This is a genomic window from Rhodococcus sp. ACS1 (genome assembly GCF_002300155.1).
Lineage (GTDB): Bacteria > Actinomycetota > Actinomycetes > Mycobacteriales > Mycobacteriaceae > Rhodococcus_F > Rhodococcus_F koreensis.
The window spans coordinates 1-54,596 of sequence record NZ_NSDZ01000017.1; the positions used below are offsets into that span (position 1 = coordinate 1).

The following is a 54,596-nucleotide window of genomic DNA, read 5'->3' on the forward strand; positions in this document are numbered from 1 at the left end:
GTGAGCTGGTGGGAGGCGTGCACCCGGTCAAGGATCTCGATCATGCCCGGCACTGGCTCGATCTCGTCTCCCGCCGGGCACGCGGCGGAATAGCCATCCGCCGCCGCGCGGTGGTGGTGGGCGGCGGGTACATCGGCGTCGAAATGGCGGAAGCGATGGTGCAACGCGGATTCAGCACCACACTCCTGACCCGCAGTGCTGTGATGAGCAGCCTCGACAGCGATATGAGTGAGAGGGTCCGCGAGACCGTCCAAGCCGGCGGAGTCGACGTCATCACGAACACCACGATCGCCGATATCGACATCGACAGCGTCGACGGCCACGTTCGCTCGGTCACCGGCAGCAACGGACAGGTCTACCCCACCGACGTCGTCGTCCTCGGACTCGGTGTGCACCCGGCCACCGAACTCGGCGTGGCCGCCGGGCTGCCCATCGGCGAACGCGGCGGCTACTTGCCCAACGAGCGGCAAGAGGTCGCCGAGGGCGTATGGGCCGCCGGGGACTGCTGCGAAGTCATCGACCGAATCCGCGGGAAGTACGTCCTTGCACCCCTGGGCACCCACGCGAACAAGCAGGGTCGTATCTGTGGGTACAACACGGTTGGCGGATCGCACGAGTTCCCTGGCGTTCTGGGCACCGCCATTACCCGGTTCGTGTCCGCCGGCACTCACGTGGAGGTCGCCCGCACAGGCCTCGGGAGCCGGGAGGCGACCGAGGCGGGGTACGACGTGGAGTCCCTGGTCACTGTCGGCGGCACGGCGAGCGGATATATGCCGGAGCGATCACCGATCGCCACCAAGATCATCGCCGACCGTCGTACGCGCCGGTTGCTCGGTGTGCAGATCGTGGGCGGGGCGCAGTCAGCCAAGAGGATCGACACTGCCGCCGCGGTGCTGTGGGGCGAGATGAGCGTCGACGACCTTGCCGCGATGGATCTCTCGTATGCCCCACCGTTCGCCACGGTGTGGGAAGCGATTCAGCTCGCCGCCCGCCGATTGTCGGATCGGATGTGACCGCGCCGAACCAGCACCGCTTCGGGACGAAAGACGCAGTGGTGGACCGTGTGCCTGAGCCGATGCCGATGGAAGACCTGCTCGTCGAACTGAACTGTTGGGCCGGTGGGATCGGGGCCCGGGAGGCGCGGCCAGGGGTGACCGTCTGCCGGTTCGAGGAGCCGGGTCCGTATTCGTGGGAGCCGGCCCATGGCGTCACCTTCGGTCTCGTCGCCCAGGGGCGACTGTCCGTGGACATCGATCGCACCGCGCACGGATGCGGCCCACTCGAGGGAGTCGTCTTCACGGACCGGTCGTGCCCCGCGATCGAAGTAGTCGCGGCCTCCGCCGACCATCCCTTCCTCGCGATGTTTCTGCAGATCGACGCGGCGATCATTCGCCGCATCTCGACGGATGTCTTGGTCAGCGATGCCGCGGCGGTGCCGATGGCCCGGCGTGGCCGTGCAGGCGGCAATCAGTGCAGCGGCACCTTCGGTGTCGATGCGCGACTACTCCACTCCGTTCTCCGGTTCCTTCATGCACTCGATGGCGAGTTGGACGAGCGAGTGCTCGCACCGATCTGTTTGCAGGAGATCGTGTATCGCCTTCTGCAGATCGTCAGCTGTCAGGATCCGCTCGAGGTTGCCTCACGCGAGTCCGACGTCGATCCTACGCGGGCGGCGATCGAGTACATCAGGTCTCACCTCACTGAATCGATGAGTGTGAGCGACATCGCGCGGGAGGTTCAGCTGAGTGAGTCGGCATTTGCGCATACCTTCCGTGCGACGATCGGCGTGAGTCCCTACCAGTTCCTCAAATCCGAGCGACTGGACGCTGCTCGACGCATGCTCATCTCCCGTTCCGGCATCAGTGTGAGCGAAGTTGCACGCGCCGTGGGCTATTCGAGCTCCTCCCACTTCATTACAGAGTTCAAGCGCCGGTACGCGGTCACACCCCGCGAATATGCGAACGGGAAGTACTCCTGCGCTGCGCTGGAGGCCCTCGACCGTCAGGACGGCACCCACGCGAGAACAGCAGAAATAGTGCACTTCCCGGCAGGCAACTGATACGCGAAGGCCGGCGGATATCGTACGGTCGATTTGACGCCGCTACGCATCTCATACGACGCAATCCGTGCGGCACTGAATCCGGGCAGCATTCCGAACTAAAAGTGTTGCTGCGGAGCTGAACTCAAACAATAGGAGATCGACATGCCGGCGAAGAAGATCGTTCTGGGGGTGGTAGCCGCACTAGGTGTGATGCTGTTCCTCTTTCCCCTCGTTACCAACATGCTGCAGAAGACCCAAGGCGTGGAAGAGCTCACGGGTAGCCTTCGGACCAGTTTCGAACCGACGGCGTTATCCCAGACGCGCACCGACATGGACACGATCCAGGCGATGGCCGATCAACTCCAGACCGAAACACTGCCAGCCCTCCCCGGCGCGCTGGCGATGACACCCGACCAGTTCCAGAGTTACATGGGCGAGAACTTTCCACAGGTCACCAGCGGTATCAGTCAGCTCGACACGATCCTGCCCAAGTTCCAGGCGCTGGTGACCGGTTTGGAGACACAGGCACCGAACTTCCGCAGCGCCGATCAGATACCGACAAACTTTCTGCCCAGCACGACGGTGCCGTTTCTGTTCTACGTTCCAGGGGCGGTCCTGTTCCTGGTAGCCGGCGGAGCGTTGATCGTCCGGGGTGACCAGCGGCGGACATCTCTCGCGCGTGCAGCCCTGCTCACAGCCACGACTGTCGGCGCGGTCTTCATCATTGCCCCCCTCCTGCTGTCCGTTCCGCAGAAGGCGCATGCGACCGACGAGCTCACTGGAGCGTTCGCTACGGTCTTCACCGACGAAGGCGCGGCCGCCGTGCGCGCCGACATGAACGTCATTCAAGAGATGTCCGACCAACTGCAAGAGCAGACACTCCCAGCGCTCGCGGCAGCGTTGAAGATGGACCCGGCTCAGTTCCAGAACTTCATGTCGCAGAATTACCCCGACGTGGCCACCGGCGTCGGAGCGCTCAACACCGTGCTCCCCCGCTTCCAGGGACTCGTCGGTGGTATCGAAGGGAACGTCGGGAGCTTCCCATTGGCATCCAGTATTCCCACCTCCCACACAGCGACGACCACCCTGACCCTGGGGTTCCTTGTTCCAGGCGCGGTCTTGGTGGCCGCCGGCGTGCTCGGGCTGGCTTTGCGTGAGCCAAATCGTTCCCCCCAGCCGAGGCCCCGCGAAAGTTCGCTCGCCGTCTCCTGAAAGGAGGTGCGATCGGCCGCGGGAGTGGGGGTGAGTGCTCTAGCCCGAAGTTACGACGAACCTGGGTGCCGGGTTCGCCTCTGATCTGCCCTTTCTCAGGTTCGGAGCTCTGCGGATGTAGTCAGAATTGTTGGCGTGTCGCGGCGACTGTTCGTCGTGAATTGCAGTACCGTGATAGGTATGGCAAAGCGTGGGGACGCGGTCCATGTGGTCAGAGTGCGGAAGTCGCATGTGGACAAGCAGGGGCAACACCGCGACTACGAGTCCGCCTATCTGCGGCGGACGTTCCGCGAGGGCACCCGGGTGCGCAACGAGACGGTGGCAAACCTGTCCACGCTGCCCGCGCACGTGATCGACTGGGTCGAGGCCGGGCTGAAGGGGCAGACGCTGGTGCCGGCAGACACCGCGGCCACGGTGCTCCGCTCGGTGCCGCACGGACACGTGGCCGCGGTCTGGGCCCAGGCCAAGGCTCTGGGCCTGCCGGCCCTGCTCGGCCCGGCCGGCCGGATGCGCGATGTGGCGATGGCGCTGATCCTCGCCCGGGCGGTGGCCCCGGCCTCGAAACTGGCGACCGCCTCCTGGTGGGCCGACACCACCCTCGGGGTGGACCTCGAGGTCGCCGGGGCGGGCACGGACGAGATCTACGCGGCGATGGACTGGCTGGTGGGTCGCCAGGACCGCATCGAAAAGCGGCTCGCCGGAAAGCATCTCGATCCGGCGGTGAATCCGTCGCGGATCGCGATGTTCGACCTGTCCTCCTCGTGGGTGACCGGCCGGCACTGCGACCTGGCCGCCCGCGGCTACTCCCGCGACGGGAAGAAGGGCTGCGAGCAGATCGAATACGGGCTGCTCACCGACCCCGCCGGTCGCCCGGTCGCGGTCCGGGTGTTTCCCGGCAACACCGCCGACCCGGCCGCCTTCACCCACGCCGTGACCGCCGTGAAGGACACCTTCGCGCTGGAGAACATGCTGATGGTCGGCGACCGCGGCATGATCACCGCCGCCCGCATCACCGCCCTCAAAGAACTCGGCGGACTCGGGTGGTTGACCGCGCTGCGGGCCCCGCAGATCGCGGCGCTGGCCGCCGATGACGGACCGCTGCAGATGAGCCTTTTCGACGAGCAGAACTTCGCCGAGATCACCCACCCCGAGTATCCCGGGGAACGGTTGATCGTGTGCCGCAACCCGGCGCTGGCCGACGAGCGGGCCCGCAAACGCGGCGAACTGCTCGACGCCACCGAGGCGGAACTGGGCAAGATCGTCGCCGCGGTGACCGCGGGCCGGTTGTCCGGGGCCGGGAAGATCGGCCTACGGGTCGGGAAGGTGCTGGGAAAATACAAGGTGGGCAAACACTTCCACCTCGACATCACCGACACCTCGCTGACGGTGACCCGCAACCGGGAGCGGATCGACGCCGAGGCCGCCCTCGACGGGATCTACACCCTGCGCACCACCGCCAGCGCCGACGAGCTCGGCACCGCCGCCGTGATCGACGCCTACAAGAACCTCTCCCGGGTCGAACGCGACTTCCGGTCCCTCAAGGCCATCGACCTCGACCTGCGCCCGATCCACCACCGACTCACCGACCGGGTGAAGGGTCACGTGCTGATCTGCATGCTCGCCGCCTACCTCACCTGGCACCTGCGCCAGGCGTGGGCGCCGTTGACCTACACCGACGAGAACCCGCCGCACCGCGCGGATCCCGTCGCACCCGCGGCCCGCTCGGCCGCCGCCCAGGCCAAGGCGGCCCGCAAGACCACCACCGACGGTGACCTACCCACACCCGCTCCTACCAGGCCCTGCTGGCCCACCTGGCCACCCTCACCCGCAACGACCTGCGCTACGGCGACGACGGACCGATCGTGGCGACCCTCGCCGTCCCCACGCCCACCCAACGACGCGCCTTCGAACTCCTCGACACCACCATCCCCCTGACCGTCAGGTAGCCAGAACAACCACAACCGAAAACAACGAACCCCCAGCTCAACCGGGGGTTCGTCCGTCCTCAAGGCCGTAACTTCGGTCTAGTGCACTCACCCCCACTCCATGCGGTGCCCACGCGGGCGAGGGCTGGCGTGCGTGGTGGAAGTCCGTGCGCTGCCCGGTCAGCCCTCGACAAGAGATCCCAGACCGACGACCACTCAGACGCCGCACACACCGAGCAATGCGATGTCGAGGGTCTCGAATACTGAACGCTCGCTACACCATCGATCCACCGGAGCTCCGGCGAGATCTACGGCCTCTGCCGCAGTCGGCTATATGCACTCCTGCGCCAGCTGCACAGCCCAGCCCGGCTCGATCATTCCTGTTCCCACCAGAGTGTGCCGGCCTCTGAATCCTCGTCGTCGTCCAGAGGCCAGCCGCCGAAGGTGGCGCCGGTCAGAGTGAGAATCGCGGTGAAGAACTTCTCCAAGAATGGCACGAAAGTCTGCTCTCTGTCCCCAATGGGACCATGTGCGTTAGTTGCTGCACGGCTCTCCCCGCGCGTGCCGACCCGGTGATTCGCCGAAGCAAGCATGGGCATTGCCATGGGCCCTCACCGGACGGACAGGCGGTTACGCCGCGTGATTGGCGGGCGCCAGCATCGGCACCAGAACCGAGTGAACCCCCGTCACACTGAGCATCTGCCGGATCGGGCCGCCTTGGCACAACTGCGAAGCCAGCATTCGTTCGCGGCACCGCTCGGGATTGGCGGTCCTCGGATCGATCGGGATCCCGATCAGTATTTCCGCTGACGTTGCACTCCGGCTCGCATCTACCAGTAACGATTCCTCGTCGACCGCCCGGATGGGCACGTCGCGTCGGCCGCGTACCGAACCGATGATCACTACGACGTAGTCGTCGCCGTCATGGGTGAAGGTAATCAATCGGCAGTGGCGCCCGGCAACCACGAGTCTGACGTCCAGGCCGCGCTGTGGCAGATCTCCCGCCGTATCACCTTGGACCCGTCGCAGTCCCGACGCTGTCGAGGCTCGATGCCCCGCCCCGATGACGGTTCGCCGTGAGGTCCAGCTGAAAAATTCGTCTGTCGCGTCCATTGGTCGCGCCTCTTCTGTGCATCCGATCGTCCTGCCGGGCCTGCACCCGATCCCAACATTGTGTTGTGGATCACATAATCATAGGAGTGAAAAGATCGCTAGTCAATTATTCACCGTATAGACTTTCTTAGTAGTGAAAGGTTTCTGCAGGCCAGATGCTAGCCGAGCAGAACTGGCACAGCAATCAGGACGCCCGGTCGGTCGGATGCAGTACCGGACCATGCCAACCAGACCCCAGGGCGCACTGCTGCGTCATGCGGCTTCCGGTCCGGACCAGTCGACGGGTCGTGAGGTGTGTACGAATGAAAAGACAATCGGAGTTGGTGGCGCCAGCCATCCGCGGGGACGAGCCCGGGTCACAATGCCGACTGTGGGATCTGATCCTCTGGTCGGTGATCGTGATCGCAGCGGCGGTAGGTGTTGCGGCGGTGCTCACCGCCCGATGACCAAGCCGCATCAGAGCTACCAGTAGTAGGCCGCATGAGTTCCGGTTTCTCTGCCCGCAGTCCGGAGCCGCGGCTGACCTCCTGGCACGCGATCACCGGCCCAGGCCGCCGGTATGCTGCTGTGCAGGATTCGGCAGCCCCCTGCGCGGAGCGCGCGTGGATGCATTCTGCCACCGTTCCAAACAACACAGGATGACGGAGCGCCGCGGCTTCTGACCGCGATGACATCGGCATTTTCACAAGCTCGACACAGGCGACAATCAAGATGGGACCGAAAGGAACAGCGGTGCACGAGTTCGACACGATCCTGCTCGAGCGTACCGGGCGGGTCGGTACGGTCACACTGAACCGGACCAAGGCACTCAACGCCCTCAACACTGCGATGCTCGCGGACGTCACCGCTGCACTCGACGACCTGGAGAACGACCCCGGGATCGGAGCCATCATCCTGACCGGCTCGGAGCGGGCTTTCGCGGCCGGCGCCGACATCAAGGAGATGCGTCCCCGAACCTACATCGATGTCTTCGCCAGCGACTTTCTCGCAGGGTGGGAACGGTTGGCGACGGTACGCAAGCCGACCATCGCTGCCGTAGCCGGTTACGCGCTCGGCGGCGGCTGCGAGGTGGCCATGATGTGCGACCTCGTCATCGCCGCTGACACCGCGAGATTCGGCCAGCCCGAGGTCACCTTGGGCGTGATCCCCGGTCTCGGCGGCTCACAGCGCCTTACCCGGGCAATCGGCAAGGCCAAGGCCATGGACCTACTACTGACCGGACGCACTATGGACGCGGCGGAGGCCGAACGCGCCGGACTGGTCAGTCGGATCGTTCCCGCCGAGCAACTGCTCGGCGAGGCGCAGAGTATCGCCGAGGCGATCGCATCGATGTCGCTACCTGTCGCGATGCTGGCGAAGGAAGCAGTCAATCGTTCCTTCGAGACCACGCTCGGCGAGGGATTGCGCTACGAACGGAGGGCTTTCCACTCGACGTTCGGCCTTCACGATCAGAAGGAAGGCATGTCCGCGTTCATCGAGAAACGCGCGCCGACGTTCACCCACCGCTGAGTGTCGGCGGGCCCCGCCCGCTCGCGCGACGATTCGTCGCGCCGCGGCCGGTCCCTCCCTCCGCTCCCGCGCCATCAGGTCCACCCGCGCGCTGCGGGCACAAGGATTCTGCTGACTCGTTGCAGATTCCCCGATGATCACGCGGACGGCCGCCGCCACCTGCTCCGTCTCTGTGTAATCAGAACCTGGGGACCGTTCCGGTAGGCACCGTTGCGCGACCCCACTACCCGGCCGGAGACGACGGATATCACGCCGATCGCCGCGCTGTCGTAGTCACACCACCGCAAAGGAAGGCCAATGACCACCAACCAGCACATCGACCCCCCCACCGAGGGACTGCTCCGCGAGATCACCGACGAGGAACGGGCGGATTTTGCTGCCAATGGAGTTGCCCGGCTCGAGGCCGTGATCGCTCCGTCGTGGATCGACTACCTCCGGACCGCGGTGGATCGGCTGATGACCGACGTTCACGCCACCTCTCAGAACTACACGTCCCCGGGGCAGCCTCGCTTCTTTTCCCAGGCCTTTCCTCGCTTCGTCGACTCGGCGTTCGACGCCTGGGCTCTGCGGGGGCCGACCAAGGACATCGCCCGCCAGATACATCCTGCAGTGAGGTCACTGCGGTTCTTCTACGACCAGGTGTTCGCGCAGGAGCCCGGGGCGGCCCAGGGTGCGCCCTTCCACCAGGACTACGCCTACCTGCCGATCGACGGCGAGCAGTACTTCCGTATCTGGGTCCCGCTCGACACCGTCACGACCGACAACGGCGCTGTTCATTACTTGAAAGGCTCACACCTCGGCCCCGTCTACCGGCCCCGCAGTTTCAGCGGCAATCCTGAGGTTGCCGCCGTCTATAAACGTTCGCCCTACCCCGAACTACCCGATTTCGCCGCCGACTACGACCGTCATGAATGGTTCATCGGTGACGCCGAGCCAGGCGATGCTCTATTGCACCATCCCAAGACCGTCCACGGATCGCCCGCCAACCGTTCCAGCCACCCCCGCCGGGCCGTCACAACGATCTTCGCCGGCGACCAAGTCGTCTGGGATCCGAGGCCGGGCACCAGCTTCGACCATATTGCCAGCATCGGCGGGTTCTCCGTCCCTCCGATGACCCCTGGCTCCCCCATCAGCGGCGACCTGTTCCCCGTTGTGTGGCAGAACCCCTCGCGCCATGACTGAGAGGTTCCGGGATCACCAGCCGTTTCCCACGAAGCGTGGCTGATCACGCCCCGGCGTGATCAGCCACCCCCGACCCACATGTGGACCGAGGCATCAAGCCCAGATCCACAATGCCTCGGATACTCCGGCTCTCTCGTGCCCGGAGGATCCGAGGTCGTCTCGCTCACCTGTCTCGGTGTCGTGTCAGTTTCCGATGACCGGCAGGATCAGCGCGATCCGCAGTTTCTGGTCGATCGTTTGTCCGAGGGCGAGTGATCGGTCCAGCAGTGGGGCGAGTGCTTGGACTTTCGCGTCCGCGTCCGCGAGGGTGTGCACGATCTGCTCCGCTGGAACGGCGGCGGCGTTGGCCTGATCGGTTGCAGATGCACCTGCGTCGATGATGCCGCCCAATGGGGCGTCCGCGGACTTCAGGGCGTCACCGAGCGCCTGGAGTTGGCTGCCGAGATCCCCGAGGGTCTGGTCCGCGCGGGTGAGGGAGTTGAGCACCCCGACGACTTCCGGGAGGCCCTGGTTGATGGCGGCGTTCGCCGGAGGCAATTCCTTCGCCCCGGATAGTGCGTCGTTGGTGGTCTCATCCACGGTTTTCGCTTGATTGACACCGTCTTTGAAGATGTCATTGGTGATGCTCAAATCCCGTGTGACGATCAGAATGCCGCACAAGAGTGCGATGGTGAATGCCAGGGCAATCGCCCAGGAGAGCCGAAACATGGTGTGTGTTCTGCCTTTCACTCGTTCCGTGGTCGATCTCTGACCCGTCCGAGCGTTACGGGTTCGGTGTGGTCGCGACGCCGAGAGGGGGGAGGTTCAGGGAATTGACCGGGGGGCCGACCACCGCGAGCAGCGGCCCGAGTTCTTGGACGTGCCGGGCTTCTTCCTCGACGTTCGCCAGGGTCGCGGCGATGGCGGTGGCCTTGGGGCCGAGCGTTCCCAGGGTGCCTTCGATCGTGGTCAGTCCGGTGTTGATGGCCGCGAGTTGCGTGGTGACCGAGCCGACGGCGGTCGACAGTCCCGCCACCGTCGGGCTCGCTTGGTTGGCGCGGTCGGTCACGTTCGCGACCAGGCCCGGCAGGGGCCCCGCGATCGCGCTGACGTCGCCGGTGGAGGAATTGAGTGTCTTGGCTTGTCCCGTCAGCTCTCCGGCCTTGGTGGTCAAGCCTTCGAGGTCGTGTGCCAGCGGGTCCAGCGCCTGGATGTCTCCGGCGAGCTGGGCGTGTTTGGGGACGAGGATCCCGGTGAGGGTGTCGAACTGGCCGGCGGAATCGATGACCTCGAGACTCAGCTGCGACGGTCGTCCCAGCGGGTCGACGACGTCGTCGAGTCCGGGAAGAAACCCGTTGACGGCGCAGAGCAGCACGGCGGGCGCGAGCCCCAGCCCGAGCACTACCCCGAGCCATGCCTTTTTGGTGATCATCAGTTCCCTCCCGGTGCTGGAATGAAGGCTCCCTGTTCGGGAATCAGCGCGAGTTTGTTCGTCGTCCGCGTCAGCTCCGCGTTGAGTGCGTTCACGAGATCGATCGCCGTGGTGAGTTCGTTGTTCACATCGCTGACGGTGGTGTTCGCGTCCGCCGAAATTTGATGCAGCGAAGCCGCGGAACCCTGCAACGTGGTGGCGACGGTCTCGAGCTGTCCTGCGATCGCGGTGTCGCCCTGCCCGGCGGCGAGCAACGCCCGTGCGTCCGGCAGCAGCGCGGCCAGGTGATCGACGTCGGCGGCGGTTGCGGTATTGAGCTGGGCCAAGACCCCCGCCAGTTCATCGAGTTGCTTGTGTGCCGTGGCCGGGGCGGTGAGATCTGCCCGTTGGGCGAAGTAGTCGTTGGTCAGCCGAAAGTTGTCCACGATCGTCCGCGCGCTGTCCTGCACGAGCTGACCCTTGTGGATGGCCGCCAACACCAGCCCGAACAGGACCACGGCCAGGACAGCGGCGAGGCGGCCCATCCATTCGGTGGCTACGGCGAACCCGCTGGAACTCGGTGTCGCAGTGGACGGGATGTCCAACCGGTGGGGCAGTACGCCCTTTCGGTATGGCAGCGCCGATGCCGGGATATCGAGTCGCTGAAGTCCGGCCAGGCCTCGGCGCGGGTACGCCTCGTCCGGTAAGTCGGTGCCCTGCTGCATGTCACGTCCAGTCGAGAGTAGGTACAGATCGGTCGGGGCAGAGAAGGTGGGTTCAGCCCGGGAGCGGAAGCATCTGGTTGATGGTCTGCGCGGCCGCCACCGAACCCTGCAGGTCGCTGACGAGGCCCTGAACGATGGCTAACAGCTGGCGCCCCTGATCACCGAACGCTTCCGCGGATGACACGAGCGGGAGCACGGTGTTCTGGACCTCGCCGAGAATGCCCTGGATGTTGGTCAGCTGATCGTTCGTCAACTGCGCCCCGTCGGTGCTGCTGGCAAGCATCTGCGCTGCCGGGGCGATCGCTTCATCCAGCTTGGTCAGCAGCGGCCCGAGCGCGGCGGTCGCATCGAGCGCGGTCTGCGCGGTATGGGTAAGTTCGGTCAATTGTGCGAGTTGCTTGGTCAGTCGATCGTTGACATCGACGATGCCCTGGGAGGCGGTGATGCTCGTTTCGTTGGCGCGTTGCTGGTTGTCGAGTCGGGAGTTCAGGTTGAACACGACGAAGGTGAGCAGGCCGAGAACCCCGACCGCGACGATCGCCAGAACCATCCGGGCCGGTCCGCCGCGGCGTCCGAAGAAAATCAAGGTACTTCTCCTACTTTCCAGACAGGTCGTTGGCGGATTCTTCCGCCGACAGGCGGGTCCTGTGGACCTTCGCGGCAGTTGATCGTGCGTCGGTGAGGATGGCGTCCAAGGTGGCGCGGTCGCCGGCGACAGCCGCAGTGGCGCCGTCGACCGGCGACTGGAGTGAGCTGATGTGCTCGGTCAGCGTGTCGAGCGAGGCGACGAGATCGGTCACGTTCGCGCCGGCGAGGTCAAGGGTCTTCTGCACGTCGCCGGTGATTTGTCCGGTGAGGGTGTTGAGTTCAGCGGTCACTGCCGCATCGGTGCTCAGAACACTCGCCAGTGATGCCTTCATCTTGTCGAGCGCGTCGAATGCGGCCAGCGTGACCTTCTCGTGCTCGACAATCTGATCCAGGGCCGGGTTGTAGTTGCCGGCGGACACCACCGCCTGGTCGAGCCGGTAGGGCGTGGCCGTCAAGTCGTAGATCCGGGGATACAGGTATAACGCACCCACCGGAATCAGCGCGAGAACCAGGAGCACGCGCGCCACATTCGTTGTGGTCGAGGCGCCCCGCGGCGGATCGGCGAATCCGTCCGGTGCGATCTCATCGGGTGATGCGATCGGCATGGTGGCCTCGGCATCGAGGGTGTGCCGGTTCCGGCTCGAAATCGCCGTCATGACTCGACAACCGAGACCAGCGCGATAGTGCGCAACGCCGTCAGCGTGTGTGTGAGAAGACCCTTCACCACGAGCTTGTGCGTGAGGATTCCGCCGAGCACCTTCATCCCACGGTTGGTGAAGAAGCCCACCGGGATCAACCCGCCGGCTTTCATCGGCAACTGTGACACATCGAGGATCTGGTCCACGCTGGCACTGATGGTGACGCTCGGCCGACCCACGATGTCGTTGTAGACGATTGCCTCGTCGGTGCCGAACACGATCGTGCAGGCGCTGTCGGTGTCGGTGCTGTAGATCGACACCGGCCGGGAGATCTTGCGTGCGAACTTGACTCGGGACGGGAAGTTCTCGACGTTCTGCCCGATCAGCATCCCGACGATGCTGGCGACGCCGTTCGCGTCGTCCCCGTCGTACAGAGTGACCGGGTATGCCTCGGATTCAACAGTGGTCATCGATCATGGCCTTTCACAGCAGGGGTCAGCGATATGTCCTATCGGCCCCTGCGCGGGACTCGCCTGGAGAACACGCGAGTCCCACACGGGCCGTGAGTTATTGGGTCACACGTCCCAGTCCGTGGGCACCTGTCCCCACGACAACAGGAAATTGTTGAAGGCTCCTGCGTTTTCGATGGCTGCCGACATCGGGCCCTTGGCGAATTTGACCTTTCCGGCCAGCAGCAGTTTTCCGCCCTCGGCGTCGCCCTCGGCCGCGCGCTGCCACGTCTCGAGGGTCCCGTTGATCTTCAACCACAGGTCGTTCTCGTCGAACTTGCGGATCGTCCAGGAGACGATCTTGGCCTTCTCCCACTCGATATGGCAGGCCACATCGTCCTTACCGATGGTGCCGAATTCCATGCGGTTGGTGAACGAATCGGGGTCTTTGAATCCCTTGTACACCTCCGCGTTCGCATTGACAGCCTCGAGCGCCAGTTCGCACCACTCCTGCGAGAAAAACTTCAGCTTGTCGGTCATCGGTTCGACTCCTGTTCGGTCAATCTGTCTCAAAGGGTCTGTGCAGCTGCACATTTCACTCAGTTGGAGGAGCTTCTGGCGCTGGCGTACAGCACGCCACGACATTGCCGAGTGATACCGCTCACATCCGGAATTACCGTAGGCATTGATTTTTCACTCGTCAATTACTGATTTCTGTCGGCTTTTGCGGCATGAAAATTCCTGGACGCGCGCCCCGATCGGTTCGGGCAACTGCCTTTCCGCAGGTGGGCAACACATTCTCCCCTGCCCATCCATCACCAGCCACCGAAGAATCGCCGTGTTTTCAACCCACAGATTCGAGTCCGTGTGCCCTATCGGCCCTCCATGCGGCGCCGTGACACGTGCGGCAGCCCCACAAGCCCAGCCTGACGCATACCCGAGCAGCTGATCGCTGCGGTCGCCAATCGTAGTGGGATCCTGTTGATTTGTTTCGTATTCGACCGCAAAACACCATCGCGGGCTCGCGAACGCCTCACCAGGTGTGTAATCCGAGAGCAGCACTCGGATGGAGTCGGCTACGTCCGCGAAGCGGAAGCCGACGGGATCCCTCCGGCCCTATCGATGAGATGAGATTGACGATGTCCTCAGTGCCGATCGCCGTCACCGGCGCCGACTGCCCGCCGCCGGCAGACGGGACCACACACCCCCGCGGCTACTGGTCTGAGGACCTCGCGACCCCGCATCGTGTCGTCAGCTACCACGGACTCGGCATCTCGATCGCAAGGCTCGATGCCGTAGTTTCCGCCGGCGTGGTTCCGTCGGCCCGATCGGCGTAGGCGCTGTTTCAGCGCTTCAGCATCATCGGCCTCGCTCGACCCTGGCACGCCGCTCCCGTCATCATCGGTCAGCGCGGGCTTCGTCCGGGGAAGTGGGATCGACATCACGCACCATTCTGAACGAAGACAAAAGGGTACCGATTGTCGTGGATCCTCTGACGATTTCACTGGTCCGATCGAGTTTCAAATCTATCGGAGCGATCCCTGAGGGCGAGGACACGTTCGCACGTTCCTTCTACGCCATTCTGTTTGCCACGCATCCCGAGACCCGCCAGCACTTCCCGGCAGCCATGGACATCCAACGCGATCGGCTGATGCGGGCGATCGGGTACGTCATCGACCAACTCGAGACACCGGAATCCGTACTCCCGCTGCTAGCCCAACTCGGACGAGATCACCGCAAATACGGAGTCACAGAGGATCACTACACCGCCGTCGGCGAGGCACTCCTCGCCGCGCTGGCCAACCTCGCCGGACCTGAACTCTGGACCGACGAGACCGATCACGCGTGGCGTCTGACGATCGCACTGATCGCCTCGATCATGACCGAGGCCGCCAACTCCGACGAGGGACCCCCGACACGTGTGGGCACGGTGATCGAGCACCGCCGAGTACTCGACGACCTCGCCATCGTGCGTCTGGAACTCGACCACACGATGACGTATGAACCGGGACAGTATGTCAGCGTGCAGGTACCCAGTCGACCCAGAATGTGGCGCTACCTGTCGTTGGCAACGCCACCCACACCGGACCGGATCGTCGAGTTCCATGTCCGACGAGTCTCCGGTGGCTGGGTGAGTCCCGCGATCGTAGGAGAGTCACAGATCGGCGACACCTGGCTGATCGGATCACCACTCGGTTCTCTCGGCATGTGGCGAGAACCTCGCCGAAGCCGGCTGATGATCGGTGAAGGAACCGGAATCGCTCCTTTGCGAGCGCAGTTGATGGATACCACGCAGCGCGGCGACGCTCCTCGGACGCATCTGTTCGTCGGCGGCACCTACCCCTGTGACCTGTACGACCTCGACATGCTGTGGGCATTGACACGGACGAATCCGCAGCTGACCGTCATCCCGGTAACCGAGTACAGCGACAATCCGTGGTGGGTCTCGAGAACGTCGCACACCTCGGGCGGTGTGCACGATCCACTCACCGGCCAGATCAGCCGTGTAGTCGCCGAATACGCGGACTGGACCGACCACGACATCGAAGTCGTGGGATCACCATCGATGGTCCACACAACCAAGTATCGATTGATGGCCAACGGAGTCGATGCCTGCAACATCCGCCACGACCCGCTGCACTGAGCGCCGACGCGTCCCTTCCCCAGGCCCGGTTGCACATCGGTGCCGCCGCCAAGCCCGTCGAAACCGGCACGAGAGTCGCCCACCTCGCTGTCGACCACATGGCACAGGTCAACCTCAAGCTCGGCGGCAAGAGTCCGAACATCGTCTTCGGCGCTTTTTCTGGCCGCTGATTGTGAAGCTCCTGAGCATTCTGACGAGCGAAGAACTCGGCCGACATCCCCATTCCGGAATGTGTTCGAAATCGGAACAGACGTGCATCACATCGCGGGTGCAATATGAGGGAAGTCACAAGGTGTACGGCGTGTGTCCGGCAGCAGTGGATTGTGGCTGACCCATACGTCGGCCACGCGATGCGCAGGACGCCGCGACGCACAACCCTATAAGACCAGGAAAACCAGGAGGAATCATGACAACGGCTATCGGAGCTGGATCGCAGGTACCGGAGACTGCGCTGTCCGAGTTGACCCCCGAGCAGGTCGGGCACCTGCGCCACTTCGCCAATTTGCTGAACCAGCCGGCCAACGATTGGTCGCTAATGCAGGGAAAGGCCTTCGGGCAGGACGACTTCGGTGCGTATCGTTTTCAGCTGGCGTTCATGGCGTACGGGATGGCGCTGACGCACGCGCATCGACTTCCCGCCGCGCCTGGTGTCTTCAAGCCGCTGTTCGATCGGGCCATCGAGAAGATGCTTCTGCCCGAGGTGTGGATCTATTGGAAGGACACCAGTCGGGGTGGCGCCGCGTTCAACGAGCACCTCACGGACTCCTACCATGAGGAGTACAACCCGGTTGCCCGGGACAACATCATGTACAGCGCATACGTGCAGTCCATGGCTTTGCTGTTCAACTACCTCTTCGACGACGACAAGTACGCTCAGCCTGGAGCTCTGACCTTCAGCTTCTTTACCCCGTTCTGGGGTGGCGAAGAGAAGCGGTACGAGTATGACCAGAACACGCTCAATGAGCACATCTACTGGCTGATGGTGGAGAACGGGTACCTCGGGGTGCCCTGCGAGCCGAACTGCATTTACCAGATCTGCAACCAGCCGGCGATCCTTGGTTTTCGCATGCATGACATCCTCACCGGTGAGGCCGTCGCCGACGAGGTGACAGAGGGTTACGAGAAGGCCTGGGCTCAGTTCGGACGGCTGGACGAGAACGGCCACTACAACATGATGATGGCCCAGGACAGCAAGGCCGTCGCACCCAACTCGGGCAACTGGCCGTGGGTTGATGCGTGGTGTGGGTCGCTGATGAACATGTGGAACCGCGACTTCGTCCAAGGCAACTATCCCGACCAGATCACAGCCCTGGTCGAGAAAGGCAAGGACGGGGCCATCTCCGTGGTACCCGGCGAGCCATTCGTCCTTGCCGGAAATACGGTCGTGCTCGACTCCTGTGACCACGGGTGGGTCTCGGTGTGGGCTTCGGAGATGGGCGACGAGGAGACATTGCAGGGCCTGATGACCCATGCGGATCGCTATATGCACCCGAAATGGCGCGACGGCGGGCTCTACTACCCCCGCAACGACGAACTGACCGACGCAGAAGGCAACCGTACCGAAATGGAGCCGATCACGGGCAATGTGCTTCTCGCCTATGCGCGGCTCAACGTCAAGGACGGCTTCTGGAAGCTATACAACGAGCCGTGGGACCGCAGTCACTACAGCGAGCCCGCACTCACGACCGTTGCCGCCGACATCGACGTGACCCGCGCGTACTTTGACCGCGACAACCGGGAGCTCGTCTTCACGCTGCACCGCCGAGACGACCAGAACGGCGACGGAGTCGTCGAGCTCAGCAATATCGACATCGCAGGCCAAACCTGGACGCTGCGCGAGGACGATCGCACTGTCGCCCGCGGCCGTCGTGGCGCCGCAGTCGAGACCGAAGGCGTCGAGATGACGCGTCGCGGCGACACCTACATCCTCGGCTGTCCCGACGGCGGGCCACACCGCTACACCCTGGCGCTCGAAGGGGCGCCCACTGAAAGGATCGAATCATGACCTCCGTCGACCGGCCCTCGAGCGCAACGTTCGTTCCGGCCGACTTCGACTTGGTGGACCACCACGGAAATAGGGTGACGAACGCGACCTACCACGGCAAGCATGTGCTCGTGTTCTTCGGGTTCACACACTGCCAGGTGGTGTGTCCGCGCGCCCTGAGCAAATTGTCCGGAGTCTTGGACACGCTCGGACCCCAAGCCGCCCGGATTACCGGACTCTATGTCACGGTGGACCCCGACCGGGATACCCCGGAAATCATGAAGGCATTTCTGACGGAGCACTACCCGCGGTTTACGGGGCTCACCGGAACGTCCGACCAGATCGACGCCGCGAAGAAGGCATTCCGAGTCTTCGCGAAGCGGGCGGCGGATCCCGACGACCCGGAAGGGTACGTGGTCCCGCATTCCGCCATCACGTACGTCTTGGACCCGTCTGGGACGTTCCTCACGCACTTCACCGACGCCGTCGAAGCAGACGAGATGGCATCTCGCCTGCAAGCACTATTGGCCGAGAGTGCCTGATCATGGAAGCGACATCACCAACGCGCCTTCAGCCCGAGTCGTGGCGACCGACGCTCCCCCAGAGGCTTGTCGTCGGCCGCCGCGCCGGCAAGGCCGCAGCCGCGCTGGCCGTAGCTTGCGGACTGATTCACATTCCTGTGCTCCTCTTGCATCTGGGTGCCTATCCCGGCACCAGCCTTCTCATGCTCGCCCTCTCCTGCGCGTGTTTACCCTGCGCGAAAAGCTTGTGGAACGCACCGTTGATGCGAGACTGGGGCATCGCAGCGGCAATCAGCGCCTCCATGCTCACCCTCCACCTGATCATGATGGAGGGAATGACGACGGCAGATAGCAACGCCGACGGCGCGATGAGGATGCCAGCGCACCATCACTCGTCGATGCCCACCGTCAGCGCCGGAGGCGATCTGCACGGTCTCGGGGCAACGGCGTTGAGTGTTGCGACTGCCCTTGCAGTTGCACAGATTTTGCTCGCCTGTGGTGCGATGGTCGTGGCGACCGTGTCACGCGCACATCGCGCACGATCTCAGTCGTCGAGCTAGTCAACGCTCGCAGTGCGCCCAGGTAGGCGTCACGAGCCCGGCTGGCCACTCATGAGTGGCCAGCCGGGCGCAAAACTAATCGTTCTCATGACCACTCCACGTTGGAACAAGCGTGGTTGCTATCTCGTGTTGACCCCAAAGTTCCTTAGCGCGTCACCCACCCAAGTCTGGCTAATTCTATTTGGCATGCGAAGTATTCAAGGAGAATGCAATGGTCATTGCTTCACGGTCACCCATCACCCGCTCACGGCTCGGACGTCTGTCGACCCTCGTGGTTGTGGCCGCGACCGTGTCACTCGTGGGGAGCCTCCTCGGACCGATCTGGATGTTCAGCCCCGCGAACGCCGAGACGCTAACCCCTGATTCCTGGCTGACCTTCTCCGATCTCACTTCCGCCACAGCGCAAAGTCCATCCGCGATACAAGCGGCATACTTCGGATGGCTGGCCTGGACCCTGATCGCAAGTATTGTCCTGGTCACGATCGGAGCCACGATCACCGGATTTCGGCCCCTCTTCCTAGCCGAAGCCACCCTTGGACTTGCAGCATTGGTCGTCACGGTGTTCGCCCTCAAGGGGCCGTCGACCTGGGGGGCCGTCGTCGCCGCGCTTCCCGATATCCGCATCGGCGGATACATGGTGATTGCCGGGTTGCTGCTTCTCGTCGTACACGGCTCCACAGCCGCGAGGGATACCTTCCGTTCATCCCAGCCAGGCCCAACACTCTGACTCGGATCAGCCCGGGGGGTCGGGACCAGTCGCTTGCTGCGTTCCTGCTGGATGGCGTCGAATAAGAGCCGGGATCTCGACTGGAAAGGCCGGCAGTCCTAAAATCGGCCCCAGGCGGCAATTGAGTCCCACGTTTTACACCTAGCGAAGATGGGAGGTCGGCCTGTCCTCGACGGCCGAATCGACGACAGAACTGTTGAGAACTCTGAAGCAACACCTACGAGTAGCGGCAGTTCTTCCGCCCGGGGCTCCATCTTGACGATCGGACTACGGCACGTGAATCCCGACGCTGACGACACCGGCCTACGTCCGGAGATTGCGCTGGCCTGGCATCGAGCAACCCTCAGCGGGCTCGACCACGGGATGCCAGTGCGCGAGTCCCACATATCGGACGTCGATCGTCAGAGCCGCCTGGTGGTAGCGGCGGCTCCGGTTCTCGACAGCATGGTCACCGAGCTCACTGACACACGTTTCTCCGTTCTGCTTGCCGACAAGTCTTCACGAATCGTCGACCGGCGCATGGGCAGACGCGGACTGGATCGCGCACTCGATCAGGTAATGGCGTTTCCGGGTGCGCGCTATCTGGAGGAGATCAGCGGGACCAATTCATTGGCGACAGCCTACGAGTTGCGCCGGCCGATTTCCGTGACCGGCGAAGAACATTTTCTCGAAGCCCTACGTGTGTTCTGCTGCTACGGAGCCCCGATCATCCACCCCGTCACCAACCGGCTGGAGGGGGTGCTCGACGTCTCGGGTCCTGTTGAGGACGCCACCACCCTGCTCCGCCCGTTCCTCATGCGGGCCGTCCGCGACATTCAGCAACGCCTGCTCGAAGGGTCCCGGATGGCCGAGAAGCGACTGCTCGCCGAGTTTCAAACACACGCGGCCACCAGAAAGCATGCCGTCATCGTTCTTGGCGAAGACCTGGTACTGAGCAACTCGGCGGCCATCGACGTGATCAAGAGCGCCGACCATGCCGCATTGCGTGCCATCGCGGCAGAGATGGGATCCGGTCCCGCAGTGGAGCACCTTCTCATGCTTTCGTCCGGGTCCCCGGCGGTCGTACGCGCACGATCGGTCGCGGAAACCGCGGGCGGGGTCCTCTTCGAAGTCGAACCAACGACCAGCAAACCGGCCCTCCATCGCTCACGGTCACACCGGCGCGCCCGCGATACGGACCGACAGTCACTCCAGGAGACAGGAGTAGTCCTCATCATCGGTGAGCCGGGGACCGGGCGTACGACAACAGCCCGAATACTGGCCGGAGCCGACGCCACACTCGCGGACGCCGCAGGCGCGGACACTGATGATGCAGGTTATCTATCGTTCGTGCGCGCCGCCCTGGCTGGGAAGGATCCGGTCATCATCGACAATGTGCAGGCCCTCGACGCGCGTGCCTGCGCAGTGATCACCCCGGCGGTGCGTTCGGCCGCGTGCCCGGTGATTTTGACGAGCTCACCCTTGGCGGATCTCGGGGCCGAGCAATCCGCGCTCGCTGCAGAAGCGCTGAGCCGCCGTGAACTTCGTCCCGTCCGCTTGTACAAGCATGAGTTCTCAGCCCTGGTGACGTCCGTCCTCCGAGACCTCGAGCGCGACTCGAAACTCTGCGTCACCCCGTCCGCGCTGGAGGTGCTGTCGACCCACCCCTGGCCCGGCAACATCCGGGAGCTCCGCACCGTTCTAGCCCATGCCGCGCGGGGACGGACACAGGGAGACGTCACCGACGCCGATCTGCCGGACACCCACCGCACCTCCGCGGGTCGAGATCTCTCGCTGATGGAGTTAGCCGAGCGTGACGCGATCATCGCTGCGCTTCGCGCGTCGGGAGGCAACAAACTCGCGGCCGCCGAGCAACTCGGTATCGGCCGAACAACGCTGTACCAGCGGCTAAGGCGCTACCGCATCTCAGGCTGACGACGCTAGCCAGCAGGTCCGTGTTCGCAATCGGAACAGTCAGGCATCACATCCGACATGCACTGTGAGGGTACACACACCATGAGGTGTGCCCACCCACAAGGAGCATGCTGTGTCCGTCAATTCGATTGCACGAAACCTGCTCGACACGCCATTCCCGATGACCATAGGTGGTCGTTCTGTCAGCGCCGAGGTCACCGCGCCGGTGTACAACCCGGCGACCACCGAGGCGATTGCCCACGTTCCCGTCGCGAGCTCCGATCAACTCGACGAGGCCGTCGCAGCCGCTCAGGCCGCGTTTACCGGCTGGTCGGCGACACCGATCGCAGAACGCCAGGCCATCGTCTCGGCGATCGGCGATCGGCTCGAAGCCCACGCCGAAGAATTCCTGGCACTGCTGACCGCCGAGCAAGGCAAGCCACGACCGATGGCCGAATGGGAGGTCTACGGTTCGGTCGCCTGGTTCCGGGAAATCGCCAAGCAGTCCCTGCCCGAGGAGGTCCTCGAGGACACTGCCGAACGTCGGGTGATCAGCCGACACACCCCGCTCGGCGTCGTCGGCGCCATCGTGCCGTGGAACTTCCCGATCCTGCTGGCGGTGTGGAAGATCGCGCCCGCCCTGGTCGCCGGCAACACCATCATCGTCAAGCCCTCCCCGTTCACCCCGCTGTGCGACCTCAAGCTGGTCGAGCTGGTCCAGGATCTGCTTCCCGCAGGCGTATTGAGCGCAGTCAGCGGTGACGACGAACTCGGCAAATGGATCACAGCACACCCGGGCATCGCGAAGATCGCGTTCACCGGAAGCACCGAAACCGGCAAGCACGTGATGCGGTCCGCGGCCGGCACCCTCAAGCGGGTCACCCTCGAACTCGGCGGAAACGACCCGGCGATCGTCCTCCCGGACGTCGACCCGGCGAAGATCGCCCCGCAAATCTTCTGGGCCGCGTTCCAGAACAACGCCCAGTTCTGCAACGCCGCCAAGCGCATCTACATCCACGACGACGTCTACGACGCCGTGCGGGACCAACTGGTCGCGTACGCCCGGACCGTGGTGGTCGGCAACGGCGCTGCCGCCGAGACCCAATTGGGCCCGATCCAGAACCTGCCCCAGCTGCAGAAGGTGCAGGAGTACTTCGACGACTGCACGGCCAACGGCTACACCTTCGCCCTCGGCGGACAGATCGACCCGAACGCCGGAGGCTGGTTCGTCCCGGTCACCCTCGTCGACAGCCCGCCGGAAGACTCCCGCCTGGTCGCCGAGGAACCCTTCGGTCCCATCCTGCCGCTGCTGCGCTGGACGGACGAAAGCGATGTCATCGCCCGGGCCAACAACACCGTCTGGGGCCTGGGAGCCACCGTCTGGGGTGAGGATCTCGAGGCGATCGAGCGGATCGGCCGCCAGCTCGAAGCCGGAACCGTGTGGCTCAACGAGGTGCACCAGTACTCGCCGCATCAGGTGTTCGGCGGACACAAGCAGTCCGGCATCGGCGCCGAGAACTCGCTGCACGGACTCGCCGAATACACCAACCACCAGACAGTCACCCTCAACAAGACCCCGGGCGCAGTGTCCTGATCGCCACCGATAGAAAGCGAACGTCCGATATGAAAACGACAGCGGTAGTTGTCCATACGGCTGACACGCCGTTGACCTTCGAAGAACTCGACGTCGAGCCGCTACGTGCGCATGAAGTTCTCGTCCGGGTCGTCGGCACAGGTATTTGTCATACCGATCTCGGAGTCATCGCGACCACGGGCGCTGATGATGCACCGATCGTGCTGGGCCACGAGGGCTCGGGAATCGTCGACTCGGTCGGCAGCGATGTCGAGTCCTTGGTCCCCGGCGACCGGGTCGTGCTCTCCTACAATTTCTGCACCGAGTGCGATCACTGCCGCCGGGATCTGCCCATGCATTGCCGCGATTTTGCGGCACTGAATCTCACCGGCACACGACTGGACGGGTCCAGTCCCTTCAGCAAGGACGGGACGTCCGTCCGAGGTCACTTCTTCGGACAATCCTCCTGGGCCACCTACGCCGTCGCCAACGAGCAGAACTGTGTGAAGGTGGAGGCAGACGTTCCCCTGGAGCTACTCGGGCCGCTCGGCTGCGGCATTCAGACCGGAGCAGGCGCAGTACTGAACACATTGCACCCCGAAGCAGGATCGTCGATCGCCATCTTCGGCGTCGGATCCGTCGGGTTGGCGGCACTGCTCGGCTCCGTCGTCGCCGAGTGCAGCACGATCATTGCGGTCGACATCGCCGACTCTCGGCTCGAAAAGGCACGCGACCTCGGGGCGACGCACGTCGTCAACTCGTCGTCCACTGATGCCGCCGAGGCGATTCGGGCGATCACCGGCGGCGTCGGCGCGCAGTATTCGGTGGACTGCATCGGACTGCCTGCGGTGGTGCGCAGCGCGCTCGAATGCCTGCAATCCCCCGGTGTCTGTGCCACCGTCGGCTTTCAGGGCCTCCCGAACGAGGTGAGCTTCGATCAAGGTCATCTCCTGTTCGGACGATCCCTCGTCGGTGTCATCGAAGGCGATGCGATCGCCGCGGAATTCATTCCACGGATGATCGACCTCTACCGGCAGGGCCGGTTTCCGTTCGACAAGCTGATCGACCTGTATCGGTTCGAGGACATCAATGCCGCACTGCAAGCCGTTCACCACGGTGAGGTCACGAAAGTCGTCCTCACCCTCGATCAGGGAGGCGAGGGGCATGGTGGATAGCGCCCCTCCAAGCGTCCTCCCGTCGGTGGGGCCCGGTGAGATCCTTCCCTTTGCCGCCGCACGAAACCCACACAAGGTGGCGCTGGTCGTCGGGACAACCCGGCTGACCTACCACGACCTGAATTCGTTCTCCGATCTGGTCGCAAAAGCGCTGGCAGCGCGCGGGATCGGACCGGGCGATGTCGTGTCGCTGTTCGGACAAAACAGCTGGCAATGGATCGTCACCTACCACGGTGCCCTCAAAGCCGGAGCAGTGGTCAACCCGGTCAACGTCATGCTCACCAGCCCCGAACTGGCCTACGTGCTGGCCGACTGCAACGCAAAGGCGTTATTCGTCGGCCCCGAACGCATGGACGCAGCGGTCCCGGCCGTGGCCGAGGTCGAAGGGCTGACGCTGCTCTGCTCCCTCGGCGACTCCGACGGTCTCGCCGGCATCTCGTTCGACGAGTTCGTATCCGAGGCTGCGCAGACTTCCACTCCGGTCGGCGCGTCGGCGCCGCTGGATCTGTGCAGCATCGGCTACACGTCCGGGACGACGGGACACCCGAAGGGTGCAATGCTGTCCCAGCAGTCAGTGCTGCTCAACTGCGCACTCACCGCAACGATGCACGGCCGATCCGAGCGCGATGTCATAGTGACTGCACTTCCCTGTGCGCACGTGTATGGCAACGTTGCGATCAATGGGACGTTCCTTGCCGGAGGCACCGTCGTCCTGATGGACCGCTTCGATGCAGCGAACGCCCTGCATCTCATCGAAACCGAACACGCCACCCTCTTCGAGGGAGTCCCGGCGATGTACTCGATGATTCTGTCCGACCCTGCGATCGACACCACGGATCTGTCGAGCCTCCGCATCAGTACCGTGGGCGGTCAGACCTTTTCCACTGAGGTGATCGCACGTTGGCAGGCCCGCACAGGTGTACCGCTGATCGAACTGTGGGGAATGACCGAGATCGCAGGTCTGGGGACCACCCACTCCCTCTACGCACCCCAAGTGCCGGGCTCGATTGGCGTTGCCTTGCCGGGAATCGATGTCAAGATCGGGCCCCTCGAAGGGTCGGTAGACGACGTCCCGATCGGTGAGCCCGGTGAACTCATGATCCGTGGCCCGCTGGTCATGCTCGGCTACTACGGAAGGCCCGATGCGACCGCGGAGGTACTCGGCACCGACGGGTGGCTGCGCACAGGGGATGTCGCCTACATCGACGACACCGGGCACTTCTTCGTCGTAGATCGACTCAAGGACATGATCGTCACCGCTGGCTACAACGTCTATCCGGCGGAGATAGAACGCGTCGTCGGAGCGCATCCAGGTGTGGCCATGGTCGCGGTAGGCCGAAGAGCTGACCCAGTCAAGGGCGAGATCGCAATCGCCTACGTCGTTCCCGCCCCGGGCGTCGACCTCGACGTCAGCGACGTCTTGACTTACTGCGGCGACCGGCTCGCCGCATACAAGAGGCCCCGCGACGTCATCCTCGTCGACAGCCTGCCGACGACCTCGTCAGGCAAGTTGATGCGCCGAAAGTTAGCCGACATCGACCCGGTACCCGGCCAGGCGCCCGCTACCTCGAGCAGATAGCGCTGTACGCGAAGTCAAAGGAGGCCGCTGGCACCGAACGATGCCAGCGGCCTCGCATCCTTCCGATCTGGTCGAGCCGACGGGTCTGGGCGCGTCACTGACCCCTTTTCCGGAATACGAACCACCAGCGAGACGGTCCGGCCGACGTGCTCCGGCGGACAGGTGACACGTCCAGGTGGATTGGGTGGGTCTCGAGGATGAGCCAGCGAGCTTCGCCGTCGGATTCTGCCCGACCACCGTCGACGGTGGATTGGCCGGTCCTACGGTGCCGGGGTTGGCAGAGATTTCGGAGGATGAGTTCAGGGTGCGGAAGCAACGAATCGAAAGCGGCCAGCGCCCTCTGCCGTGACCCGCTCCATACGATGTCCGGTCATGGGACCCGCTATCGGCGCAGCGCTGTGGCGGCACGTTGCGGCATCGGAGCCACGATCGAACCCGGCAGATAATGGCGGCCTGCACACCGAATCCGTGCGGGTTCATCGTGGTGTATGACCGACACATTACCGGCAGCCGGAGGAGCCGCTCGGACCGCGAGGTGCGCCGGCAGTGGTCCGGCAGAAGTGGCTGATCAATACGACCGGAACGGAATGAGGTCGGCACGATTATCAGGGCAGAGATGAGCCAAATACCCTGGAAATCAATCGTTTTCGGAGTACCGGTAACTACTATTATGTCAACTAGTAAGTTGGTTATTCGCATGGCTTGCGAATACGACCACCCACGGTAACTACTCCTCCGCCGCAGTCGCCGAGGGGTATTTACCTGCCGTCCTGGTGAATTGGGTGAGACGGTGACATCTGCGATGCGCAGTTCGTTGGCGGCCGAGCCGAGCGAACGAAACAGCTTCTGACCTGGCTGTTCACCTCCCTCCATTGCAAGATATGCATTTTGAATGCAGAATTTGCAGCGACTGAGGGGGCTGGATGGGGCGGTTGGTGTACCTACCGGCGGGCGCAGCTGGCCCGGATCCGGAAGCGCTTCTCGACGATGTGCTGTCCGGGTGGCGGCAGGCCCATCTGGCGCAGAACTTCTCGGGCAACACCGTGCGTCGACGGGTCAGTTCGGTCAAGCAGATGACCGAGTTCGTCGGCACCTATCCGTGGCAGTGGTCACCGGCGGATGCGGACGACTTCTTCGGACACCTGCGTGGAGTCCGGAATCTCGCTCATACCACGGTTCGGGCGTATCAGACCGACGTGAAGCTGTTCTTCGACTACGCGAGCGACCCGTCCTACGACTGGAACGAGCATTGCGGTCGGCTGTTCGGAACGGTGTTCTCCCAGGTCATCACCGAATTCAATCGAGCTCGACACGTGCAGGCCAACGACGCTCGTCCGGCGAAGCGGCCGTTCACTCCCGTCGAGCTGCAGCGGTTCTTCGATCTGGCCGACCTCGAACCGGAGCGAATCTTGCGGTCCGGTCGCAAGGGCGCCTTGGCGGCGTGGCGTGATGCGGTGGCGTTCAAAACCCTCTACGGATGGGGCCTGCGCCGCAACGAAGTCCGGCACCTGCAGCTGGTCGATCTCTCCCGCAACGCGCGGGCACCGTTCTTCGGCGAATGGGGTCTGGTGCGTGTCCGGCACGGCAAAGCGATGCGCGGCGCACCGGCCAAGCAGCAAACCGTGCTGACGGTGTTCGACTGGGCCGCGGAGGCGCTCGCCGACTGGTGCGAGCGCGGACTTCCCCGCTACGGCCATCCGATCGACACCCTGTTCCCGACCGAAAAGGGAGGCATGATCCCGACGCGCAATCTCTGGCAGCGAATGCGTTGTCTCGTCGATGAACTCGGCTTCCCACCGGGTCTGGACTTGCACTCGTTCCGCCGCTCCTACGCCACCAACCTGCAAGTCGAATACGGCTACGACGTCAGTTTCGTACAACTGCAGCTCGGCCACGAACACCCCGCGACCACCTCGCTCTACACCCTGGCCGCACCCGACTATCGAGCGCGCGAACTCGACCGAGTCCTGACCGCGACCCTGTCACGCAGCAACGCCAGCCTCACCGGATCACCACACCCGAAGGAGCCGCGATGAAACGCGAGATCCACTACCACTGGCGCGTGCGCGAACTCATGGCCCGCGCCGGTATGAAGAACAGCCGCGACCTGGTCGGACCGCTACGCGACCGAGGTATCACCCTGTCCGATTCACAGATCTACCGCATCGTCGGGCAAGAGCCCGATCGGATCGCCTTCAAGGTCCTGGTCGCGCTCTGCGACATCTTCGGCGTCGAAGCCGGCGATCTGATCACATACACCGCTACCGACGCCCGCCAATCCCGCAACAAGGCCGCCAACTCCCCTGCCGACGTCCCCCTCCTCAACGCCTACCGTCCCGTCCGCGCCCGCATCATCACCGACGATGACTGATCCCCGCCCACGCGGGCGCCCCCGCAGCACCGGCACCCTCGAATGCGCCCGGTGCGGCAACCTTGTCCCCAGGTTGCGGGTGCACTGGCCCGACGGAGCCGTCTGCGGCGCCTGCGTCACCACCGCCGCCCGCACCTACGGCACCTGCGCGTTTTGCGGCGAAGACCGCCTCGTGCCTGGAAGATCCTCCGCCGGCGCCCACATCTGCCGCGACTGCGCCGGCATCACCACCAAACTCGACTGCGACCAGTGCGGCCGCGAAGCCGAACGCCTCCGCGGCGGGCACTGCGCCCGCTGTGTGCTTACCCACGACCTCGAACGCATCCTCAACCCCAGCTCACCGCCGGATCTGCGGATCAAACGACTCATCACCACCCTCGCCGCCGTTCCCCGCCCGGAAAGCATCCTCACCTGGATGCGCCACCCCACCACCGCCGACCTGCTCGCCCGCATCGACAGTCGCGAACTTCACCTGTCCCACCCCGCATTCGACGCACTTCCGCCCTCGCGCAGCGCCGAACACCTACGCGAAATGCTCGTCCACCACCACATGCTCCTCAGCCGCGGCGACCCCCGCCTGGCCCGCTTCGAAAGCTGGCTCGACCAACGACTCACCACGCTGCAGCCGACACCCGAAATCCACACTCCCATAGAGCAATTCGCCCGCTGGCATCACCTACGCCGACTGCGTGTTCCCGATACCGGTCGCAACATGGACAACGCCACCCGCACCGCCAAACAAGAGATCACCGAGGCCACCAAGTTTCTGACCTGGCTGCGCACCGAACACCACACCACCATCGCCCACCTGCGGCAAGCACACCTCGACGCCTACCTCAGTGAAGGCACCACCACCCGCCGCACCATCCGCAGCTTCATTCAGTGGCGCCATCGCACGGGCATCGCAGCGCGATTCACCATCCGATACCGCGCAGCGCGGACCACGCCGCTGGCCGCCTCCACCACGCGACTCGAACTTATCCGCACCACCATCGAAGCCGACCACATCACCCTGTCCACCCGCATCGCCGCACTCATGCTGTTGCTCTACGGCATCCCCGTCCGCAGGATCGCCGAACTCACCCTCGACGACATCACCACCACCCCGCCCGGACCCACCGTCAGGATCGGCACCCTCCCGGCCCCGCTGCCCGAACCCCTGCTTCCCCTCCTACAACAACACCTCGACAGCCACGCAAACCAGAAAACGACCAACCACGAATCACGCTGGCTTTTCCCCGGTACCCGCGCCGGACATCACAGACCCTGATGCAGCGACTCCGAAAACCGGCATCGACATCCGAGCCGCCCGCAACGCCGCACTGCACGACCTCAGCAAGGAAATCGACGCCGCATCCCTCGCCGCCCTACTCGGCCACACCCCCAACACCATGAACATCCACGCCGCCCGCGCGGCAATCCCAATGGGAAGCTACCCCTCGATCAAGCGCCCGAAACGATGAGCGAGTCCCCGTTCACGAGATCTCGACAGAAGTTGATAAGGCCCTTATCCAATCAACTGCTCCGTATTTCATCAGATGCATCATCGGCGCCGTGCGCGTACCCGCGGGGACCACCCGGATCTACTGGCCAATTGACGGGACAGTTGGTCGTCGCCGCATGTATCACGTCAACGCCACTCGGCGCTCGTAGCGCACCCGCCGAATCGCTACGGAAATGCCAACTCCGCTGTCCGTCAACGTCTCGTTTCTCGTCACCACAGTTGGCATTTCCCATAGGTCGCGAACGCCAACTCGACTGACAGCGGACATCCCGATTGGCCCCTGCTGGCCTCTTCCTATGCAACGGTTCGGGCTGCACGCTGCAGAACCCGTTCCGCGTGACGCAGGACCGGTGCGTCCACCATCTTTCCCTCGAACGCGAAGACTCCCCGTTCGTCGGCGACAGCGCCGAGAACCCGCGTCGCCCAGTCGACGTCCTCGTCGGACGGCGCGTACGCCTTCCGGATCACTGCGATCTGGCTGGGGTGGATGCCGACCTTGATGTCGAATCCGACGGCGACGGCGTCGACTACTTCGGTGCGCAACCCGTCGAGGTCCTTGATGTCGAGATAGACGGAATCCAGGGCGAGCCGGTGATATGCCTTGGCGGCCAGCAGTGTCGACGACCGCACGTGGGTGGCGACGTCCCGGTAGCTGCCGTCGTCGCGGCGACTGGAGTTACCGCCCATCGCCGCCACGAGATCCTCGGCGCCCCACATCACGCCGATCGTGCTCGCCGCCAGCGCGATCTCGCTCACCGCGAGCGCACCGAGCGGCGACTCGACGAGGGCGATCACCTCACGCGGCGCCAGCGACAGCACCTGGTCGGCGGACTCGCACTTGGCCAGCATCAGCCTCGTGTAGCGGGTGCCGTCGAGTGCCAGCAGATCGCGCTCGTGGTCCTCGGTCCCGACCGGATTGACCCGCACCACCGTGCGATCCGGATCCAGCGGGGTGTCGATCAGGGCGACCCGCGCCGCTTCCTTGTCCGCGGGCGCCACCCCGTCCTCGAGGTCGAGGATCACGACGTCGGCTGCCGCAGCCGCCTTCGCATACCGTTCGGGCCGGTCGGCCGGGCAGAACAGCCAGGCGGGACCGGGCAGTTCCCAGCTCATGAGGGCTTCTTCTGAACGAGGGTCTTGCGGACCGCGATCGCCACCACGTCGCCGTTCTGATTCCGGCCGGTGTGCTCGAGCGTGACGATGCCCTCGCCGGGCCTGCTCTTCGACTCGCGCTTGTCCGCGATCTTCGTCTCCGCGTACAGCGTGTCGCCGTGGAACAGCGGCTTCGGGAAACTGATCTCCGAGAACCCCAGGTTCGCGACGATGGTCCCCTGCGTCAGTTGCGCCACCGACAACCCGACCACGGTCGAGAGGGTGAACATCGAGTTGACGAGGCGCTCACCGAACTGGGTGTTCTCGCTGTACGCGGCGTCCAGGTGCAGTGCCTGGGTGTTCATCGTCTGCGTCGTGAAGAGGACGTTGTCGGCCTCCGTGACGGTCCGGCCGGGACGGTGCTCGTACACCGCACCCAGCTCGAACTCCTCGAACCACAGGCCCCGCTGAACGATTCGCTTGACGCCATGGGCAAGTACGTCGGTCATGACGCGTCTTCTTTCGTGTCGGTGCTATCGGTGTGCGGGGTGACTCGTGCGAGCAGCTGGTCGACCATCACCTGGTCACCGGGCGCGACGAGGATGTCGACGACGCCGTCGACGGGGGCGGTGAGCGAATGCTCCATCTTCATCGCCTCGACCACGACGAGCGTCTGGCCGGCGGTGACGTGGGCACCTGCCTCGGCGCCGACGGCGATGACGGACCCGGGCATGGGGCTGGTGATCTCGGCCTCACCGGCGTGGACGTCGCCGGTGCGGACACTGAGTTCACGCACCTCACGCAGCATCGTGGTGCCGTCGGAACCGGCGAGCCAGATGTGGCCGTCGGTCTGGGCCACCCGGTAGGTTTCGCGCCGGCCGTCGATCACCACCGACAGCGTGGTTCCGTCGAGTGCGGCGGTCAGCGACAGGGTGTCGCCGTCCTCGACCTGCGCGGTGGCGTCGGACGGGCTGCCCGTGATGCGAACGTGGTCGGTGCGGGTGGCCGACGACAACCGGATGCTGGTGGGCGCGGGAACCCCGACCCGCCAGCCGCTGGGGACGTCCCACGGATCGGCCTGTGCCCGCTCGGGCCAGCGCTGCACCCAGCGGAACGCGGCCGCGGCGATGAGGGCAGCATCGGTGGCCTCCGCAGCGGCGAAGTCCTCGAGCCGTCGGTCGAGCAGACCGGTGTCGAGGTTGCCCGCCACCACGTCGGGATCGGCGAGCAGGAAGCGCGCGAACTCGATGTTGGTGACCACTCCCAGCACACCGGTGCCGGCCAGCGCCCGGTCCAGTTTCCGCAGCGCGCCGGCGCGGTCGTCGGCGTGCGCGATCACCTTCGCGAGCATCGGGTCGTAATCGCTGCCGACCACCGTGCCGGGCCGCAGTCCGGAATCGACGCGGACACCGGGGCCGGCGGGTTCGACGACGTCGGCGACGAGTCCACCGGTGGGGAGGAATCCGCGACTCGGGTCCTCGGCGTAGACGCGGGCCTCGATCGCGTGGCCGGTGAGGGTGATGTCGTCCTGGGTGAAGCCGAGCGGCTCACCCGCCGCGACCCGCACCTGCCACTCGACGAGGTCGAGTCCGGTGACGAGTTCGGTGACCGGGTGCTCGACCTGCAGCCGGGTGTTCATCTCCATGAAGAAGAACTCGTCGGGCTTGTCCGCGGAGACGATGAACTCGACCGTTCCCGCTCCGGAGTAGTCGACGGAGCGCGCCGTGTTGCAGGCGGCCTCGCCGATCCGGGCGCGTGTTGCCTCGTCCAGCAGAGGCGACGGCGCCTCCTCGATGACCTTCTGGTGGCGGCGCTGGAGGCTGCATTCACGCTCGCCGAGGTGGACCACGTTCCCGTGACCGTCCGCGAGGATCTGCACCTCGATGTGCCGGGGCCGCAACACGAATCGCTCCAGGAACAGCGTGTCGTCGCCGAACGCCGACGCCGCTTCACGCCGCGCGCTGCGCAACGCCTCGGCGAGTGCGCCCGGCTCCTCCACCAGACGCATGCCCTTGCCGCCGCCGCCTGCCGACGGCTTGACGAGAACCGGGTAGCCGATGTCGCCTGCAGCCGCGATCAGTTCGTCGTCGGACAGGCCGGGACGGGCGATGCCGGGGACGACGGGCACGTCGAACTTCACCACCGCGTTCTTGGCGGTGATCTTGTCGCCCATCACCTCGATGGCGTGCGCCGACGGGCCGAGGAACGCGATGCCGGCGTCCACGCAGGCCCCGGCGAACTTGGAGTTCTCCGACAGGAACCCGTAACCGGGGTGAATGGCCTGCGCGCCGGTGGCCTGGGCCGCCGCGATCACCTTCTCGATGACGAGGTAACTCTCCCGGGCGGCGGCCGGGCCGAGCAGGACTGCCGTGTCGGCCTCGCGGACGTGCCGCGCATCCCGATCCGCTTCGCTGAAGACGGCGACGGAGCGGATGCCCATGGCCCGCAGCGTGCGGATCACACGTACCGCGATCTCGCCGCGGTTGGCCACCAGAACGGTATCTATCCGAGTCATTTCAGTCATTCCACTCACATCCGGAAAACGCCGTAGGAGACCGGCTCGACCGGTGCGTTCGCACACACCGAGAGCGCCAGTCCGAGAACAGTTCTGGTATCGGCGGGGTCGATGATGCCGTCGTCCCACAGCCTGGCCGTCGAATAGTACGGATTGCCCTGCGCCTCGTACTGCTCGCGGATCGGCGCCTTGAACGCCTCCTCGTCCTCGGCCGACCACGGGTTGCCCGCACTGTCCAATTGCTCGCTGCGCACCGTCGAGAGCACCGACGCCGCCTGCTCCCCGCCCATCACCGAGATCCGGGCGTTCGGCCACATCCACAGGAACCGCGGCGAGTACGCCCGCCCGCACATCGAGTAGTTGCCGGCCCCGTATGAGCCGCCGATCACCACGGTCAGCTTGGGGACCCGGGCGCACGCCACGGCCGTGACCATCTTGGCGCCGTGCTTGGCGATGCCACCCGCCTCGTAGTCGCGGCCGACCATGAAACCTGCGATGTTCTGCAGGAACAGAAGCGGAATCTTGCGTTTGTCGCACAGTTCGATGAAGTGCGCGCCCTTCATCGCGGACTCGGCGAACAGCACGCCGTTGTTGGCGACGATGCCGACCGGGTGGCCCTCGATGTGCGCGAAACCGGTGACCAGGGTCTTGCCGTACTCCGCCTTGAACTCCTGGAACTCGGCGCCATCCACGATCCGGTCGATGACCTCGTGGACGTCGTACGGGGTGCGCGGGTCGGTGGGGACCACGTCGTAGAGATCGCTCTGCGGCGCCGACACGGGGACGGCGCTGATCACGTCCCACGGCCGCTCGGCGCGCGGGCCGAGGGTGGCGACGATGTTCCGCACGATCCGCAGCGCGTCCTGGTCGTCCTCCGCGAGGTGGTCGGTGACACCGGAGACCTTGGAGTGCAGGTCGCCGCCGCCGAGTTCCTCCGCGGTCACGACCTCGCCGGTGGCGGCCTTCACGAGCGGCGGGCCACCCAGGAAGATGGTGCCCTGGTTGCGGACGATGACGGCCTCGTCGCTCATGGCGGGCACGTAGGCGCCGCCGGCGGTGCACGAGCCGAGGACCGCCGCGATCTGCGGGATCCCCTGCGCGCTCATCGTGGCCTGGTTGTAGAAGATGCGGCCGAAGTGCTCGCGGTCAGGGAACACCTCATCCTGCCTAGGCAGGAACGCGCCGCCGGAGTCGACGAGGTAGATGCACGGCAGCTGGTTCTGCAGCGCGATCTCCTGCGCCCGCAGATGCTTCTTCACCGTCATCGGGTAGTAGGTGCCGCCCTTGACGGTCGCGTCGTTGGCGACGATCACGCATTCCCGCCCGGACACCCGGCCGATCCCGGCGATCACACCCGCTCCGGGGCATTCGTCGTCGTAGAGGCCGTTCGCCGCGAGCGGCGAGATCTCGAGGAACGGGCTGCCCGGATCGAGCAGCGTGTCCACCCGATCGCGGGGCAGGAGCTTGCCTCGGCTGACGTGCCGCTCGCGCGACTTCTCGCTGCCACCGAGCGCGGCCACGGCCAGCCTCGACTTCAGCTCGTCCACCAATTTCGTGTGCTCAATCCTGTTGCGCGGATCGTTGCCTACCATCACGCCTCATCACTTCGCAGATTCGGTTAATGACACTTAACCTAGTGGCGTTGTTGATGCGTGACTCCTGCTCCCGCAGCGATGATTCGGGGCTGGTTATATCCCTGAGGGATAGCGGCCGCGGCAGCCGCCCCCGTTAACGTCGGCTATGGATGTGACGGGCATCGCATAGCTGAAGCGAAGGAGGCCGGCCGATGAGTTCCGGTGCTGTGGGTCTGATTGAAACGGTGGGGCTGGTCGGAGCGATCCAAGCTGCCGACTCGATGGTGAAAGCTGCCAATGTCGACCTGGTGGGTTATCGCACTCTGCGAAATGGTCAGGTCACGGTCATGGTGCGCGGTGACGTCGGAGCGGTGCAGGCCGCGGTCGACGCTGGCATTGCCGCCGCCCGCGAAACCGGGGAGCTGGCAACCTCGCACGTCATCGCCCGCCCGCACGGTGAGACCGAGGACGTACTGTCGGCCGCGATTCCCGCGGTCGACTGACCCCGTTCATAACCACATCGTCTAGGGGCCGCGGCTAGCCGCGGCCCCTAGACGATGTGGTTATGAATTAGGTGAGCACGCTGTCGACCCATTCGATTGCGGTGTCACCGTTCCATCGGAGCAGTGAGAGTGTGGGGTGACCCTCACGTACGTGCGCGATGTCAGATCCCTCGACGATGTTGATGCCGGGGGATGGCAGATCCCGTACCGGCAGCGCATCGGCGTGCCGATCGAAGTCGGCGATGAACGGCAGCAGGGTCGGCGCGGTGCCGGCGAGCGTCCAAGCCGCGGCGACCAACGGTCGTACTTGCTCACCGGGCAGATTGGGCACGTTGAGGTTGAACACCGATCCGGCGTCCGCGCTGAGGATGTTCGGCAAGATGGCGCCAACCACCGCGGTGGCGGTGTCCCAGTGACGTGCGGCGCCGGCCGGGGCGGGTTCTTCGATTTCGAAGTCCAGGTGCAGCGATGCGGCCAGCGCGGTCACGCCGTGCGCGCCGGCGACCATTGCCGCGCTGGCGGTGCCCGAATGCAGCACGGCTGCACCAAGGTTCGACCCCTCGTTGATCCCGGAAAGGACCAGGTCGGGCACCGGGCCGAAACGGCCGAGCACCGCCGCGAGTGCGATCATGCCCGGATGCGCCGCCACGGAGTAGGCCTCGACTCCCGGTAGACCCGGTAGCCGTCGATGGCTTACCTCGATGCGCTCGTCGACCAGGAACATCGTCAGACCGCCGGCGCAGCCGCTGGCCTGACGATGGGGAGCGGCGACCGTGACGTCATACCCCTGCTCACATGCGGTGTGCGCGAGGGCAAGCAAACCCGGCGCGTCGATCCCATCGTCGTTGGTGACCAGCACGTGTGGTCGTTGCGTCATGGCATCGCCAATCTCACCGCGAGCAGCAATTCGCTGTCCGCGCCGAATTCGGCGCCGTTCACTGATGGCGCTCGCCCGGACCTGGGGACCGAGGTGGAGTGCGCCTGCGCGGCCTGCGGCTGGTGTGGAGTGATCCGTGCCTGTAATGCCTTCGCTCCGGCAACTCGACGCTGCACCCGCGGCGGCACCGTCGCGGAAGGTGTCTGCGACGAGGGTGTCGCAACGATCTGTGGCGCCGGGCACACACATGCCGACGCCTCGGCGGTATTGGAGAACAGATGCGCCAAGATCTCCTGCGGCCAGATCGCGACGAACTCCGCGCCCGCGGCGAGCAGCTGCTCTTCGGTATGCATGCCCCAGGCGACCCCGACCGCTCGGATCCCGGCTTTCACTGCCGCTTCGACGTCACCGACGGTGTCGGTGATGATGGCGGTCGCCCCTGCGGGAACCGCGCCGCCGGCCGCCGATTCGTCGTAGAACGCCTGGCAGCGCCGACCGGAGCCTTGCGCGGCGTCGCCGAGGAACCGCTGGATTCCCTTGGCCTTGTCGGGTTCGACGTCGCCGCCGAACACGTGCCCGAAGCAGTATTCGAGCGTGTTCTTCCGCAAAATTCTGCGGATCACTTCGGTGGAGTTCGACGACAGAACGGCCAGTGTCGCATGCGGCACCAGCGCTTTCACGACGTCGACCATGCCGGGGATCATCAGAGGGGCGTAGTCGGCGCCGAGGCTGCGCATGAAGTCTTCCTCGACGACCCGTGCGTGCTCGGCGTCGCGGCAGAGTTCGCGCAGGGAGACGAAGAAGTTGTTGGCGAACATCTCGTAGAACTGCTCGGGTGTTGTGACCCCGAGAAGGTGTGTGGCACTGACCTTTTCGAAAACGCGCCAGGATGCCTCGCGGGTCTGTACGAGTGTGCCGTCGAGGTCGAAGATCACCGCCTGCGGCGGCTCCGGTCGGCACATGGTCAGCGGCTTGTCGCGTCGGAGGCGCTGTAGATCTTGCACAGCTGCTGGGGGCCGATGAAGTCCTGGATCTCGCCCCACCCGCGGTGCGATCCCGAACGCCATTCGGCGAGAACGTTGTACCCGACCGTGCCGGGCCCGGCCTGCCAGGGGAAACTCGTCCGTCCGAAGCCCTGGAGTTCGTACTCCCGGCCCTCGCTGTCAGTGAGTTCGAGTTCGACCGATTTCGCGAAGAATCCTTCCCGGATGGTGCGGCCGCGGCCGGCGGCCAACCCGTACAGCTCGCCCTTGTCGACGACGTAGCCGTGCTCGAGGGTGAGTTCGGTGGCGGCGTCGGGGCCGCCGGTGGGGTCGAAGTCGAAGATGCCGTGGATGGCGAAGTCCTTGGAGAAGTGCGCGTGCAGCCAGCTCATGGTGTGACCCTGGTGCTCCGAGCGCAAGCCCCAGCTGTGGTCCATCGTCGAGACGCAGTCGACGGCATACTTCTTGCCGCGCAGGTTCACCTCGCCCTCGAAATGACCGGACTGGTCGAAGTGGCCGGCGTAGGCCTCTCCCCACGCGAACACGCCGTCGTCGGCCTGCTTGGCGACGATCGGGTCCTGCTTGGGGTCGTGGATGTCGAAGGCGTCGGCGATCGCGGTGTAGCGGAAGGCCAGCGAGACGTCGTCACCGTTGTCGAACTCGACGTCCCACACCCGGTTGGGTTCGCGGCAGACCACGTGCAGGCCGTTGTTCAATCGGTAGTCGCGCAGGTTGCGCGGCTCCGGAATGGGCAGGTGATGCTGGGCGTCCCAGTACTCGGCCTGCCAGGGTGCCTCCACGAACTTCGAATTCATGGCGATCGTGGAGATCGCGACGCCCGCGTTCGGGCGGAACAGCGCATAGACGCCGACGTTCAGGGTGGCTTCCGGGATGTAGAAGCCGAAGAAGTTCGTCTCCGTCCATGTGGGATCGTCGCTGGTGGGGGTGTGGAAATCGGCGTCGATGTCTTCGATCATCTGACTCTCCTAGGCTCTGGCGGTTGCCGCACGGTCTGATTACCCGGCGCGGTCCTCGTCACCGCACACCTTGCCGAACCCGAGATGCCCCCGCCACATCCATGCGGGACAACTGCCCGGTCGAGAGCTGTCCCTGAGAGATAACGACCTGGCGGGGGCGTCACCGTAGCGTCCTCATCGATGCACTCCCGGGTCACTAGGGGTGAGCGGGAGTGCATCGATCCCGTTCGTTTTCGGCGACCAGTAAAGAAGGCGGTCCTCACGGTGAGACTTGCACGTGTTGTCGGCCAGGTGGTGTCCACCGCCAAGGTCCCCGAACTGTCGGGAACGACGATTCTGGTCGTCGAGGATATCGCCCCCGAACCAGGCGGGGAGAGCAGGCGGTCGTATGCCGCTATCGACCTCGTCGGCGCAGGACAGGACGAAGTCGTCCTGGTTGTGTCCGGAAGCGCGGCACGAGTGGACCAGGCCACCACCGGTGTCCCGGTCGACCAGGCGATCGTCGCCATCGCGGACACGATCGTCACTCACGGTGAGGTCACGTACTCGAAATGACCACAAGAACTGACGCAGTGCCCACATCACCCGTCGATTTACCCAGCACGACCACAAATGGAGGAAAGACCATGGCAACCACTCAGACCACCCTGCCCGCCCGCGGCGCCGGAGCACTCGGCCTGATCGAGACCAAGGGTCTCGTCGGGGCGATCGAGGCAGCCGACGCCATGGTCAAGGCAGCCAACGTACAACTGCTCGGGCACCGCGAAATCGGTGGGGGCCTGGTCACCGTGATGGTGCGCGGTGACGTCGGCGCGGTCAAGGCCGCCACCGATGCCGGCGCAGTCGCCGCAGGTAAGGCTGGCGAGGTCGTCTCGGTGCACGTCATCCCGCGTCCCCACGACGAAACCGAGAGTGTGCTGTCAAACCTGACTCGGCCCAAGGGTGCTTGAGAATCGATCTCGCTCGGAGCGCAGCGACACCCGTCTGCGCTCCGGACCGAGCCATGGAAGGTAGGAGACCGTGACAACAACGCTTGACGCGGACCTGGCGGCGCTGGTTGATGTTCGCGCGCAGGTTTCCGCCACGAAGAAGGCATTCGACGCGATCGAAGGTGCCGACCAGCAGTGGCTCGACAACATCGTTCGGGCCATGGCGAAAGCGGGTTACGCCGCCTCCGAAGAACTCGCCCGGATGGCGGTCGACGAGACCGGCTACGGCGTCTACGAAAACAAGATCATCAAGAACCGTTTCAACACCGGTTTCGTGGCGGACTGGATGCTCGAACGCCGCGCGGTCGGCGTGCTCTGGGCCGACGAGGAGAACAAGGTCACCGCCGTCGGGTCTCCGATGGGCGTGATCGCTGCGATCATCCCGGTCACCAACCCCACGGCCACCGTGTTGTTCAAGAGTCTGGCCGCGGTCAAGTCGGGCAACGCCGTGGTGCATGCGCCGCACCCGCGGGCGGCGCGGTGCTCGGTCCGGGCGGCGGAGATCATGGCGGAGGCGGCGGTGCGTGCCGGTGCCCCGGAGAGTCTGGTCGCCTGCCTGCAACAGCCCACCCTGGAGGCGACGCGGGAGCTGATGCGGCACGGAGATATCCGTCTGGTTCTTGCCACGGGTGGTCCCGCGATGGTCGCGGCCGCCTACTCGAGCGGCAAACCGACCATTGCGGTCGGCGCTGGGAACGTCCCGGCGTACGTCGATTCATCGGTGACGGATCTCGCGGAGACGGCGACGATGATCGTGACCTCGAAGTCCTTCGACAATGGCACCGCCTGTGTCGCCGAGCAATCCGTGGTGGTCGCCACCGCTGTCGCCGATCAGTTCGTCGGGGAACTCTCCCGCGCCGGTGCCGCCTGGCTGACGACGGACCAACAGGCCGCCTTGACGAAGACGCTGTTCGACGAGCGCGGTGGACTGCGCGCGAACGCGGTGGGTCAGTCCGCGATCCGGCTGGCCGAGATGTCCGGGTTCACTGTCGCGGCGACGACGAAGGTGCTGGCCGCCGAGATGACCGAGGTCGGTGACCATGCCCTGCTCTCACGGGAAATCCTCGGTCCGGTGCTGACCATCTACCGGGAGGCGGACTACCAGGCGGGGTGGCGGCGCTGCCGGGAGATCCTGGCACTGGGTGGTGAGGGACATACCGTGGCCGTGCACAGCTCCGATCCGAAGGTGGTGGCCAAGTTCGGAGAGCTGCCGGCCGGCCGCATCGTCGTCAACACTCCCGCCCTCTTCGGTGGGATGGGGTACTCGACGAACGTCGATCCCTCCTTCCAGATCGGCACCGGGACGTGGAGCGGGTCGATCTGCTCGGACAACGTCACCCCGCTACACCTGGTGAACATCAAGCGCATCGCTCACGAGGCCCGGCCGTGGCGTGGAGTGTTCGACTGATGTCCTTCGAGATGGTCGCGCAGACACTCGAGCAGGCACATCAGCGCATCCGTTCCGCCCGAACGAATCACGACGGTGATCTGCACACCGGCATCGACCTCGGCACCGCCACCTGCGTGATCACCGTGGTCGATGCCGCCGGGGATCCGGTGTGGATCGACTTCGACCGCACCGCCGCCATCCGCGACGGGGTCGTCGTGGACTTCGCGGCCGCGGCCGCGGCCGTGCGGAAGCTGAAAGCGACCGCCGAGGACGAACTCGGCGTCGAGCTGATCAACGCGGCCACCGCCTATCCCCCGTGCATCGGGGAGGCCGACAGTCGGGCCTGCCGGTTCGTCCTCGAAGGCGCGGGCTTCGACGAGGTCATCCTGGTCGACGAGGTCAGCGCCGCCAACAAGACCCTCGAGGTGACCGACGGGGTGGTCATCGACGTCGGTGGCGGGTCGACCGGGGTTGGGGTCTTCGAAGCCGGGAACCTGGCCGCCCTCGACGATCGCCCAGGCGGAGGACACCACCTGGATCTGATCCTCGCCGGCGCCCTCGGGGTCACCGTAGCCGAGGCGGAGGAAAGCAAACGTGCTGGTAGCGGCGACTACCTCGCGATCCTGCGACCGGGAATCGAGCGGATCGGTGCCTCGATCCGGGATCTGACCCGAGGCGCCGAACACCTCGAACTCCATCTCGCCGGCGGCGCCCTGATGCTTCCGGGCGCCGATACGACCATCAGCAAATACCTGGGCCGGCGTGTGCGGGCCTATCCGCACGCACTGCTCATCACTCCATTGGGAATCGCGAGGTACGCGTCATGACAGGCACAGCAACACTCCGGACGTACGCATTCATCGATCGAATGCAGCCGCAGTGTGCGGCGCACATCGCCGCCACCAGCCCCGGCGACCCGCCGTTGGCCGGCATGGCGGAACTGTTCGTCGAGATGGCCCCGGGCAACGAGGTGTTCCGCGCCGCGGACATTGCGCTGAAATCCTCGGGGGTACGTCCCGCCCTGCAGATCATCGAACGCGAATTCGGGCTACTCGAAATCCACTCCGAGCACCAGGCGGAAGTTCTCGCGGCCGGGGAGGCCCTGCTCGACGCGCTCGGGATGAAGGAAACCGACCGCATCAAGCCGGTCGTCGCATCGACCCAGTTCATCACCAACGTGCACGGATATCAGGCGCAGCTGCTCAACAAGTGGCGCAAGGGCACCCTGCTGATGCCCGGATCGAGCCTGTTCGTCATGGAAGTCGCCCCGGCGGCGTATGTGTCGCTAGCCGCGAACGAAGCGGAAAAGGCCGCCGACATCGACGTCATCGAGATCCGCGCCGTGGGACGGTTCGGTCGCCTGTTCCTAGCGGGCAGCGAAAGCGAGGTCGCCACCGCCCGCGATGCCGCGGTGGCCGCGCTCGAATCCCTCGAAGGGACCGAGGAGGCCCGGCGATGACCGTCTTCGGTGTCGACGCGGTCCAGTCCGCCGGGACCGGCGAGCTGGTTGTCGGCGCGAAAGACATCGTCACCCCGCTCGCACGGGAATTGGCCCGCGAACGGGGAGTGACGATCGTCGTCGCCACCGCCCGCCCGGCCACTGCCCCAGTCGCCCCGGCCACCTCAAACGGGGCGACTTCCCCGGCATCCCCCCTGGTGACACCGGTGTTCACTCCCCCGTCCTCGAACGGCTCGTCCACTCCCCCGGCGCCGCTGAAGCCGCCGGCCCCGGCTCTGTACCGGCGCGGGGCGCCGCTGCATCCCTCCGTAGCACCTGCCGCGCTGCATCAGCCCCGCCTCCGACGCCCCGAGGTCACAGGCACCGGAAAGTCGGTCAAGCGAGTGGTGGTCGTCGGCGCCGGGCATGTCGGAATGATCACCGCGATGAAGCTCGCCGAGGCAAACATCATCGAGGAAGTCGTCCTCGTCGATATCGCCGAAGGCCTGGCGGCGGGCATCGCGCTGGATCTGACCCATTCGACGTCGCTGCTCGGCTTCGACACCAAGGTCCGCGGCGTCACCAGCCTCGCGGAGGCCGGGTCCGCCGACTATGTGGTCATCACCGCAGGCCGTGCCCGCCAACCCGGGATGAGCCGAACCGACCTGGTGGAGGTGAACGCCGCCATCGTCGGCGGCATCGCCCGCGACGCGGCCGCGATCTCGCCCCAGACGGTGCTGCTGGTGGTCACCAACCCGCTCGACGAGATGACCCACCACGCCTGGCGCGCCTCCGGGCTGCCCGCCGAACGGGTCATCGGGATGGCCGGAGTGCTCGACAGCTCCCGCTTCCAGGCGTTGACCGGGTTGGCCACCGACTCCTCCCCGTCGACAGTCAGCGCCTTGGCGTTGGGCAGTCACGGCGACGAGATGGTCATCCCGCTCTCCCAAGCCCGGGTGGGAGGCACCACGATCACCCACGCGCTGCCGCCGGCGAAGGTCACCGCACTGGTCGACCGGGCCCGCAACTCCGGCGCCGAAATCGTCGGACTCCTCAAATCCGGTAGCGCCTTCTTCGCCCCAGGTGCCTCCGCCGCCCGGATGGTCTTGGCCATGGCGACCAACTCCGACGAAATCATCGCCGCCACCGTGCGTGCCCACGGGCAGTACGGCATCGCCGACGGCTACGTCGGTCTGCCGGCCCGGTTGGGCCGCACCGGGTTGCGGGAGATCGTCGAGCTGCCGCTGGCGGCGGACGAACTGACGGCAGTGCGCACGGCCGCTACCCGGATCGCTGAACGGGTGGCCGACCTCGAGCGAATACCGGCCCCGTCATGAGAGCGGTGGTGTTCGCTGGGGTCGGCGCCGTCGAGGTCTCCAGTGTGTCCGATCCCGTTCTCGTCGATCCGACAGACGCTCTGGTCAAGGTGCATCGGGCAGCGATCTGCGGAACCGACCTGCACACGATCGGCCATCCCGACGGCATGCACCATGGAGCCGTACTCGGACACGAGTTCACCGGCACCCTCGTCGCGGTCGGATCCGCGGTGCGCACCTTTGCGTCCGGAGATCGCGTCAGCGGCGCCGACTTCACCGCGTGCGGGCACTGCTGGTGGTGCCGCCACGGCAACCACTGGGAGTGCGGTCAGCGCCAGTTCTTCGGCACCGGCGAGGCTTTCGGTCCCGCACTGGCCGGCGCTCAAGCAGAGATAGTCCGAGTACCGCACGCCGACGTCGTCCTGCATCCCATCGCGGACGGAGTCTCGGACGAGGCCACCCTGTTCTTCGGGGACGTGCTGGCAACCGGATACGCGGCGGTACAGCGGTGTGACATCTCGCCCGGCGATACCGTCGCGGTCATCGGCGGTGGTCCGGTCGGACAGCTGACCAGCCTCGCCGCGCAGGCCTGCGGGGCCGGGCCGGTCGTGTTGGTCGAGCCGGTCGCGGAGCGGCGAGCGATCGCCCACGCGCATGGTGCCCTGGTCGCGTCCCCGGAGGACGCTCGCCCCCTCATCGACGCCCTGACCGATGGGCGCGGCGCCGATGCCGTCATCGAGGCTGTCGGCGGCCCCCGCGGACTCGACACCGCGTTCGGGTTGGTCCGCCGCCGCGGAACCGTCGTCTCGGTCGGAGTTCATCAACAATCGACCTGGCCGCTGCCGGTGGGACGGGCGTTCGCCGACGAGCTGACGCTGCGCTTCGCAATCGGAAACGCGATCCGCGATCGTGACCAGCTCGCTGGTTTGGTGGCCTCCGGGGCGATCGACCCGACCGTCATCATCGACCTCCGAGTCGGCCTCGAGGACTCGCCCGCTGCGTACGAAGCGATGACCGAGCGCCGTACGCTGAAGGCAGTCATCGAAGTGTCCTAGGCACACTACCGACGAGGCGGAAATGGACGACCCGAGAAGCTCTCAGCGGTCACGCGAGGCCACCCCATTCAGCCCGATTCTGAACGGGGCGTTTCCCGTCGAGCGGCTTCGGGAGCTGCTGGCGACTCTGCCGGAGACCGCCGCCGATGCCGCTGAAGCGGTCGTGACAGCGTTCGGCAGCAGCCTCCCGGTCACCGTCTTCCAGCGTCACGACCTCGACTGGTCCGTCCTCGCTGGTACCGAAGCCCGCGCCGACCAGACCCAATTGGCCGCACTCGAATGCGCCGCCGGGCCGCTCGTGCCGCGCGCGGCCACGGTGGGGAACGTCGCCGTCGTCGTCGACCCGGCTGTACCGGATGACATGGTCGCGGCGCACCGCGTCCTTCTGGCCCAGCTGTGCGTCTGGATCTATCTGACCGCCCAGGCGCATGCCTCCACCGAGGAGTTTGCAGCCCTCGACGACGAGGCCGAGGTCATGCGCACCGTGGCCCACCAGATTCTCAGCGCCCAGGACCTCGACCAGGTGCTTCTCAACATCACCACCCAGACCTTGCGAATGTCCGAATCGGACATCTGCGGCGTGTTCCTTCGGGAGGATGAGGAGCTGCGCATGCGCAGCTGCGCCGGGCACCGGGTGGTCGACACCGCGCGGCTGCGGATGAAGAAAGGCCAGGGGGTGGCTGGACTTGTCTTCGAAACCGGGAAGGTCGCCAGGATCGACAGTTACCTTCAGGACGCCACGATCAGCAAGGACTTCATGTCCCTCGCCGAACAGGAAGCGACTCGTTCGGCGCTGGCCGTGCCACTGGTGGTGCACGGTGACCTGATCGGTGTCCTCGAGGTGTGGCGGCGCCGCTACTCGTCGTTCACCGACCGCGACGTCCGGAGGCTGGTGGCGTTGGCCGACCTCGCCACCATCGCCATCGAGAACGGCCGGCTCTACGACGCCCAACGCGCCACCGTCGACGAACTCGACAACACCCGCATTTCCCTCGAACGACAACTACGTCTACTCAACCGTTCCTCCACGCTGCAGCATTCGTTGATCGAGATCGTGCTCGCCAACTCCGCCGTCACCAGCTCCGTCGCCCGCACCGTCGGAACCGAGTTGGGCTGCGATGTTGCCATCATCTCCGACACCGGCGAAATCGAGGCCACCTTTCCTCGTGCCTTCGACGCCGCTGATCTGCTTGACGACGTGGCCGGCCGAAACGGCGCCCTTCCACAACGAGCGACCAAGCTCGTTGCACGCGATGGCCGCACCATTTGGGCCCACCCGGTCGTCGCCGCCGAAAATCAGTACGGTGCAGTCTGTTTGATCGGTGGCAACGAGGACGCCGAGATCATGGAGGTCGCGTGCGGACAGGCCGCCATGGTCTGTTCGCTCACCCAGCTCCAGCAGCGCGCGGCCAGCGCCGCACGCGCCGAAGCACTCGACCAGCTGCTCTGGGACCTGATGGAGGGGACAACGGAACAACGGTCCGCCGCCCGCAGCCGCACCCATCAGATGGGGGTCCGGCTCAAGGGTTTTCACCGGGTCGTCTACGGGGTGCTCGAGAACGCCGACACCATTGCCGCCCAAGAGGGGTGGACCACTTCGTCCGCGGACGCCTTGCGGCGCAACGTTCTCAACGGTGTTCGCGGCTGCACCACTCCCGCGCCGTTGACGTTGACCAGTGTGCGAGGAAATTGGATCGTGGCCCTCGCCCCGATCAAGGACCGTGAACGTGCCCGCGCCTTGCTGGACGAATTGAACAAGGTCACTACGCAGTGCCACCCGGACCTGCGCATCACCTGGGGGGTCAGTTCAGCACGCAGTGATCCGGCCGATTATCCGGCGGCCTTCGGCGAAGCGAAGACCGCGCACGCCGCCTCCCGTCGGCTGGGAACGGTGTCGTTGTACGACGAACTCGGGATCGTCCGGCTTCTACTCGGGAGCAGCGACAATCCCGACCTGCAGGGTTTCATCAAGGAGGTGACCGAGCCGCTGCTCCAGTACGACCAGCAGTCCGACGGGTCCCTCCTCAAGACTCTCCGCACCTTCTTCGACGCCAACTGCTCACAGAAGGATGCCGCAGAGCGGCTCTTCGTCCATCCCAAGACCCTCGCCTACCGGCTCGAGCTGATCCGCAAACTCACCAATCTGGACCTGTCGCAACACGCGGATCGGATGCGCGCCGACCTGGCACTGCGACTGTTGCAGGTGACCGAGGCGGTCAGCGATACGGATGGCCAATCGCACCCGCCATTCGGCTGAGAGTGGTGTGTGGTCCCGGTCCGGGTATTCACCACACACCACCCGTCGCCAGTTCGATCTGTGGCCCGCCGCTTGTTCTGGACGCTCCACAACTCCCCCACCGTCCCGGGTGGTCCTGCGCGCAATTGCCCGAGGATGGCACACAATGACCTGCAATCGGCCACCGTGTACCACCCTCGGACGCCCGGCCAGGCTAGTTCCGGCGGTCTCGCTGCCCCAGAGCCAGGATCGACGGCCGCACCTCGTCACCGTCGACGCCGAAGCGGGTGAACCCGCGCTCCTGCAGGGACTGCACCAGTTCCGCCGAGACCGATCCGCTCAACCGGATCCCCACCCGTCGCCCGGGATCCTGGGCAAGGACCGCAGCTACGGTGTCCACCAGCGCACCGACCTGATCGTCGATCTCGACGCGAGGATCAACCGTGATCAGACCCCGCCGCAGATACGAATCGAGCGGCTCGCTGGTCAGCAGGTGCCGCGCCGAGATGCCGGCCACGGCCGCCTGCAGCACCCGCAGTTCGATCCACACGACATCACTGTGTTCGGCGATTGCGTCGATGGACGCGATACCGCGTGGGCTGGTGAGGTAACCACCGATCTCGACCCGCTCGGCGTCGGGCAGACTGTCCCGTAGCGCGACCAGCGCGGCGATCTCACCGCCGTCGGCGATCTTGCGGACCGTGAAGTGCACGCGCAGTTCGGTGTCCGCGCTCTGCAATGCCGTGGCGATGCCACGCAACTGTGCGGACAGGATCTCCTCGGACCCGAGCGGCAACGCCAATTCCGGATGCGCGATGAACAACTCGGCCGTGCGCAGCAGCTCGCTGGATTCGTCGGCGTGGAAGTCGATCGCCCGCACCCCGAACTCGGACACGCTCGCACCGGCGAACAGCTTCGAGAACTCGGTGGCCACGGCCGCCTCGAGGGCCGCACTGGCATCGCTGATCTCACCCTCGCGCAGCGTGGAGATGATCCCGTCGAGGTGCCCGGTGGTGGCCAGGACATCGTCGATTCCCGCCACCAGCCCCGTCGCCCCGCGCGCGAGCGCCTGACACGCCTGATCGGGGGTCGTCGCCCGAGCGAACACCTGCGCGCCGGCGCGGGCACGAGCGAGTTCGAGCAACCCTGAGAGACGGTCGTCCTCGGCCGCCGGCTCACTGAGCTCGATCTCACCGGCAATCACCTCACCCGACGAACCATCGAGGGAGACGACATCGCCGATGGTCAGGGTCTTGCCGGCCACCCGCATGGTGCCCGCGGCAGGATCGATATCCAACGCCCCGCATCCCACGACGCACGTTGTCCCCAGCGCACGCGCCACGACCGCGGCGTGACTGGTCGAACCACCGGTCGCGGTGAGGATGCCATCGGCGGCGATCATGCCGTGCAGATCTGTCGGGCTGGTCACCGGCCGCGCCAGGATGACCGTCTTGCCTTCCTTGACCGCCTGCTGTGCGGCGTCGGAGTCGAAGTAGAGCTCGCCGACCACGTGCCCGGGAGCAGCTCCCACGCCGGTGGCCAGAAGCCGCCCGTCCTCGCGGGCGCGGGCGTAGGCATCGGGGTCGAAGCCGGGGCGCTGAACCTGGCGGATCTGGTCGAGGGTCAGGGCCGACAGGGCACCGGATGTAGTCACGACCTGCTCGGCGAGCAGGTCCGCCGCTATCCGGATCGCGGCCTGGGCGGTGCGCTTGGCGCTGCGGACCTGGAGCATGTACAAGATGCCGCGCTCGACAGTGAACTCGATGTCGAGAACGTCACCGCGGCGGCGTTCGAGTTCGGCGCAGGTATTTTCCAGTTCGGTGTACACGTGCGGAAGCCGGTCGCGCAGCGCGGTCACCGGGTCCGGGGTGCGGATACCGGCGACGACGTCCTCGCCCTGGCTCGCTGCCAGGAACTCGCCGAACAGTCCAGGTTCACCGGTGACCGGGTTGCGGGTGAACACCACACCCGATCCCGAGTCCTGATCGAGGTTGCCGAACACCATCGACTGCACGACGACCGCGGTTCCGAGGTCGTTCGGGATCTTGTGCACCTCACGGTATTTCACGGCGCGCCGGGTGTTCCACGAGCGGAAGACGGCCTCTACGGCGCCGATGAGTTGAGCGCGGGGATCGCTGGGAACTTCCTCGTCGAGTTCGTCGCGCAGCAGTGCCTGGCAGCGCTCCCATACTCGGTCGTAGACGGGTCCGGGCTGGCTGTCGGCCTGGACGCCGTCGATCAGTGCGGCGAGGTCGTCGCGGTCAGGGGTTTCGAGCGCCCCCATCACGGTTTCGGCGTACATCCCGTGGAACCGGAACAGCACGTCCGCCATGAAGCGGGTGTCCCCGGTGACGTCGGCCAGCGCGATCGCCGCATCGCGGCCGAGCCCGAGGTTGAGGACGGTGTCCATCATCCCCGGCATCGACACCGGCGCACCCGAGCGCACCGACAGCAGCAACGGGAAGGGGCCGCCGCCGAAGGTCTTGCCTGTCGCCTGTTCGAGCTCGCTCAGACGGCCGTGGATTTCCTCGATCAGGTCCGTCGTCATGGAACCGTGCTCGAGGTAGTCGTGACAGGCCGAGGTGGAAATGACGTACCCGCCGGGCACGTTCAACCCTTCCTGGGTCATTTCGACCAGGCCGTAGCCCTTGCCGCCGAGAACATTCCGGTCAATTTCACCTGGTTCACTGAACCCTCGGGTCAGTCCAGTCGTAACAGTCACAGAGCTCACCTTGTTCACTCCTTACGTGCGCGACCGAGCGTGCGCAGCAAGTCTTCGTGGAATTCGAACCAGACGTTGTGCACCGAGTCCTTGGTCGGATCGGAGACGAACGCGATGTCGCCGGCGTCGACCTTTCCCAGGGAACGCTCGAAGCGACCGATATAGGTGCGGAAGCGCTCGTCCTTTTCGCCGAGGGCTTCGAGCAGCCCCTCGAGCCGGGACACCAGGCGCTCGATGGTGGAGACCACCTTCGCGTCGTAGGCGGAATCGCTGTGATCGTTGGCGAGTTTGCGTCCGCCCACCTCGATCTGCTGCCAGGAGGACATGGTGCGCAGGAAACGAGAATTGACCTCCTCGAACTTGTCGGCCACCTGCAGCACCGACGGATCGTCGCGCAGGGGTCCGTAGATCGCGGCCGCGGAATCAACCAGCACCGGGCCGGACGCGTCGGTGGGCAGGGCCGTCTCACCCATGAGCGCGACCAGATCACCGTCTTCGAGCTCGGTGAAAATCCCTCGCACCTCATCGGTGCTGAGGTTGACGATTTCCGCAACAGCGGCCGCGGTCGCCATTTTCTTGAGCGCCACGGCGTTGAGAACGTCGTAGAGACGTTTGTCGAGCAGGGTTTGAGTCATGTTGTTTCCCAACGATCGAACGGGGGCGGCGGGGCGCAGGTGCCTACGCCGACAATGTCGGTCCCGCCGCCCCGGTGTCTGGTGAACGGGTTCTACAGCCAGCGGTACTTCGACCGGCGCAGATCCGCGCCTTCCCCGAAGGGCAGGTAGCCCTGGCCGGAGAAGATCTTCTGCGGAACGACTTCCTGCGCGAATCCGCGCTTGCTGATGTCGTAGTAGTAGTTCGACACGCGCTGGTCAACTTCCCAGAGCTGGTATTCGTCGCATGCCTTCTCGTACGTTCCGGCCTTACGCAGGTACGGCAGAATCATGTCTACGTAGTAGACGTACTGGCCGGCCCAGATCAGGTCCCGGCGGCACATCCGAGAGATCTTTCCGTACATCTTGAGAGTGGCGTCTTGGATTTTGGGCAGCTCGCCGCCCAGGTCGTCGATCTTGATGGTGCGCACATCCGACATCGGGGTGTCCCACTGCTCGCGGGCGAAGACTGCGCCACCGACGATGGCGGGGATGTAGTTCTTCGGCCGGGTGAAGGTGGTGGAAATGTCGTTGACGCGAATTTCCTGCAGACCCAGTATTTCCGGGTCGATTTCTAGCGCGACGGTGTAGGCGTGCGGCAGGCCTGCGTCGTCGCACACATCGGACCAGTGGAAGATCGGCTCGTTGACGAACAGGTCCCGGAGAATGAGGATGTTGCCGTTGGGCAGCTCGTACGGTCCGGTGTCGCCGAGGCCGAGCCGGCAGTCCATGTGGTCGAGGAACGACAGCAGTTCGGCGGCCGCGTTGAAGCGGGTGAAGGATTCGTGCTTGGGGCTTCCCGGCTCCAGTGTTTCGAGCTGGTTGATGATGCCCTCGAGGAAGTCCGGCTCGTGGATCTGGCAGCGGTAGCGGTCCTGCGAGTTGAGGATGTACCCGTCCTGGCGCTTGCCGAATTGGATCCGCTGCATGAACTTGAGGAGCTCGTTGCTCTCCTCGATGTAGTCGTCGGGTCCGATCGCCTCGAGTGCAAGCAGACCGCAGCGGCCCATGCCGAAGCCGACGGCGCCGATCGACCAGTCGTGCACCGCGTTGACCTTGGTGCCGATTTCCCGCCGCGCCGAGGCCCCGATGTCCAAGATGCCCTGGGCTCCGACCTCGTCGGTGGTCATGCGCAGAATCTCCGGCCACCGGTAGAACTGGTGCATGAACGCGAGGATCTCGTATTCCTGGCGCGGGATCATGCCCGAAACACCTTCGGTGGCACGCATGACGAGCACGTCCCAGATGTTCCAGGCCAGGTAGTTGTTGAGGTCGTTGAGTTCGTCCAGGGTGAACTGGTCGACCAGGACGTCCTCTTTGCTGACCTTCTCGAGGACCTTGCTCTTGGCGCGCTGCTTCTGCACCTTGTCACCGAGGATGCCGTCGCGCAGTGGCTCCTGGCCGACGAAGTTGCCCTCGAAGACCAGATCCTGGAACCGCAGACCGTCATCGTTCGGCTCATAGCGCTGCTTGTACGTCGAGCGGACACCGGGTGTCATTTCGAGACTCATGTGGGGTTGTTCCTCTCTGCCCATGGTGTGTGGTCGGAAAACGGGTCAGCTGACGATGCTGACGCGCCCGATCTCCTCGTCATCACAGTGCAACTGGACGGTCTTGCCGATCAGGGTGTCGGCGATCTCCTCGAAGTGCGCATCGTCGGTGTTGCCCACGACGTAGCGTGAATCGCTCGAGGTCAGGTGCGCGGTCATCACACAGGGAATCTGGAACTCACGCGAGAGAATGCCGAGGTGGGACTCGGGCGCGCCCGACATCGTGATGACGCCGGAAGCACCCATGCTCAATGCCGGAGTCAGGAAGGTCGTCGTGCCACCGCGAACGAGCAGGATGTAGTCCTGCAACTTTCCGGACCGCACGACCTCGATCACGTCCTTGGGCGAGCCCAGAAACTTGACCTCACCCTTCGGGCTCTTCTGCGTCTCGAAGGCATTGAACCCTTCGGCTACAACCTGCATTGGTACTCCTTTGATCGAATCGAGTTTCGTGGTCTCGATCACGTAGAACTTGCTATGTTGCGCTAATCACAATGCCTGTCGTGATGTGACCGCCGCACGGGCGCTGCGGATAGCTTTCTGTATGACCATTATCTCTCGCGGACAATGCCTCGGTCACCGTCGAGTTCCGCGAGCTTGCGGCGCATGAGCTTGCCCGACGAGGTAGTCGGCAGGGCATCGACGAAGACCACCTCTCGGGGTCGTTTGTAGGCGGCCAGCTGGCCCCGGCAGTGCTCGATGATGTCTTCCGGGAGCAGGTTCGCCTCCGGTGCGGGGACGACATACGCGACGGCGACCTCCCCTTTGACGGGGTCGGGACGGCCTCCGACCGCGACCAGCGCGACGTCCGGGTGGGCGCCGATGACGCGTTCGATCTCCGCCGGGTACACGTTGTATCCGGCGGTGACGATCATGTCCTTGAGCCGGTCCACGATGAAGAAGTGTCCGGTGTGGTCGACGTAGGCGACGTCGCCGGTGCGCAGCCACCCGTCGTCGGTGACCGCCTCCGCAGTGGCGTCCGGGCGACCGTAGTAGCCGAGCATCACCAGCGGGCCGCGAACGAGCAGCTCACCATGCTCACCGGCGGGAACCTCGCCGCTCGTGCCATCGATCGGGCCGATCCTGACCTCGAGGCCGGGGAGGGCCACTCCGATCGAACCGGGCACCGGGGGTGCGTGGACCGCGTGGGTCGTGCCGAGTCCGGACAGTTCGGTCATCCCCCACAGCTCGAGGACCGGGACGGGCGCCCGGTTCTGCCACCGCGCGAGGAGTTCCGGGGCGAACGTCTGGCCGCCGATGGTGGCGGCTCGCAGTGTGGACAGATCTGCGGTGTCGAAGCCTGGGTCCGCGAGCATCATCGAGTACATCGCGGGTACGCCCTCGAACAGGGTCGCGTGTTCGCCTTCGATCAGACGCAGCGCCTCACCCGGGGTGAAGCGTTCCATCAGGATCACCGTGCCTCCGGCGAGGAAGGTGCTGTTGATGGCGACGTTGCCGTAGACGTGTGCGCCCGGCAGGGCGGTAACCACGACGTCGTCGGTGGTGCGGCCGTGCATGGTGGCGGTCAGCGCGCAGTTGAGGAGCACGGATTGTTGGGATTGCATGGCCCCCTTGGGGTGTCCGGTCGTTCCCGAGGTGTAGCCGATGCTGCACAGGTCCTCTGGCTGTGGTCGCGGTCGGGAGTCCTGCGGCTCGCTCGCCTCGGTGGCGAGCAGGTCGGTGAAGGAGATCGCGCCGGTGGCGGAAGCCGATTCGTCCGGGTCACCGAATTGGCAGACCGTCTCCAGCGAGGGGACCTCGGCGAGGATGGTGTCGACGGTGGCGGCCTGGGCGGCGCCGGTGAACAGGGCGCCGGATCCGCAGTCGGTCAGGACGAAGGCCAGCTCGGGGCCGGTGAGCATGACATTGATCGGGTTGACGACGGCTCCGGCCTTGAGGATGCCGTGGTAGGAGACGATCCATTCCCAGCTGTTCTGTCCATACAGCGAGCACACCCCGTTGGCTCCGATCCCCCGGGCATGCAGGGCGTCGGCGACGGCGTCCGACATCCTGTCGAGGTCGCGGTAGGTCAGTCGGGTGTGCCCGACCACGAGGGCGATCTTGTCCGGATGCCGCGCGGCGGCGTAGGGCAGGATATCGCTCGGTCCCACCGACGGCTGGGTTGCCGCGACGCGACTACTCACCGTTTTCCCCGTGATTGGCGCGGTCGCCGAAAGTGAGGACCGCTTTGGTGACCTTTCCATGGTGGACGGCGTCGATCGCCTCGTTGATCTGATCGAACTCGAAGGTGTCGATCAGCTTGGTGAAGGGGAATTTGCCGGCCTGGTAGAGGTCGATCATTCGGGTGATGAACTCCTGCGGGATGGCGTCGCCCTCGATGACGCCGACCAGACTGCGCCCGAACAGCAGGTGACCCTGGTCGAAAGAGATTTCGTTCGGGATGCCCTGGAATCCGACGGTGGCGCAGACCCCGGGCGACTGCAGACATTCGAGTGCACTGCGCACGACGTCCGCCAGGCCGATGCAGTCAACCGAATACTGTGCTCCGGTTCCGCCGGTGATCTCACGGATCCGCTCGACCACGTTCTCCTCGGCGGAGTTGATGGTGTGGGTGGCACCCAGCTCGGCGGCCGTCGCCAGACGGGCGGGCTGGATGTCGACGGCGATGATGGTGCCGCAACCGGCGACCACCGCCCCCAACAGGGCGGCGAGCCCGACCGATCCGGTCCCGAAGATCGCGATCGACGACCCCTCCTCCGGATTGAGAGTGTTCAGCACCGCCCCGGCACCGGTTTGGATGCCGCAACCGAGAGGGGCGAGCAACTCGAGCGGCAGATTGCGGGCGACGCGGACACAGTTCTGCTCGTTCGCCACCGCGTAGGTCGCCCACGAGGATTGCCCGAAGAAGTGTCCGCGTACCTGCTCGCCCCCGGAGCTGAGGACACTCGAGCCGTCCAGGCGCGCACCGACCAGGTTGAGGGGGACGAAGTCCCGGCAGTGCATCGGAAGTGAGCGCGCGCAGTTGTCACACTCGGCGCAGAAGTTGTACGAGAGCACCACGTGATCGCCGGGCTCGATGCTGTCGACCTCCGGTCCGACCGCGGTGACGATTCCCGATCCTTCGTGACCGAGCACGATCGGGGCCGCGTCGGTTTCCGCGGTCGCGATCATCCCGAGGTCGGTGTGGCAGATACCGGATCCGACGATCCGCACCAAGACCTCGCGGGGGCGTAGCTCGTCGATGTCGAGTTCCTCGAGCGACAACGGCTCCTGCGCCGCACGCAGGACGGCTGCTGTGGTCTTCATAGTTGCACTGTCCTATTCGAAAGATGGTCGGGCGCGGAGGGTTTACGAGACCGCGTCGGGGACCTTGTTCAGCGTGATGGTCTGGTGGTTGGTGTATTCGGCGAGTCCGTGCAGCGAGTTCTCGGCGCCGATGCCGGACTGCTTGTGTCCGCCGAA

General features: G+C 65.2%; 51 protein-coding genes. 29 read left to right on the top strand and 22 right to left on the bottom strand.

What is annotated here, in order from left to right:
- From CJ179_RS49835 to CJ179_RS49850, 4 genes are all read left to right on the top strand, one after another.
- A partial coding sequence (locus tag CJ179_RS49835; RefSeq protein ID WP_095866442.1) for an FAD-dependent oxidoreductase occupies positions 1-1,013 on the top strand: 1,013 nt, incomplete at its 5' end.
- Between the two features lie 50 nt (positions 1,014-1,063).
- Positions 1,064-2,059, top strand: a complete 996-nt coding sequence (locus CJ179_RS49840; RefSeq protein WP_257016437.1) for an AraC family transcriptional regulator — start codon at positions 1,064-1,066, stop codon at positions 2,057-2,059.
- 144 nt (positions 2,060-2,203) lie between these two features.
- Entirely contained in the window at positions 2,204-3,253 is a 1,050-nt protein-coding gene (locus tag CJ179_RS49845) for a hypothetical protein (RefSeq protein ID WP_095866443.1), read from the top strand.
- 180 nt (positions 3,254-3,433) lie between these two features.
- Positions 3,434-5,188, top strand: a complete 1,755-nt coding sequence (locus tag CJ179_RS49850) for an IS1634 family transposase (RefSeq protein WP_257016438.1) — start codon at positions 3,434-3,436, stop codon at positions 5,186-5,188.
- 364 nt (positions 5,189-5,552) lie between these two features.
- Here CJ179_RS49850 and CJ179_RS53660 read toward each other — a convergent pair whose 3' ends face one another.
- Positions 5,553-5,675: a hypothetical protein gene (locus tag CJ179_RS53660; protein ID WP_257016439.1), complete on the bottom strand. Its 123-nt coding sequence runs from the start codon at positions 5,673-5,675 to the stop codon at positions 5,553-5,555.
- A 133-nt stretch (positions 5,676-5,808) separates the two neighbouring features.
- Positions 5,809-6,144: a hypothetical protein gene (locus CJ179_RS49855; protein WP_063720690.1), complete on the bottom strand. Its 336-nt coding sequence runs from the start codon at positions 6,142-6,144 to the stop codon at positions 5,809-5,811.
- Positions 6,145-6,593: 449 nt separating this feature from the next.
- On the opposite strand from CJ179_RS49855, the gene CJ179_RS52040 reads away from it, so the two are divergent.
- From CJ179_RS52040 to CJ179_RS49865, 3 genes are all read left to right on the top strand, one after another.
- Positions 6,594-6,737 (top strand): hypothetical protein, encoded by a 144-nt coding sequence (locus tag CJ179_RS52040; protein WP_009760382.1) that lies wholly within the window; start codon positions 6,594-6,596, stop codon positions 6,735-6,737.
- A 286-nt stretch (positions 6,738-7,023) separates the two neighbouring features.
- Positions 7,024-7,800, top strand: a complete 777-nt coding sequence (locus CJ179_RS49860; protein WP_095866444.1) for an enoyl-CoA hydratase — start codon at positions 7,024-7,026, stop codon at positions 7,798-7,800.
- A 297-nt stretch (positions 7,801-8,097) separates the two neighbouring features.
- Positions 8,098-8,982, top strand: coding sequence for a phytanoyl-CoA dioxygenase family protein (locus CJ179_RS49865; protein WP_095866445.1), 885 nt, complete (start codon positions 8,098-8,100; stop codon positions 8,980-8,982).
- Between the two features lie 183 nt (positions 8,983-9,165).
- On the opposite strand, the gene CJ179_RS49870 is transcribed toward CJ179_RS49865, so the two are convergent.
- The 7 genes from CJ179_RS49870 to CJ179_RS49900 all read right to left on the bottom strand — a co-directional run bounded on the left by CJ179_RS49870 (position 9,166) and on the right by CJ179_RS49900 (position 13,312).
- A complete protein-coding gene (locus CJ179_RS49870) occupies positions 9,166-9,690 on the bottom strand; it encodes a hypothetical protein (RefSeq protein WP_095866446.1) in 525 nt (174 codons plus the stop codon).
- Positions 9,691-9,745: 55 nt separating this feature from the next.
- Positions 9,746-10,393 carry a hypothetical protein gene (locus CJ179_RS49875; protein ID WP_095866447.1) on the bottom strand — a complete coding sequence of 216 codons (648 nt, stop codon included), beginning with the start codon at positions 10,391-10,393 and terminating at the stop codon, positions 9,746-9,748.
- A complete protein-coding gene (locus CJ179_RS49880; RefSeq protein ID WP_095866448.1) occupies positions 10,393-11,097 on the bottom strand; it encodes a hypothetical protein in 705 nt (234 codons plus the stop codon). The genes CJ179_RS49875 and CJ179_RS49880 overlap by 1 nt, the downstream gene beginning before the upstream one ends.
- A gap of 52 nt (positions 11,098-11,149) precedes the next feature.
- A complete protein-coding gene (locus CJ179_RS49885; protein ID WP_095866449.1) occupies positions 11,150-11,683 on the bottom strand; it encodes a hypothetical protein in 534 nt (177 codons plus the stop codon).
- 10 nt (positions 11,684-11,693) lie between these two features.
- Positions 11,694-12,290 (bottom strand): hypothetical protein, encoded by a 597-nt coding sequence (locus tag CJ179_RS49890; RefSeq protein WP_373560207.1) that lies wholly within the window; start codon positions 12,288-12,290, stop codon positions 11,694-11,696.
- 47 nt (positions 12,291-12,337) lie between these two features.
- A complete protein-coding gene (locus CJ179_RS49895; RefSeq protein WP_095866451.1) occupies positions 12,338-12,793 on the bottom strand; it encodes a hypothetical protein in 456 nt (151 codons plus the stop codon).
- Positions 12,794-12,898: 105 nt separating this feature from the next.
- Positions 12,899-13,312, bottom strand: coding sequence for a hypothetical protein (locus CJ179_RS49900; protein WP_095866452.1), 414 nt, complete (start codon positions 13,310-13,312; stop codon positions 12,899-12,901).
- Positions 13,313-13,911: 599 nt separating this feature from the next.
- Here CJ179_RS49900 and CJ179_RS49905 point away from each other — a divergent pair.
- From CJ179_RS49905 to CJ179_RS49970, 13 genes are all read left to right on the top strand, one after another.
- On the top strand, positions 13,912-14,109 hold the full coding sequence (locus CJ179_RS49905) for a hypothetical protein (protein WP_143549090.1): 198 nt from the start codon (positions 13,912-13,914) through the stop codon (positions 14,107-14,109).
- 146 nt (positions 14,110-14,255) lie between these two features.
- Positions 14,256-15,416 (top strand): globin domain-containing protein, encoded by a 1,161-nt coding sequence (locus CJ179_RS49910; RefSeq protein WP_095866454.1) that lies wholly within the window; start codon positions 14,256-14,258, stop codon positions 15,414-15,416.
- Positions 15,417-15,822: 406 nt separating this feature from the next.
- A complete protein-coding gene (locus CJ179_RS49915; RefSeq protein ID WP_095866455.1) occupies positions 15,823-17,421 on the top strand; it encodes a hypothetical protein in 1,599 nt (532 codons plus the stop codon).
- Positions 17,418-17,942, top strand: coding sequence for an SCO family protein (locus CJ179_RS49920; RefSeq protein ID WP_095866456.1), 525 nt, complete (start codon positions 17,418-17,420; stop codon positions 17,940-17,942). The genes CJ179_RS49915 and CJ179_RS49920 overlap by 4 nt, the downstream gene beginning before the upstream one ends.
- Before the next feature lie 2 nt (positions 17,943-17,944).
- Positions 17,945-18,481 (top strand): hypothetical protein, encoded by a 537-nt coding sequence (locus tag CJ179_RS49925; protein WP_095866457.1) that lies wholly within the window; start codon positions 17,945-17,947, stop codon positions 18,479-18,481.
- 277 nt (positions 18,482-18,758) lie between these two features.
- Positions 18,759-19,208: a hypothetical protein gene (locus CJ179_RS49930; protein ID WP_095866458.1), complete on the top strand. Its 450-nt coding sequence runs from the start codon at positions 18,759-18,761 to the stop codon at positions 19,206-19,208.
- Between the two features lie 276 nt (positions 19,209-19,484).
- A complete protein-coding gene (locus tag CJ179_RS49935) occupies positions 19,485-21,122 on the top strand; it encodes a sigma-54-dependent Fis family transcriptional regulator (protein ID WP_179377989.1) in 1,638 nt (545 codons plus the stop codon).
- Positions 21,123-21,234: 112 nt separating this feature from the next.
- Positions 21,235-22,695, top strand: coding sequence for an aldehyde dehydrogenase family protein (locus CJ179_RS49940; RefSeq protein WP_218834959.1), 1,461 nt, complete (start codon positions 21,235-21,237; stop codon positions 22,693-22,695).
- 71 nt (positions 22,696-22,766) lie between these two features.
- Positions 22,767-23,849, top strand: a complete 1,083-nt coding sequence (locus tag CJ179_RS49945) for an NAD(P)-dependent alcohol dehydrogenase (protein WP_257016444.1) — start codon at positions 22,767-22,769, stop codon at positions 23,847-23,849.
- The gene (locus tag CJ179_RS49950) at positions 23,839-25,428 is read left to right on the top strand and encodes a class I adenylate-forming enzyme family protein (protein ID WP_095866461.1); all 1,590 of its coding nucleotides are present in this window, start codon (positions 23,839-23,841) and stop codon (positions 25,426-25,428) included. The genes CJ179_RS49945 and CJ179_RS49950 overlap by 11 nt, the downstream gene beginning before the upstream one ends.
- A gap of 923 nt (positions 25,429-26,351) precedes the next feature.
- Positions 26,352-27,464 carry a site-specific integrase gene (locus tag CJ179_RS49960; RefSeq protein WP_095866462.1) on the top strand — a complete coding sequence of 371 codons (1,113 nt, stop codon included), beginning with the start codon at positions 26,352-26,354 and terminating at the stop codon, positions 27,462-27,464.
- Positions 27,461-27,799, top strand: coding sequence for a helix-turn-helix transcriptional regulator (locus CJ179_RS49965; protein ID WP_095866463.1), 339 nt, complete (start codon positions 27,461-27,463; stop codon positions 27,797-27,799). The genes CJ179_RS49960 and CJ179_RS49965 overlap by 4 nt, the downstream gene beginning before the upstream one ends.
- Positions 27,792-29,069, top strand: coding sequence for a hypothetical protein (locus CJ179_RS49970; protein ID WP_143549091.1), 1,278 nt, complete (start codon positions 27,792-27,794; stop codon positions 29,067-29,069). Before CJ179_RS49965 ends, CJ179_RS49970 begins: the two co-directional genes overlap by 8 nt.
- Before the next feature lie 528 nt (positions 29,070-29,597).
- Here CJ179_RS49970 and CJ179_RS49975 read toward each other — a convergent pair.
- From CJ179_RS49975 to CJ179_RS49990, 4 genes are read right to left on the bottom strand one after another with little or no spacing between them, the layout of a single operon-like run.
- Positions 29,598-30,416 carry a CoA ester lyase gene (locus CJ179_RS49975; RefSeq protein WP_095866465.1) on the bottom strand — a complete coding sequence of 273 codons (819 nt, stop codon included), beginning with the start codon at positions 30,414-30,416 and terminating at the stop codon, positions 29,598-29,600.
- Entirely contained in the window at positions 30,413-30,904 is a 492-nt protein-coding gene (locus tag CJ179_RS49980; RefSeq protein WP_095866466.1) for a MaoC family dehydratase, read from the bottom strand. Before CJ179_RS49980 ends, CJ179_RS49975 begins: the two co-directional genes overlap by 4 nt.
- Positions 30,901-32,910 carry an acetyl/propionyl/methylcrotonyl-CoA carboxylase subunit alpha gene (locus CJ179_RS49985; protein ID WP_095866467.1) on the bottom strand — a complete coding sequence of 670 codons (2,010 nt, stop codon included), beginning with the start codon at positions 32,908-32,910 and terminating at the stop codon, positions 30,901-30,903. The genes CJ179_RS49980 and CJ179_RS49985 overlap by 4 nt, the downstream gene beginning before the upstream one ends.
- 14 nt (positions 32,911-32,924) lie before the next feature.
- Positions 32,925-34,502, bottom strand: coding sequence for a carboxyl transferase domain-containing protein (locus tag CJ179_RS49990; RefSeq protein ID WP_095866468.1), 1,578 nt, complete (start codon positions 34,500-34,502; stop codon positions 32,925-32,927).
- Positions 34,503-34,696: 194 nt separating this feature from the next.
- Here CJ179_RS49990 and CJ179_RS49995 point away from each other — a divergent pair, with 194 nt between their 5' ends.
- On the top strand, positions 34,697-34,987 hold the full coding sequence (locus CJ179_RS49995) for a BMC domain-containing protein (RefSeq protein WP_095866469.1): 291 nt from the start codon (positions 34,697-34,699) through the stop codon (positions 34,985-34,987).
- A gap of 67 nt (positions 34,988-35,054) precedes the next feature.
- On the opposite strand, the gene surE is transcribed toward CJ179_RS49995, so the two are convergent.
- The 3 genes from surE to CJ179_RS50010 are packed head-to-tail and all read right to left on the bottom strand — an operon-like array spanning position 35,055 to position 37,824.
- The gene (surE, locus tag CJ179_RS50000) at positions 35,055-35,864 is read right to left on the bottom strand and encodes a 5'/3'-nucleotidase SurE (RefSeq protein ID WP_095866470.1); all 810 of its coding nucleotides are present in this window, start codon (positions 35,862-35,864) and stop codon (positions 35,055-35,057) included.
- Positions 35,861-36,826: an HAD family hydrolase gene (locus CJ179_RS50005; RefSeq protein ID WP_179377990.1), complete on the bottom strand. Its 966-nt coding sequence runs from the start codon at positions 36,824-36,826 to the stop codon at positions 35,861-35,863. Before CJ179_RS50005 ends, surE begins: the two co-directional genes overlap by 4 nt.
- 2 nt (positions 36,827-36,828) lie before the next feature.
- Positions 36,829-37,824: a hypothetical protein gene (locus CJ179_RS50010; RefSeq protein WP_095866472.1), complete on the bottom strand. Its 996-nt coding sequence runs from the start codon at positions 37,822-37,824 to the stop codon at positions 36,829-36,831.
- 264 nt (positions 37,825-38,088) lie between these two features.
- Here CJ179_RS50010 and CJ179_RS50015 point away from each other — a divergent pair, with 264 nt between their 5' ends.
- From CJ179_RS50015 to CJ179_RS50050, 8 genes are all read left to right on the top strand, one after another.
- On the top strand, positions 38,089-38,379 hold the full coding sequence (locus CJ179_RS50015) for a EutN/CcmL family microcompartment protein (RefSeq protein ID WP_095866473.1): 291 nt from the start codon (positions 38,089-38,091) through the stop codon (positions 38,377-38,379).
- A gap of 71 nt (positions 38,380-38,450) precedes the next feature.
- Positions 38,451-38,774 (top strand): BMC domain-containing protein, encoded by a 324-nt coding sequence (locus CJ179_RS50020; protein WP_095866474.1) that lies wholly within the window; start codon positions 38,451-38,453, stop codon positions 38,772-38,774.
- Positions 38,775-38,844: 70 nt separating this feature from the next.
- A complete protein-coding gene (locus CJ179_RS50025) occupies positions 38,845-40,221 on the top strand; it encodes an aldehyde dehydrogenase family protein (RefSeq protein WP_095866475.1) in 1,377 nt (458 codons plus the stop codon).
- Positions 40,221-41,030 (top strand): ethanolamine utilization protein EutJ, encoded by an 810-nt coding sequence (gene eutJ / locus CJ179_RS50030; RefSeq protein ID WP_095866476.1) that lies wholly within the window; start codon positions 40,221-40,223, stop codon positions 41,028-41,030. Before CJ179_RS50025 ends, eutJ begins: the two co-directional genes overlap by 1 nt.
- Positions 41,027-41,662 (top strand): hypothetical protein, encoded by a 636-nt coding sequence (locus CJ179_RS50035; RefSeq protein ID WP_073366703.1) that lies wholly within the window; start codon positions 41,027-41,029, stop codon positions 41,660-41,662. Before eutJ ends, CJ179_RS50035 begins: the two co-directional genes overlap by 4 nt.
- Positions 41,659-42,978 (top strand): malate dehydrogenase, encoded by a 1,320-nt coding sequence (locus CJ179_RS50040; RefSeq protein ID WP_095866477.1) that lies wholly within the window; start codon positions 41,659-41,661, stop codon positions 42,976-42,978. The genes CJ179_RS50035 and CJ179_RS50040 overlap by 4 nt, the downstream gene beginning before the upstream one ends.
- Positions 42,975-44,012, top strand: coding sequence for an alcohol dehydrogenase catalytic domain-containing protein (locus CJ179_RS50045; RefSeq protein ID WP_095866478.1), 1,038 nt, complete (start codon positions 42,975-42,977; stop codon positions 44,010-44,012). Before CJ179_RS50040 ends, CJ179_RS50045 begins: the two co-directional genes overlap by 4 nt.
- 22 nt (positions 44,013-44,034) lie before the next feature.
- Complete coding sequence (locus CJ179_RS50050) at positions 44,035-46,269, top strand: helix-turn-helix domain-containing protein (RefSeq protein ID WP_095866479.1); 2,235 nt, start codon at positions 44,035-44,037, stop codon at positions 46,267-46,269.
- A gap of 193 nt (positions 46,270-46,462) precedes the next feature.
- Here the strand turns inward: CJ179_RS50050 and CJ179_RS50055 are convergent, their stop codons facing one another.
- The 6 genes from CJ179_RS50055 to CJ179_RS50080 all read right to left on the bottom strand — a co-directional run bounded on the left by CJ179_RS50055 (position 46,463) and on the right by CJ179_RS50080 (position 54,440).
- Positions 46,463-48,970, bottom strand: coding sequence for a pyruvate, phosphate dikinase (locus CJ179_RS50055; RefSeq protein WP_218834960.1), 2,508 nt, complete (start codon positions 48,968-48,970; stop codon positions 46,463-46,465).
- A gap of 14 nt (positions 48,971-48,984) precedes the next feature.
- Complete coding sequence (locus CJ179_RS50060; protein WP_095866480.1) at positions 48,985-49,605, bottom strand: hypothetical protein; 621 nt, start codon at positions 49,603-49,605, stop codon at positions 48,985-48,987.
- Positions 49,606-49,697: 92 nt separating this feature from the next.
- A complete protein-coding gene (locus tag CJ179_RS50065; protein WP_095866481.1) occupies positions 49,698-51,134 on the bottom strand; it encodes a hypothetical protein in 1,437 nt (478 codons plus the stop codon).
- 45 nt (positions 51,135-51,179) lie between these two features.
- Positions 51,180-51,638: a PEP-utilizing enzyme gene (locus tag CJ179_RS50070; protein WP_257016452.1), complete on the bottom strand. Its 459-nt coding sequence runs from the start codon at positions 51,636-51,638 to the stop codon at positions 51,180-51,182.
- An 86-nt stretch (positions 51,639-51,724) separates the two neighbouring features.
- Positions 51,725-53,284, bottom strand: coding sequence for a class I adenylate-forming enzyme family protein (locus tag CJ179_RS50075; protein WP_257016453.1), 1,560 nt, complete (start codon positions 53,282-53,284; stop codon positions 51,725-51,727).
- Between the two features lie 25 nt (positions 53,285-53,309).
- Positions 53,310-54,440 carry an NAD(P)-dependent alcohol dehydrogenase gene (locus CJ179_RS50080; protein ID WP_095866484.1) on the bottom strand — a complete coding sequence of 377 codons (1,131 nt, stop codon included), beginning with the start codon at positions 54,438-54,440 and terminating at the stop codon, positions 53,310-53,312.
- Between the last annotated feature and the right edge of the window lie 156 nt (positions 54,441-54,596).

Coding starts and splice junctions, on each gene's coding strand:
- CJ179_RS49845 (WP_095866443.1), top strand. CDS start 2,204: ATGCCGGCGAAGAAGATCGTTCTGGGGGTGGTAGCCGCACTAGGTGTG.
- CJ179_RS49850 (WP_257016438.1), top strand. CDS start 3,434: ATGGCAAAGCGTGGGGACGCGGTCCATGTGGTCAGAGTGCGGAAGTCG.
- CJ179_RS52040 (WP_009760382.1), top strand. CDS start 6,594: ATGAAAAGACAATCGGAGTTGGTGGCGCCAGCCATCCGCGGGGACGAG.
- CJ179_RS49865 (WP_095866445.1), top strand. CDS start 8,098: ATGACCACCAACCAGCACATCGACCCCCCCACCGAGGGACTGCTCCGC.
- CJ179_RS49870 (WP_095866446.1), bottom strand. CDS start 9,690: ATGTTTCGGCTCTCCTGGGCGATTGCCCTGGCATTCACCATCGCACTC.
- CJ179_RS49875 (WP_095866447.1), bottom strand. CDS start 10,393: ATGATCACCAAAAAGGCATGGCTCGGGGTAGTGCTCGGGCTGGGGCTC.
- CJ179_RS49880 (WP_095866448.1), bottom strand. CDS start 11,097: ATGCAGCAGGGCACCGACTTACCGGACGAGGCGTACCCGCGCCGAGGC.
- CJ179_RS49890 (WP_373560207.1), bottom strand. CDS start 12,290: ATGCCGATCGCATCACCCGATGAGATCGCACCGGACGGATTCGCCGAT.
- CJ179_RS49895 (WP_095866451.1), bottom strand. CDS start 12,793: ATGACCACTGTTGAATCCGAGGCATACCCGGTCACTCTGTACGACGGG.
- CJ179_RS49900 (WP_095866452.1), bottom strand. CDS start 13,312: ATGACCGACAAGCTGAAGTTTTTCTCGCAGGAGTGGTGCGAACTGGCG.
- CJ179_RS49905 (WP_143549090.1), top strand. CDS start 13,912: ATGTCCTCAGTGCCGATCGCCGTCACCGGCGCCGACTGCCCGCCGCCG.
- CJ179_RS49915 (WP_095866455.1), top strand. CDS start 15,823: ATGACAACGGCTATCGGAGCTGGATCGCAGGTACCGGAGACTGCGCTG.
- CJ179_RS49920 (WP_095866456.1), top strand. CDS start 17,418: ATGACCTCCGTCGACCGGCCCTCGAGCGCAACGTTCGTTCCGGCCGAC.
- CJ179_RS49925 (WP_095866457.1), top strand. CDS start 17,945: ATGGAAGCGACATCACCAACGCGCCTTCAGCCCGAGTCGTGGCGACCG.
- CJ179_RS49950 (WP_095866461.1), top strand. CDS start 23,839: ATGGTGGATAGCGCCCCTCCAAGCGTCCTCCCGTCGGTGGGGCCCGGT.
- CJ179_RS49960 (WP_095866462.1), top strand. CDS start 26,352: ATGGGGCGGTTGGTGTACCTACCGGCGGGCGCAGCTGGCCCGGATCCG.
- CJ179_RS49965 (WP_095866463.1), top strand. CDS start 27,461: ATGAAACGCGAGATCCACTACCACTGGCGCGTGCGCGAACTCATGGCC.
- CJ179_RS49970 (WP_143549091.1), top strand. CDS start 27,792: ATGACTGATCCCCGCCCACGCGGGCGCCCCCGCAGCACCGGCACCCTC.
- CJ179_RS49975 (WP_095866465.1), bottom strand. CDS start 30,416: ATGAGCTGGGAACTGCCCGGTCCCGCCTGGCTGTTCTGCCCGGCCGAC.
- CJ179_RS49980 (WP_095866466.1), bottom strand. CDS start 30,904: ATGACCGACGTACTTGCCCATGGCGTCAAGCGAATCGTTCAGCGGGGC.
- CJ179_RS49985 (WP_095866467.1), bottom strand. CDS start 32,910: ATGACTCGGATAGATACCGTTCTGGTGGCCAACCGCGGCGAGATCGCG.
- CJ179_RS49990 (WP_095866468.1), bottom strand. CDS start 34,502: ATGGTAGGCAACGATCCGCGCAACAGGATTGAGCACACGAAATTGGTG.
- CJ179_RS49995 (WP_095866469.1), top strand. CDS start 34,697: ATGAGTTCCGGTGCTGTGGGTCTGATTGAAACGGTGGGGCTGGTCGGA.
- surE (WP_095866470.1), bottom strand. CDS start 35,864: ATGACGCAACGACCACACGTGCTGGTCACCAACGACGATGGGATCGAC.
- CJ179_RS50005 (WP_179377990.1), bottom strand. CDS start 36,826: ATGTGCCGACCGGAGCCGCCGCAGGCGGTGATCTTCGACCTCGACGGC.
- CJ179_RS50010 (WP_095866472.1), bottom strand. CDS start 37,824: ATGATCGAAGACATCGACGCCGATTTCCACACCCCCACCAGCGACGAT.
- CJ179_RS50020 (WP_095866474.1), top strand. CDS start 38,451: ATGGCAACCACTCAGACCACCCTGCCCGCCCGCGGCGCCGGAGCACTC.
- eutJ (WP_095866476.1), top strand. CDS start 40,221: ATGTCCTTCGAGATGGTCGCGCAGACACTCGAGCAGGCACATCAGCGC.
- CJ179_RS50035 (WP_073366703.1), top strand. CDS start 41,027: ATGACAGGCACAGCAACACTCCGGACGTACGCATTCATCGATCGAATG.
- CJ179_RS50040 (WP_095866477.1), top strand. CDS start 41,659: ATGACCGTCTTCGGTGTCGACGCGGTCCAGTCCGCCGGGACCGGCGAG.
- CJ179_RS50045 (WP_095866478.1), top strand. CDS start 42,975: ATGAGAGCGGTGGTGTTCGCTGGGGTCGGCGCCGTCGAGGTCTCCAGT.
- CJ179_RS50050 (WP_095866479.1), top strand. CDS start 44,035: ATGGACGACCCGAGAAGCTCTCAGCGGTCACGCGAGGCCACCCCATTC.
- CJ179_RS50060 (WP_095866480.1), bottom strand. CDS start 49,605: ATGACTCAAACCCTGCTCGACAAACGTCTCTACGACGTTCTCAACGCC.
- CJ179_RS50065 (WP_095866481.1), bottom strand. CDS start 51,134: ATGAGTCTCGAAATGACACCCGGTGTCCGCTCGACGTACAAGCAGCGC.
- CJ179_RS50080 (WP_095866484.1), bottom strand. CDS start 54,440: ATGAAGACCACAGCAGCCGTCCTGCGTGCGGCGCAGGAGCCGTTGTCG.